Origin of the sequence: Vibrio clamense (assembly GCF_050337905.1) — a bacterium.
Classification (GTDB): domain Bacteria; phylum Pseudomonadota; class Gammaproteobacteria; order Enterobacterales; family Vibrionaceae; genus Vibrio; species Vibrio cortegadensis.
The window spans coordinates 57,672-115,342 of the sequence record NZ_JAKJTJ010000018.1; the positions used below are offsets into that span (position 1 = coordinate 57,672).

At 40.6% G+C, this 57,671-nt stretch carries 50 protein-coding genes; 20 read left to right on the forward strand and 30 right to left on the reverse strand.

The features are described from left to right. The first annotated feature begins 12 nt into the window (after positions 1-12). Both L4C39_RS00970 and L4C39_RS00975 read left to right on the forward strand, forming a co-directional pair. Complete coding sequence (locus L4C39_RS00970; RefSeq protein WP_429743903.1) at positions 13-759, forward strand: helix-turn-helix domain-containing protein; 747 nt, start codon at positions 13-15, stop codon at positions 757-759. Between the two features lie 149 nt (positions 760-908). Beyond that, entirely contained in the window at positions 909-1,136 is a 228-nt protein-coding gene (locus L4C39_RS00975; RefSeq protein WP_429743905.1) for a hypothetical protein, read from the forward strand. 92 nt (positions 1,137-1,228) lie between these two features. Here the strand turns inward: L4C39_RS00975 and L4C39_RS00980 are convergent, their stop codons facing one another. From L4C39_RS00980 to L4C39_RS00990, 3 genes are all read right to left on the reverse strand, one after another. Further along, a complete protein-coding gene (locus L4C39_RS00980) occupies positions 1,229-4,273 on the reverse strand; it encodes an efflux RND transporter permease subunit (protein ID WP_429743907.1) in 3,045 nt (1,014 codons plus the stop codon). Next, entirely contained in the window at positions 4,270-5,340 is a 1,071-nt protein-coding gene (locus tag L4C39_RS00985) for an efflux RND transporter periplasmic adaptor subunit (RefSeq protein ID WP_017051214.1), read from the reverse strand. The genes L4C39_RS00980 and L4C39_RS00985 overlap by 4 nt, the downstream gene beginning before the upstream one ends. Before the next feature lie 164 nt (positions 5,341-5,504). Next, complete coding sequence (locus L4C39_RS00990) at positions 5,505-5,810, reverse strand: hypothetical protein (protein ID WP_429743910.1); 306 nt, start codon at positions 5,808-5,810, stop codon at positions 5,505-5,507. Between the two features lie 526 nt (positions 5,811-6,336). Between L4C39_RS00990 and L4C39_RS00995 the strand changes: the two genes are divergently transcribed. Then, entirely contained in the window at positions 6,337-7,107 is a 771-nt protein-coding gene (locus L4C39_RS00995; RefSeq protein WP_429743912.1) for a siderophore-interacting protein, read from the forward strand. 99 nt (positions 7,108-7,206) lie between these two features. Here the strand turns inward: L4C39_RS00995 and L4C39_RS01000 are convergent, their stop codons facing one another. Together L4C39_RS01000 and L4C39_RS01005 are read right to left on the reverse strand one after the other, a co-directional pair. Next, a complete protein-coding gene (locus L4C39_RS01000; protein ID WP_429743914.1) occupies positions 7,207-9,513 on the reverse strand; it encodes a putative bifunctional diguanylate cyclase/phosphodiesterase in 2,307 nt (768 codons plus the stop codon). A gap of 765 nt (positions 9,514-10,278) precedes the next feature. Beyond that, the gene (locus tag L4C39_RS01005) at positions 10,279-12,006 is read right to left on the reverse strand and encodes a bifunctional metallophosphatase/5'-nucleotidase (RefSeq protein ID WP_429744301.1); all 1,728 of its coding nucleotides are present in this window, start codon (positions 12,004-12,006) and stop codon (positions 10,279-10,281) included. Between the two features lie 372 nt (positions 12,007-12,378). Between L4C39_RS01005 and L4C39_RS01010 the strand changes: the two genes are divergently transcribed. Continuing rightward, positions 12,379-14,010 carry an ATP-dependent endonuclease gene (locus tag L4C39_RS01010; protein ID WP_171756348.1) on the forward strand — a complete coding sequence of 544 codons (1,632 nt, stop codon included), beginning with the start codon at positions 12,379-12,381 and terminating at the stop codon, positions 14,008-14,010. A 184-nt stretch (positions 14,011-14,194) separates the two neighbouring features. Here the strand turns inward: L4C39_RS01010 and L4C39_RS01015 are convergent, their stop codons facing one another. Together L4C39_RS01015 and L4C39_RS01020 are read right to left on the reverse strand one after the other, a co-directional pair. Further along, entirely contained in the window at positions 14,195-14,686 is a 492-nt protein-coding gene (locus L4C39_RS01015) for a DUF1097 domain-containing protein (protein ID WP_113798003.1), read from the reverse strand. A 206-nt stretch (positions 14,687-14,892) separates the two neighbouring features. Continuing rightward, entirely contained in the window at positions 14,893-15,798 is a 906-nt protein-coding gene (locus L4C39_RS01020) for a LysR substrate-binding domain-containing protein (RefSeq protein ID WP_017051207.1), read from the reverse strand. A gap of 289 nt (positions 15,799-16,087) precedes the next feature. Between L4C39_RS01020 and focA the strand changes: the two genes are divergently transcribed. Continuing rightward, on the forward strand, positions 16,088-17,536 hold the full coding sequence (focA, locus tag L4C39_RS01025) for a formate transporter FocA (protein ID WP_017051206.1): 1,449 nt from the start codon (positions 16,088-16,090) through the stop codon (positions 17,534-17,536). Between the two features lie 272 nt (positions 17,537-17,808). Here the strand turns inward: focA and L4C39_RS01030 are convergent, their stop codons facing one another. The 3 genes from L4C39_RS01030 to L4C39_RS01040 form a co-directional block, all read right to left on the reverse strand. Continuing rightward, complete coding sequence (locus L4C39_RS01030; RefSeq protein ID WP_429743917.1) at positions 17,809-18,378, reverse strand: YceI family protein; 570 nt, start codon at positions 18,376-18,378, stop codon at positions 17,809-17,811. Then, positions 18,375-18,914, reverse strand: a complete 540-nt coding sequence (locus L4C39_RS01035) for a cytochrome b (protein ID WP_017051204.1) — start codon at positions 18,912-18,914, stop codon at positions 18,375-18,377. Before L4C39_RS01035 ends, L4C39_RS01030 begins: the two co-directional genes overlap by 4 nt. 188 nt (positions 18,915-19,102) lie before the next feature. Next, complete coding sequence (locus L4C39_RS01040; RefSeq protein ID WP_017051203.1) at positions 19,103-19,351, reverse strand: DUF2164 domain-containing protein; 249 nt, start codon at positions 19,349-19,351, stop codon at positions 19,103-19,105. Positions 19,352-19,520: 169 nt separating this feature from the next. Here L4C39_RS01040 and L4C39_RS01045 point away from each other — a divergent pair, with 169 nt between their 5' ends. Then, positions 19,521-20,153 (forward strand): hypothetical protein, encoded by a 633-nt coding sequence (locus L4C39_RS01045; protein WP_113797996.1) that lies wholly within the window; start codon positions 19,521-19,523, stop codon positions 20,151-20,153. Positions 20,154-20,278: 125 nt separating this feature from the next. Here the strand turns inward: L4C39_RS01045 and L4C39_RS01050 are convergent, their stop codons facing one another. Continuing rightward, a complete protein-coding gene (locus tag L4C39_RS01050; protein ID WP_429743920.1) occupies positions 20,279-21,241 on the reverse strand; it encodes a GGDEF domain-containing response regulator in 963 nt (320 codons plus the stop codon). Between the two features lie 138 nt (positions 21,242-21,379). Between L4C39_RS01050 and L4C39_RS01055 the strand changes: the two genes are divergently transcribed. Then, positions 21,380-21,817, forward strand: coding sequence for a DUF3069 domain-containing protein (locus L4C39_RS01055; RefSeq protein WP_017051200.1), 438 nt, complete (start codon positions 21,380-21,382; stop codon positions 21,815-21,817). A 157-nt stretch (positions 21,818-21,974) separates the two neighbouring features. On the opposite strand, the gene modC is transcribed toward L4C39_RS01055, so the two are convergent. The 4 genes from modC to L4C39_RS01075 are packed head-to-tail and all read right to left on the reverse strand — an operon-like array spanning position 21,975 to position 26,025. Continuing rightward, entirely contained in the window at positions 21,975-23,084 is a 1,110-nt protein-coding gene (gene modC / locus L4C39_RS01060; RefSeq protein ID WP_429743923.1) for a molybdenum ABC transporter ATP-binding protein ModC, read from the reverse strand. Further along, on the reverse strand, positions 23,081-23,773 hold the full coding sequence (gene modB / locus L4C39_RS01065; protein ID WP_017051198.1) for a molybdate ABC transporter permease subunit: 693 nt from the start codon (positions 23,771-23,773) through the stop codon (positions 23,081-23,083). Before modB ends, modC begins: the two co-directional genes overlap by 4 nt. A gap of 10 nt (positions 23,774-23,783) precedes the next feature. Next, on the reverse strand, positions 23,784-24,542 hold the full coding sequence (modA, locus tag L4C39_RS01070) for a molybdate ABC transporter substrate-binding protein (RefSeq protein ID WP_429743925.1): 759 nt from the start codon (positions 24,540-24,542) through the stop codon (positions 23,784-23,786). Continuing rightward, on the reverse strand, positions 24,535-26,025 hold the full coding sequence (locus tag L4C39_RS01075) for a cobyric acid synthase (protein WP_429743927.1): 1,491 nt from the start codon (positions 26,023-26,025) through the stop codon (positions 24,535-24,537). Before L4C39_RS01075 ends, modA begins: the two co-directional genes overlap by 8 nt. 173 nt (positions 26,026-26,198) lie before the next feature. Between L4C39_RS01075 and L4C39_RS01080 the strand changes: the two genes are divergently transcribed. From L4C39_RS01080 to L4C39_RS01095, 4 genes are all read left to right on the forward strand, one after another. Beyond that, positions 26,199-26,573 carry a YgiW/YdeI family stress tolerance OB fold protein gene (locus L4C39_RS01080; protein ID WP_113797983.1) on the forward strand — a complete coding sequence of 125 codons (375 nt, stop codon included), beginning with the start codon at positions 26,199-26,201 and terminating at the stop codon, positions 26,571-26,573. A gap of 91 nt (positions 26,574-26,664) precedes the next feature. Continuing rightward, a complete protein-coding gene (locus L4C39_RS01085; RefSeq protein ID WP_113797981.1) occupies positions 26,665-27,189 on the forward strand; it encodes a hypothetical protein in 525 nt (174 codons plus the stop codon). A gap of 294 nt (positions 27,190-27,483) precedes the next feature. Continuing rightward, a complete protein-coding gene (locus L4C39_RS01090) occupies positions 27,484-28,209 on the forward strand; it encodes a substrate-binding periplasmic protein (RefSeq protein ID WP_429743930.1) in 726 nt (241 codons plus the stop codon). Positions 28,210-28,212: 3 nt separating this feature from the next. After that, positions 28,213-30,384: an HD domain-containing phosphohydrolase gene (locus L4C39_RS01095; protein WP_429743932.1), complete on the forward strand. Its 2,172-nt coding sequence runs from the start codon at positions 28,213-28,215 to the stop codon at positions 30,382-30,384. 143 nt (positions 30,385-30,527) lie between these two features. Here L4C39_RS01095 and L4C39_RS01100 read toward each other — a convergent pair whose 3' ends face one another. The 7 genes from L4C39_RS01100 to L4C39_RS01130 form a co-directional block, all read right to left on the reverse strand. Next, entirely contained in the window at positions 30,528-31,229 is a 702-nt protein-coding gene (locus L4C39_RS01100) for an ATP-dependent zinc protease family protein (protein ID WP_429743934.1), read from the reverse strand. Between the two features lie 75 nt (positions 31,230-31,304). Next, on the reverse strand, positions 31,305-32,486 hold the full coding sequence (locus L4C39_RS01105) for an amino acid aminotransferase (RefSeq protein ID WP_017052789.1): 1,182 nt from the start codon (positions 32,484-32,486) through the stop codon (positions 31,305-31,307). A gap of 104 nt (positions 32,487-32,590) precedes the next feature. Continuing rightward, positions 32,591-33,067 carry an anaerobic ribonucleoside-triphosphate reductase-activating protein gene (nrdG, locus tag L4C39_RS01110; protein ID WP_113797975.1) on the reverse strand — a complete coding sequence of 159 codons (477 nt, stop codon included), beginning with the start codon at positions 33,065-33,067 and terminating at the stop codon, positions 32,591-32,593. Positions 33,068-33,246: 179 nt separating this feature from the next. Continuing rightward, positions 33,247-35,367 carry an anaerobic ribonucleoside-triphosphate reductase gene (gene nrdD / locus L4C39_RS01115; RefSeq protein WP_261889655.1) on the reverse strand — a complete coding sequence of 707 codons (2,121 nt, stop codon included), beginning with the start codon at positions 35,365-35,367 and terminating at the stop codon, positions 33,247-33,249. 586 nt (positions 35,368-35,953) lie between these two features. Further along, the gene (locus L4C39_RS01120; protein WP_136995325.1) at positions 35,954-36,412 is read right to left on the reverse strand and encodes a YeeE/YedE family protein; all 459 of its coding nucleotides are present in this window, start codon (positions 36,410-36,412) and stop codon (positions 35,954-35,956) included. Between the two features lie 15 nt (positions 36,413-36,427). Then, positions 36,428-36,847, reverse strand: coding sequence for a YeeE/YedE family protein (locus L4C39_RS01125; RefSeq protein ID WP_429744303.1), 420 nt, complete (start codon positions 36,845-36,847; stop codon positions 36,428-36,430). A gap of 48 nt (positions 36,848-36,895) precedes the next feature. Next, on the reverse strand, positions 36,896-37,204 hold the full coding sequence (locus L4C39_RS01130) for an ArsR/SmtB family transcription factor (protein WP_017052795.1): 309 nt from the start codon (positions 37,202-37,204) through the stop codon (positions 36,896-36,898). 175 nt (positions 37,205-37,379) lie between these two features. Here L4C39_RS01130 and L4C39_RS01135 point away from each other — a divergent pair, with 175 nt between their 5' ends. The 3 genes from L4C39_RS01135 (at position 37,380) to ylqF (ending at position 42,154) form a co-directional block, all read left to right on the forward strand. Continuing rightward, positions 37,380-39,083: an FAD-dependent oxidoreductase gene (locus L4C39_RS01135; protein WP_371712159.1), complete on the forward strand. Its 1,704-nt coding sequence runs from the start codon at positions 37,380-37,382 to the stop codon at positions 39,081-39,083. 571 nt (positions 39,084-39,654) lie between these two features. Further along, positions 39,655-40,584 (forward strand): carbamate kinase, encoded by a 930-nt coding sequence (locus L4C39_RS01140; RefSeq protein ID WP_017052797.1) that lies wholly within the window; start codon positions 39,655-39,657, stop codon positions 40,582-40,584. Between the two features lie 625 nt (positions 40,585-41,209). Next, the gene (ylqF, locus tag L4C39_RS01145) at positions 41,210-42,154 is read left to right on the forward strand and encodes a ribosome biogenesis GTPase YlqF (RefSeq protein WP_429743938.1); all 945 of its coding nucleotides are present in this window, start codon (positions 41,210-41,212) and stop codon (positions 42,152-42,154) included. A 67-nt stretch (positions 42,155-42,221) separates the two neighbouring features. Here ylqF and L4C39_RS01150 read toward each other — a convergent pair whose 3' ends face one another. After that, entirely contained in the window at positions 42,222-43,205 is a 984-nt protein-coding gene (locus L4C39_RS01150; RefSeq protein WP_017052799.1) for a CobW family GTP-binding protein, read from the reverse strand. Positions 43,206-43,797: 592 nt separating this feature from the next. Between L4C39_RS01150 and clcA the strand changes: the two genes are divergently transcribed. Continuing rightward, the gene (clcA, locus tag L4C39_RS01155) at positions 43,798-45,204 is read left to right on the forward strand and encodes a H(+)/Cl(-) exchange transporter ClcA (protein ID WP_429743941.1); all 1,407 of its coding nucleotides are present in this window, start codon (positions 43,798-43,800) and stop codon (positions 45,202-45,204) included. 187 nt (positions 45,205-45,391) lie between these two features. Next, on the forward strand, positions 45,392-46,369 hold the full coding sequence (locus tag L4C39_RS01160; RefSeq protein WP_017052801.1) for a TDT family transporter: 978 nt from the start codon (positions 45,392-45,394) through the stop codon (positions 46,367-46,369). A gap of 28 nt (positions 46,370-46,397) precedes the next feature. On the opposite strand, the gene L4C39_RS01165 is transcribed toward L4C39_RS01160, so the two are convergent. Together L4C39_RS01165 and L4C39_RS01170 are read right to left on the reverse strand one after the other, a co-directional pair. Continuing rightward, the gene (locus tag L4C39_RS01165; protein ID WP_429743943.1) at positions 46,398-47,087 is read right to left on the reverse strand and encodes a DNA-3-methyladenine glycosylase I; all 690 of its coding nucleotides are present in this window, start codon (positions 47,085-47,087) and stop codon (positions 46,398-46,400) included. Positions 47,088-47,240: 153 nt separating this feature from the next. Further along, positions 47,241-48,326 carry a ketoacyl-ACP synthase III gene (locus L4C39_RS01170; RefSeq protein WP_017052803.1) on the reverse strand — a complete coding sequence of 362 codons (1,086 nt, stop codon included), beginning with the start codon at positions 48,324-48,326 and terminating at the stop codon, positions 47,241-47,243. A gap of 425 nt (positions 48,327-48,751) precedes the next feature. On the opposite strand from L4C39_RS01170, the gene ushA reads away from it, so the two are divergent. Together ushA and L4C39_RS01180 are read left to right on the forward strand one after the other, a co-directional pair. After that, positions 48,752-50,458, forward strand: a complete 1,707-nt coding sequence (gene ushA / locus L4C39_RS01175; protein WP_113797959.1) for a bifunctional UDP-sugar hydrolase/5'-nucleotidase UshA — start codon at positions 48,752-48,754, stop codon at positions 50,456-50,458. 237 nt (positions 50,459-50,695) lie between these two features. Further along, the gene (locus L4C39_RS01180) at positions 50,696-51,853 is read left to right on the forward strand and encodes an MFS transporter (RefSeq protein ID WP_429743945.1); all 1,158 of its coding nucleotides are present in this window, start codon (positions 50,696-50,698) and stop codon (positions 51,851-51,853) included. Between the two features lie 168 nt (positions 51,854-52,021). Here the strand turns inward: L4C39_RS01180 and L4C39_RS01185 are convergent, their stop codons facing one another. Next, positions 52,022-52,924: an AraC family transcriptional regulator gene (locus tag L4C39_RS01185; RefSeq protein WP_136995319.1), complete on the reverse strand. Its 903-nt coding sequence runs from the start codon at positions 52,922-52,924 to the stop codon at positions 52,022-52,024. Between the two features lie 52 nt (positions 52,925-52,976). Between L4C39_RS01185 and L4C39_RS01190 the strand changes: the two genes are divergently transcribed. After that, the gene (locus L4C39_RS01190; RefSeq protein ID WP_429743947.1) at positions 52,977-54,362 is read left to right on the forward strand and encodes an MATE family efflux transporter; all 1,386 of its coding nucleotides are present in this window, start codon (positions 52,977-52,979) and stop codon (positions 54,360-54,362) included. 93 nt (positions 54,363-54,455) lie between these two features. On the opposite strand, the gene L4C39_RS01195 is transcribed toward L4C39_RS01190, so the two are convergent. Then, positions 54,456-54,836 carry a nitrous oxide-stimulated promoter family protein gene (locus L4C39_RS01195; RefSeq protein ID WP_429743949.1) on the reverse strand — a complete coding sequence of 127 codons (381 nt, stop codon included), beginning with the start codon at positions 54,834-54,836 and terminating at the stop codon, positions 54,456-54,458. Positions 54,837-54,973: 137 nt separating this feature from the next. Here L4C39_RS01195 and L4C39_RS01200 point away from each other — a divergent pair, with 137 nt between their 5' ends. Beyond that, positions 54,974-55,183, forward strand: coding sequence for a DUF2986 domain-containing protein (locus L4C39_RS01200; protein ID WP_429743951.1), 210 nt, complete (start codon positions 54,974-54,976; stop codon positions 55,181-55,183). On the opposite strand, the gene L4C39_RS01205 is transcribed toward L4C39_RS01200, so the two are convergent. The 3 genes from L4C39_RS01205 to L4C39_RS01215 all read right to left on the reverse strand — a co-directional run bounded on the left by L4C39_RS01205 (position 55,175) and on the right by L4C39_RS01215 (position 57,581). Next, a complete protein-coding gene (locus L4C39_RS01205; protein WP_017052810.1) occupies positions 55,175-55,648 on the reverse strand; it encodes a LabA-like NYN domain-containing protein in 474 nt (157 codons plus the stop codon). The two genes, L4C39_RS01200 and L4C39_RS01205, sit on opposite strands and share 9 nt — an antisense overlap. 79 nt (positions 55,649-55,727) lie before the next feature. Beyond that, positions 55,728-56,498 (reverse strand): uroporphyrinogen-III C-methyltransferase, encoded by a 771-nt coding sequence (cobA, locus tag L4C39_RS01210; protein WP_017052811.1) that lies wholly within the window; start codon positions 56,496-56,498, stop codon positions 55,728-55,730. A 267-nt stretch (positions 56,499-56,765) separates the two neighbouring features. Next, a complete protein-coding gene (locus tag L4C39_RS01215; RefSeq protein ID WP_113797948.1) occupies positions 56,766-57,581 on the reverse strand; it encodes a formate/nitrite transporter family protein in 816 nt (271 codons plus the stop codon). Between the last annotated feature and the right edge of the window lie 90 nt (positions 57,582-57,671).

Genomic DNA, 57,671 nt, shown 5'->3' on the forward strand with positions numbered 1-57,671 from the left:
CTGAGAACTTGTATGTCAGGAACAAAAATTGTCATCAAAGAATTAAAGAAGCAACTAAAACTGCACGAAATTCAATATCGAGATATCGCAACCCAACTTGAATTGAGTGAAGGCTCAGTCAAACGTCTACTCGCTGATGGAAGCAATATAAGTTTGACTCGACTGGAAAAAATCTGCCAACTCATCCGAATTGATCTAACGGAGCTTTTCCGTTTAGCCTCCCGAACCGACCAAGGTCTTCAAACATTATCATTTGAGCAAGAGCAGATGATCGTGTCGGATAAAGTTTTACTCTTAGTGTCAGTTAGCGTACTAAACGGATTTAAATATGAGGAAATCATTAGTCGCTATAACATCAATAAAAATGTACTGATTCAAAAACTCGCCGAATTAGATCGAATGCGTATCATTGAGTTAATGCCCGACAACCGTATACGCCTATTGCTTTCTCCTAAGTTTGACTGGATTAGTGGAGGGCCCATTCAGTCCTTCTTTCTGAAGGAAGTCTTACCTGAATTTTTTAATAGCTACTTTAGTCGCCAGGATGAAAAACTAGTAATGGCGACAGGACTAATGTCTCCACATACGAACCAAAAATTTCAGGGACAGGTTCAAAAACTCGTCGATGACTTTCACGAAGCGTGTGATGAAGACTCGAATCTAGATATTAATGATCGAAACGGTACCTCTATCGTCATAGCATTAAGACGTTGGCATTTCGATATGTTTGATACTGTCAGTTCTAACACCAACAAGTAACGTCATATGTTACTTCAAGTGGATGCATTATAAACTTCAATTGTTAAGCTTTATCTATCATCGTAATAAATGCCAAGATATTAACAAGCAAGATGAGCATTAAGAATTAAGTCTCATATACGTAATTGCATGTTAAAAAGGGACAAACAATGAAATTAACCATATATCTATCTCTAACACTTATTTTGATTACGTCAACGATGGGCTGCACGAGTACCCGTTACAGTTCAAGGTTATTAGTTGCACCCCCTACGAAACATATCAATCTCGCACCTACACTGTACAACGTTGCGAAAGTAACAAAGGCATTGACTCCGATTGCTTTACGCTTAATGCAACCCATTGTCGTTGCACCCAAGATCATCATTACAAAATAATGCTACCGCACCCACCATACAAAATAAGCCTTCTGAAAACAGAAGGCTTATAGCGTCAGAGTTTAAATAAACATTAATATGCTAGCTTTTAATTACACTTCTGTTGCTTTGACTCTAAACATAATGGCATAAAGTACAGGAACAATAATGAGAGTCAGGATCGTGGCAAAGGTCAAACCAAAACCTAAGACAACAGACATCGACTTAAAGAATGCATCAAAATAAAGTGGAACAAGACCAAGCACGGTTGTTAGTGCCCCCATCGTTACAGGTCGTACACGACTTGTTGCCGCGTCTACAATCGCGGTGAATCGAGGTTTTCCATCATTGATTTCAAGATCTATTTGATCAACCAGTACAATAGCATTCTTAATCAACAAACCTGAAAGTGAAAGCAACCCAAGAATACCCATAAATTCGAGAGGCATCCCTGCAGAAAGTAAACCAATAACGACTCCAATGATAGCAAGTGGAACCACCATCCATATCACAAGTGGTTGACGAACCGAACCAAATAATACGAAAACGATAATCACCATCGCCGCAAACCCATAAGGTAAGGTTGAGCCTATGTTTTCATTTGATTCTTTTGAGTCTCTATACTCCCCACCCCATTCAAGAGTGTAACCAGTCGGCAATTCAATCGCCTCGATTTTATCCGATAATCGATTGAGTAGAACTGATGCCAATACACCTGGTTTTGGATCCGCTTCCGCTTTAATTCGCCATATACGATTATCACGTTTCATCCGTCCATCACGCCAAATTGTTTTGAACCCATCAACAACTTGTCTCAGAGGTACAATATTCCCTGTCGTTGAACTGATAACCTGGATATTATAAATATCATCTGGGTTCTCAAATTCGGAATCTGGTGACGTTGATATAATAGGAATAATATCTTCACCATCGCGGTAGGAACCAATTTGTCGCCCTGAATATGCTGTTTTTATAGCAAGAGCTACATCTTGAATCGTGACACCAGCACGTTTTGCTTTAACTTTAGACAAAATAGGCTCAAGTACACTCACTTGATCACGCCAATCATCCTTTATCGAAATCGCATCACTATCGCGGTGCATGATAGCTTTTGCTTCATTTGCAAGACGACGAAGAACCTTGGGATCAGGACCAAAAAACTCAGCTTGGATTTTTGAACCACCACCTGGACCTAGCTGGAATTGCCATACTTTAGCTTGAGCATCTGGAAATTCAGTATCAATATGTCGCTGAACTTTCGTGATTTTATCTCGAATAGTTTGGTAATCATCCACTTTAACCAACAATTGTGCATAAGACGAATTTGGTGATTGTGGAGAATAAACCAGCATATAACGCAATCCACCCGCACCTACGGAGGTCTGAATAGTATTAACGCCTGGTAGTGATTCTACATATTTAGCAACTTTCTTGATTTCTTTATCAGTTTGGTTGATTGATGTACTTTCTGGCAGCCAAAAATCAACAACAAATTGTGGTGTCGTTGAAGCAGCAAAGAAGCCATCTTTCACGAAGCCAAAACCGTATAAAGCCGACATAAACATCGCGACAACAACAGCCGAGACCTTCCAGCGATGATTAAGCATCGTGCGCATGAGCTTTTTATAACTAAGCGTCAGTCGCCCTTCTTTTTGAATAGCGAAACTGTCATCAGTCTTGAAGATCGAGTAACAAAGCAGCGGTGTTATTGTGATTGCAAACAACCAGCTGAACAGGAGTGAAATTAAAATCACCCAGAATAAGTGACCAGTAAATTCAGCAATGTCACCTGGCGCAAAGCCTATAGGTGCAAAAGCAACGCAGCCAACTAAAGTACCAGCAAGTAGCGGCCATTGAGTTTGCGCGACAATAGATTTTGCAACCTCTAAACGGTTTAAGCCTTTTTTGATTCCTATCAGCATTCCTTCAGCAACAACGATCGCGTTATCAACCATCATACCGAGAGCAATAATTAGAGCCCCAAGAGAAATCCTATGCATTGGAATGCCAGCAAGGTTCATTACCGCTAGCGTTGCCGCAATCGTCAGCAATAAGATCGAACCGATAATAAGCGCTGATCTTATTCCCATAAAAATGAACAAAGTTACAATAACAATTGCCAATGCCATCACAACATTGAGTGCAAAATTATTTATTGACGCTTCTACCGATTCACCTTGGTGGTAATAATTACTGACATCAATACCAAGAGGCCTAACGTTAAGTGTATCTGATATTTTTTTGTTAACTGCTTTACCAACTTCAACAATATTTTCACCACTCGTTGCTGATAGGCCTAAAGCCAAAGCACGATGTCCGTTGAAGTAATAGAGCCTTTCTTCCGGCTTTACAAGCTCTCGTGTGACTTCAGCGACATCACCGAGATAGACCAAGTTACCTAAATCCGAAGTCTTAACTAAAATATCTGATATCGAGTCTACAGAGTTAATCGAACCAGATGGTGAGATTGCGATTCTTCGCTGTGCAACATCAATTTCCCCAGCATTCACTACTAAGTTCTGCGTTTCTAAGCTCTGATATATTGATTGAATGGACACACCAAGGTTAAGCATCCGCTCCCTTGAAAACTTAACATATATGGCTTCATTCGCTTCCCCGCTAATGTCAACCCTTGCAACACCGTTGATTGACATCAAATCATTACGCAGTGTTTTAGCGTAAGTCCTTAATTCAGGTAAAGTGTATTCATCACCATATATGAAAAAATACATCCCGAAGAGATCACCAAAATCATCCGCTACAATTGGGGCAGATGATCCCGTAGGCAGCGTTCCAGAAACATCGGAAACCTTATTTCGCAATTTCCCCCAAACCGCTTGAAGCTCCGACTTATTTTTGGAAAATTTATATTTAATTTCAACTAATATTTCTGACTTTCCAGCTGACGATACAGATTTAACTGATTTAACTTCCGTCATCTGCTGAATGGCACTTTCAATCGGCTCACTTAATTCTTGAGCCACTTCTAAAGGCGTTGCCCCAGGATAATATGTGATGACTTGTGCTTTTCGAATGGTAAACTCAGGATCTTCAAGCCTTGCCATACTCTCGTAAGAACTATAGCCACTTATCAAAGCTAAAATAATAACAATGGCGCAGAGTACTTTATTTCGAATGGAAAACTCAGCTATATTCATTTGGCCTCCCATTCTGATACTTCCATGCCTTCAGACACATATGATGCACCACTGATGATAACTCGGTCACCTAGCTGTAAGCCGCTTGAAACGCCAAGGAACTCGCCAATTCCATCTTTGACATTTACGACAACTTTGTTGGCTCTATTCGATTCATTGTTTACTGTCCAAACGTATCTTTCATCGCCAGAAGATAAGATAGCGCTTGCCGGTATTTGAAAAATGTTTGAATCAGCATCCCCCATTGATTCCATTAATACTGTTGCAGGCATACCAGGTAACACTACAAATTCTTGGGGTGGCACAAATGACATCGTGGTTTCGTAAGACTGGGAGTTTTGATTCGTTTCTAGAGAAATCTCTTCAAACTTGGCATCAATTTTTTTGTCGGTTTGACTCTGAAGAACAACGAAAGCCTTCGTATCTGGCTTTTTATCTAGCGTTCTCAGCGTATCGGCTGGTAGATCAAAGCTTACTTTTAATCGAGTCGTATCTATTAAAGTAATTACTTTCGATGAACCACTCACGCTGTCAAATTGTTCGAAAAACACATCAGAGATAACACCTGAAAAAGGAGCGAATATATTGGTATCGTCTAACGCTTTTTGATCACTATTCAATTTTGCTTTTGCTGAAATCATCACCGATTCCAGTTCATCAAACTGACTCTTAGAGATTACTTTCTTATTGATAAGTGTTTTGGCTCTTTCGAAAGCTTTAAGGGCCTGATTATAAGTAGCCTCAGATGAAGCGAGTTGTATTTTAAAATCTCGGTCATCAATTTTGGCTAATAGATTACCTTCAGCAACAATTTGTCCTTTTTTTGCATTTAAGACTGTCAGTGTACCGCCATTTTTGAATGATAGGTTTGTCGATTTATTTGCTTTAATAGTAGAAGGGAATTCCCACTTTTTGGACTCTGTAGTGCGTTGAATAGTGAACGTTTTGACTGGCCTCACGGTGGACTCTTCAACCTTAACCACTTCTTCAACATCACCACAACCACCTAAGGATATCGCTATCATGAGTAATGGCGTACTAAAAATCAATCCGTTATTCTTTTTCATATAAGCCTCAAATCAGTATTGGTGGCTATGCAATTTACACTTACACAAGTCTATAAAAGGTGAAATTGGCAATAGTTGTTGCTTGTAAGCGATAAAAACCAAAAGCCGAGATACAAAACATCAAAAGGGAGATATAAAATCTCCCTTAAATAAAACGTTAAATATTAAAGATACTTATCTTCAATGATGCCACACATAATGCCTAGCTCTAGTTTGTTGGTGTCATCAAGACGCTTAAACTCCTTCATCTGAGCTTTCTTCATCTGTTTTTTCCACCACTCACCACGAGTTGCTAATTTATATTTACCAATAACAGCAAAATCAGCTTCAGCTTTCTCTGATTTGTTAATTTTACCAGCCAAGTGGCACGCCGTGATTTGCGCAAACGTTTTACCAGCTTTCTCAGGTTTACCTGCATTGGCATTCATCGACACGGCAAGAAGCGCAAGTGCTACAACTATTTTCTTCATTTTATACTCATCATTTATCTAGATCAGAAGATTAAAAAAAGACTTTAAAAGGCAACATCCTTTATTTAAGGGTAAATAATAAACACCTGCCGACATCATAGTCAAATATAATTACAACTTTTAACCGACAATATGAAGTTACCTGCAATTCAAGTCTTTCTTTGCGACTAACAACAATAAATGACGCATTTTAATAACAATTAACCCACGCAAATATTACATAAAGGTTGACAAAACTAAAGTAAATACTCAAGTTCAATCTAAAATAACAGCACCAAACCTTTAATGATAATTCTGCTGGTTTTCGTGTCCTTAATTGAGTGTAAACGGAAAAGAGAAACATTAGGTGACACTGATCGATGTTCAAAATGCAGTCGACCCACTACAAGTAAATATTGCAAACCCTCGCACGTACGACGAGAGTTCCTACAGTATTGAAAGTGTAAATTAATATAAAGACGATACTATTTAGCAAGATGCAATGATAATCTAGATCTAAATGATAATTAATATCCAAAAGGATCCTATGAAAAAACCAACACCAAGTTTGCTCACTGTACTTAAATCAGTCCCAATATCACCGAACATGCAAAGAATTACGCTACAAGGTGAAGCACTTGCGCATTTCCCGAATAACTGCGAGGGAAGTTATATCAAACTCCTATTTACTCAAACTGGAAGCACCGATTTAACAAAGGTTGATGAAAATGAACGACCTGTGATGCGTACTTACACCATTAAGCACTTTTCTCCGCTGCAACGTACTATTGATGTCGATTTTGTACGCCATACCACTGATGATTGTCGCTGTGGTTTCGCTGCTCGATGGGCAATGCATGCAAAAACTGGTGATACCATCAATATTGCAGGCCCGGGAAGTATTAGCAGTTTAAACATAAATGCAGACTGGTTCTTCACGGTTGCCGACATGACAGCATTGCCTGCATTATCAACGAAACTTCGTACTCTTCCTGATGACGCTAAAGGGTATGCCGTCATAAAAGTCATTGAAACCGCAGATATACAAACACTTGATACGCCAACCGGCATAGAGGTTATCTGGCTAGTTGATAATGAAACTCTCACGCCCAAGATCAAATCACTACCATGGTTAACTGGAACAGCCTCTGTTTGGGTTGCTTGTGAGTTTGATACTATGCGAGAGCTACGTGATTACTTCCGCAATGAAAAGAAAGTAGCAAAAGAGAACATTTACATCAGTAGTTATTGGAAGAAAGGTGTCACCGAAGATGGACACAAAGTAATTAAACAGCAAGATGCTAATGAAGCGGGTTAATGACGGTAATTTATAGCATCACCTACCTAAAAGCGGCTAGCTTGAGCCAAAATAACCATGATGCTGATTATTACGAAATATGTACCATGTGAGAACGTGTTATATCATTTCTTCTAGCACACCTTCAGGCTGCCTAAAATACACATTAAACTGTGATTTTGGCAGCGGCTTACTGAACAAATACCCTTGGTAAAAAGCACAACCCGCTTGCTCTAAGTATCGCTTCTGTTCTGATGTCTCTACACCTTCAGCTATAATATTAAATCCAAGTTCTTTGGACATCGATATGATTGTCTTTACAATGCACTGATCATTAGCATCTGACACTAGCTCATTGATAAATGATTTATCGATTTTTAGCTGACTGAGTGGCAATTTTTTAAGGTATTTAAGCGATGAATACCCCGTCCCGAAATCATCCAAAGAGAACTTCACACCACTCTCTCGTAACTCATTCATATGCACAATGGTACTTTCAATATCATCCGCTAGCATGCTTTCCGTTAACTCAAGCTTTAAGCGCCCACTTTGAATATGGTAATCGCTGATTAATTGTTGGATGTGAGCAACAAAATCAAGCTCTTTGAACTGCTTGTAACTCACATTAACAGACAATGTTAAATGATCTTTTGAAGCCTCTTTTTGCCAACGGCTTAGCTCCTCGCAGGCCATTTTTAAAACCATTTTCCCAATAGGAATAATAAGCCCGGTCTTTTCAGCAAGCGGGATAAATTCATTTGGCCCTACCATTCCATTTTCTGGATGAATCCAACGTAACAACCCTTCTGCTCCGATGATGTTGTCATCGTGGTCAACTTGGGGCTGGTAGAATAATTCAAGCTGGTTGTCGCGTACCGCCTTTCTTAATTGAGCTTCCAGCAAAAATTCAGACGCCACATCAATTTGCATTTGAGGATCGAAAACAGAGTAAGTATTTTTTCCTGAGTTTTTAGCCCTATACATCGCAATATCAGCATGTTTGATGAGTTCAGACTCTGAACTCGAGTCATCATCAAATAGGACAATGCCAACACTGACACTACTGTTGTAGATGTACTCTTTAAGCGCATATGGTTTCGACAATATTTCAAGCAGGTGATCAACGGTATTTTCAACCGTAAGATTAGATTTCTCTGTATCAACCCCTAACCCAGACAGTAAAATGACAAATTCATCCCCACCAAAACGAGTCAGCACATCACAAGGCCTAATACTCTGATTAATTCTAGATGCCGTTTCAATGAGCAGGAGATCACCATATTCGTGCCCATGAGCATCATTAATGCTCTTGAAATCATCAATATCCAAAAACAGCAGTGCATGATGGTTATATTCGTATTCTAGGCTATTTAAAGTTTGACGAATTTGACCAAACAACTCCATTCGATTTGGCAACCCCGTCAAGGCATCATGATTAGCCAGACGCAACAGCTCTTTCTCTTTTCGCTTTTCGGAACTGGCGATAGTTCGAATAAGAAAAAAGATAAAGAAATTATAAAGGAGGAAAACACCTGCATTGAGCGCTAAGTGGTCAAAGTAGCTTTGCAACAAATATTTTTTATCGACTTTAGATACAAACCATACTTCAAGAAAAGGATCATAGTGAGCAACGATTTGTAACTTACTACCAGTCCCCTCAGCCTCGTATTCATAAACGGAAAAGTAGTCATCACTGTTAACATTCTCGTTCAGACTTTGGAAATAAGAGTCACTTACCGGCTCACTATAATCGACAACTTCACTTTGGGAACTAAATTGTAGAAATCGATCACTTCGAACAATTTCAATCTTATGATAAGGCGCTAAATCATCATGACCATTAAATATTGGTGTATTATCGAGTCGAATACCCGCAGTCATCACTGCAATAGCATGGGATGCATCTTTCGGGATATAAATCGCTTTACGAATCGGCATCGCTAACGTTATTGAGTCCAGACCATTTATCTCATAATTTTGCCCCGTCGTTATTTTTTTACTATCACGGGCTTGAACGAATGTTTTTCTACTTCCTTCATTGAGCATTAGGTTTGGGACTTTATCAAGATCAAAATTTGAGCTTGCGACAAGTGGTGTTCCATCATAGGCAATAAGCCCTAACCCAATAAAAGCTGGGTTGGTATTCATCGTATGATCAAGTGCAGCATCATGTAATGGCTGTTCTGGAATTTTATGTCGTGCAATAAGCTGAACACCTAAGACATCGAGCAACGACTCTTGGGATTCAAGAAACGCTCGAACAGAGTTGCCGAACAAATCAACATGATTCTTTTGTTTATTAAGTACTGTCTGCTGACTGGATTCCCAACTGGTGTATGACGTATAAAAAAGCAGCATTAAGGATGATATAAAGATGATTGAAAAAATCATCCAGATATTTTTTCTAAGCTGCGCAAATTTTCCCATACCAATACACCAAAGACCTTCAGATTAGCACCTAACATTTTGCTTATCGTACCAGTCGTGAGTACAAAACAAACACACCTTGACACATAACGTGCGGTAACTCACTTTATTATTTCAATGCTTATTATTAAGCTAACTTATGAGTCGATAATCACCCTGCAATATAAAATCCAGAAACATAAAACCAAGCCAATATTCTCAATAGTTTTATCATTGTAGAGAGCTATTCTTACTTGTCACCATACACAAGGTTTCGAGGTTAGCTTTCACTTTCTTGGGGCGGCAATATTTGTGAGTTGGTAAACGCTTCAATCCGTTTATTTACGACAAGTCATTCAGAGTCACTACTTGATTGAGTTTATATTAGGTAAATGTTGAGAACTTGGGAAATGGGCATAAAAAATCCGATAAACAGAGTCTATCGGATTTTTACACATTGATGGGAGCGTTAAATTTCTCTACCGATTAATATCTAAACTGCTCGGCACTAGAGCTCAATGCCCCCTTATTATGCGATTAATCTAACTTAGACTCCGGCTAACGGAATGAAGTAAACTAATGCTGACCAAATCGATACCCATCCGATAATGACGGCAGTATCTAACCAATCTTTATACCACATATTGTCCCCTTGCCTCTTCTGCGATCCACACATACAAAACGCAAATAAAACTGATATAGATAAAGCAAGGTTTGTGCCATAAGAAATGTCGTAAATATCGCCTATTGAGGAGATTCACCCCTGCCGATTGCAATTGATTTGAACTACTTCTGGCAAGAGATCCCTTTTTCATTGAGTTTATCTGGGTAATCCGTCAGCATTTGTTGAAAACAGTCTGCCATTGATAGGTTGGTAATCATACCTTCTTCTTTCATGTCCAGAACCGCCTCATAACCTTCTTTCCCTTTCATGGTATAAGCGGAAGACGTTCCTCGATATAACTTGTTGGAATCAACGGGTTGCCAGCCATATTTAGCGCTGTATATTTTCAGGCTTTCAATACGCTGACCTACCCTCTTATCCGCACAGTAATTAAATGCAAGGTTGTGAGTATAAGGGTAACTGCCTGACCCGGTTCCTTCTACTCCGTTGTTCGTGGCATTATTAATCGCCCCTTCTAACATCAGTTCAATGGTCTTCCCGGATACATCATAAACACCAATTGGTACGGCAAAAGGCAGCAATTTTCCGGCAATGTCGGCAATCGATACATCACCTGCATTGAGGGAGTTTCTGACCCCCCCTGCATTATGTATCGCAAATTCAGCATTCATTCCCCTCTTATTCATGGCATGAACAAAAGATTCAGCAACTAACGGGGCCAGCTCACTTGCCCCCTGCTCATCGGGAATTCGTACATGTCGCAATTTCCTTGGGGTGTAGCTGATGATCTGCTGCTGAAGTTGTCGTACTTTTGGGATGTACTTATCACGCAGAATACTCTGTAACTGCTCGTCTTTTTTACATACCACAACATTAGGGTGATTCCCTAAATAGTCACAAGCAGCAACATGAGCTTCATCAGTTCCCATTTCATTGAGACTTGGATCTAGAAATAGCCGCCTTCCTAATAAAATATCATTCTGGCCGACAAAACGAGTCACATGACCATTCGCATCAAAATCAATCTCACAATGCCCTAAACTTAGCGCATGAAAGCCTGCCTGAACGATGTAAGTATTATCAACTTTAACGCCATATTCATCATCTTTTGCGAGACCGATCCCAGAGAAGTCTCCTTGCAATCTATGGCTATGTCCACCAACAATAATGCTAATGCCTTGAACCTGAGAAGCAAGTTCAAGATCGGCCTCATAGCCTAAATGGCTCAGTAAAATAATTTTATTGATACCTTGAGAGTGGATCTGCTCTACGGTATTTCGCGCGGTTAGAATCGCATTAGCAAAGGGGGTATCAGAATCCGGATTCGCAATGTCGGCCATTTTATCTAAAGACAATCCAAAAATAGCGACGTCTTCATCATCAAAGGTTTTAGTGATGTATTGGGCAGATTGCGTAGCAGGAATATACGAACAAACTCGTTGATTTTGGGCTAATGTAAAGGCTTTATCTTGGTTTTCATTGGATAGATCCCAGTTCCCTGCAAGCAAGGGAAAATCAATACGCTGGGCGAATTGAGCAACAGGTTCATTGCCCATATCCAATTCATGATTGCCTAACGTCATGGCATCAATCTGAAGTCCATTCAATAAATCAGCGTTTGCTTCCCCTTTAAATAGGGAGAAATACAACGTTCCTTGAAAACAGTCACCTGCATGCAAAAAGAGGAAACCTTTTTTCTGCCTATGAGCTTCACTTTTGAGTTGCTGAGCTCTTGTGGAGATTCGAGCAAAACCACCAGCACTCACATACGGCTCTAATACACTACCAGCAATAGGAAGGGTTAACTGTAATGACGTAGGTTCAAAATAAGAATGGGTGTCATTGATATGCGCCAGCGTTATTTTTACTGGTTTGTTCTCTTTTATCATCATCTGTTCTTTCTCAATTATTCCACCCAATACTAAGGGCTGAATCATGACAGAATCGTGAATTTTATGAAACTGGTATGCAAAGAAATTTATCTTCCATATTTGTGGTCTATTTAGAAAAGCGTTCTCATTCGGTTCAAAAGTAGAGAAGCAAAGGCTTAGTTTGATGTAATCAAATACGAAATGTGACACAAAAGCCTACATGCTCTGAATTTATCGATTATGCTAATCATGTGCGATTTATATTCTAAACCTGTTTACATTCATATAATTACCGGGAATAGATTATGGCTTTTCCCGGTATTGATTAGGTTTAATATCAATAAAGATTGAAACCGTCTGCAGGTTCTCGCGTTTTTAAGGAGTGATTCTATGCAATTAGACAGAATCGAAATTTCTGGATTCCGTGGTATTAAGCGCTTGTCGTTAAAATTCGATGAACTCACGACCCTCATTGGGGAAAATACGTGGGGTAAATCTTCTCTCCTCGATGCTCTTTCCGTTGCACTACCAGCAAATGGCGTACTTTATCAATTTGAAATGCAAGACTTTCATGTTGACTATTCGATCTCTCATCCACAAACCCAACATTTACAGATCGTGTTAAGTTTAAAGGCGAATGATAAAAGCGAACTTAAAGCAGGTCGCTATAGAAAACTAAAACCAATTTGGATTGAAGATGAAGATGGTGACTACCGCATCTTCTATCGTATTAGTGCGACTCTCGATCAATACGCCATTGAGACGCACTATATGTTTTTGGATATCGAAGGTAAGCCGCTTAAGCTTCATCACTCCGAGAAGTTAGCTCAAGAGTTAATGACTCTGCACCCTGTGATTCGCCTGCGTGATTCACGTCATTTTGAGCGTCCATTCAATCACACCAATGGCAAGAACGGACGCGTCGAAAAACGTATCGACAACACGTGTCGTCGTTTAATGGCGATCCCAGGGCATGTCAATAAAGGAGAAATGCGCAGCAGCTTAAACTCAATGGAAACCCTGGTTGATCACTACTTTTCTTTTAAAAATCAATCGCGGAAAAATCCAAGAAAACCTCGTGACGGCCTGTTTTTCACAAGCAATACCAATGAGCAGAATGTCACTCAATTCGTTGAAGAGACCAAAAACAAGCAGACTCGCTTGTTGTTTATGGGCTTACTAAATGCCTATTTACAAGCTAAAGGGCCTAACGAACTTCGCCGATGCGCCCGCCCGCTATTAATTATCGAAGATCCAGAAGGTCGATTGCACCCCACCCATCTCTCTAGAGCTTGGGGGTTATTGCAACTACTCCCAATGCAAAAAATTCTTACGACTAACAGTGGCGACTTGCTCGGTTCTGTCCCTCTGCAATCAATTCGCCGTTTAGTCCGGCAGTCCGATAAAACCATCGCGACCAGTTTAATGACCAATAAACTTAGCAAGGATGAGCTGCGTAGAATTGGCTTTCACATTCGCTTTCATCGTACTGGCGCTCTGTTTGCTCGTTGTTGGTTATTGGTTGAAGGTGAAACAGAAGTTTGGTTATTTAACGAACTGGCGAATCAATGTGGCTATAACCTTGCGGCTGAAGGGGTACAAATCATTGAGTTCGCACAGTCTGGTTTAAAATCGTTGATCAAAGTGGCAAAAGCGTTTGGTATCGATTGGCATGTGGTGACGGACGGTGATGCTGCAGGTAAAAAATATGCGGCAACGGTACATTCACAACTAGGGAACGATCAAGAGAGGCATAGGCTTACCGAATTGCCGGAAAAAGACATTGAACACTATCTTTACAATAATGGCTTCGAGCTGTTTTTCAAAGATATGATAAAAATTCCACACGATCACCCGATACCTGCCAAAAAGGTAGTGGCCAGAGTGCTTAAAAAACATGCCAAGCCGGATCTCGCTCTGGCAATCGTTTCTCATTGTGAAGACAAAGGAGTTGAATGTATCCCACTATTACTACGTTGGACACTTAAACGTGTTATCACCATGGCAAACGGTAATACGTAAACTGCTTTGCTATCTCTAATTAATATTGTGAAATCGAAAATAAAACCAGTATTAATTACTGCTATCCAACTATAAAAAATGGCACACCACTACGGTGTGCCATGTATCAAATCATTTGATATACAGATACAAATTAATCGGGGGATTATCAAACTCTATCTACTTAGTTAACCACCCATTGAAATCATGACTGAGTTTCAACAGTTTGTTTGGTAAGAGAAGTCGATTGACTTGATTTTTGATGAAGCCAAAGGCCAGATGCTTTCATTAGGTAACCAAATACGCCACCTAAGATTAAAGATGGGATCACCAGTTGCCAATCTCCACCTGCTGCAAATGTTGCACATGAGCCAATGAATGTCCCTGGAATATATGCCAGCCAAGCTTGTTTCGCTTGAATGCACATAAAGAAAGCAACAATTGCTGTAACGACATAACCTAAGATTTCTAGACCAGCAAACGTTGAACCATGGATAATCACCATCGCCCAAAACACACCACTCATATTCGTTAATAAGCTTTCTATTAAACCTTTTACACCACCCGTTGGGGAAGCGAAATAGCTCGTACAGCCAAGGAAACCCGCCCAAGATAGAAGCCCTAGTGAAATCGCAACCCAACCCCAAAGGCCAGATAGAATTCCGGTAGTTAACGATATAGCAAATAGTGTACTCATATAGCCCTCATTCAAATCATGCGTTACAAAGTATGTAACCGTCTGGATTTGGCATCAGTAAAATCAGAGTAAATAATATCTGATGCCAACCCCAAGACGAGTGATCAAAGTCACAAATGACATGTTGAGACATGCATGTTTTTCATTAAAAGTTTGACGCAACCGATAAAACAACAGAATTACGACATAATGAAATCAAACCGCATTCATAGAATGTATGGTTTTCCTTTCATCATTCTCAATCCCTCACGTTTAATGCATTCCACTAATGGGTTCTCTGCCATGTCTACACGCCAAATAAATGAGAGTGTTCTGTCCATTTTCAATTCAGGTACATTTAATGCGACAAGCTCACCATTATCAATGAAGCGTTCGACATCAAGATAAGGTAAACAAGTTAAGTATTGACCATTGGCAACTAAGCTACGCAGAACTGGCACATGTTCATACTCTCGCCATACATCAAGATCACCAATTAGATGATGAATAGAGCTATCAAAAATATTGCGAGTACCCGATCCATGTTCTCTCAATACCCATTTTGCTTGTTCTAACTGAGCTAAGCTTACTGTGTCACGTTTGGCAAATGGATGATGTGCCGCGGCGACTACGATTAAGTGATCTCGGCACCAGATCTCTTGATGGATTCGATTGTCATCACAACGCCCTTCAATGATTCCCAAGTCATATTTATAATCCAGAACATCTTCGATAACACCCTTGGTACTTTGGACCCCTAGCGTGATCCGCATCTCAGGAAAGTCGTTATCAATAATACTGATAAGGTCTGGCACCAAGTGCTCTGCTGGTGTTTGGCTTGCGCCTAGATTAATTTCGCCACTCAATAAGTGCTGTTCGAAAAAACCCATTTCGATTTGTTGTGCATCCTGAAGAAGACGCTTCGCTTTGGGCCTTAACCATATTCCCCAATGTGTAAGCGCCATTTGCTTCCCTTGCCTTTCAAACAAAGGTCTCCCAAGCATTTTCTCCAATTGAGCGAGTGACATACTGGTTGCAGACTGAGTTAATGCAAGCTTATCGGCGGCCTGGCTAACACTGCCAGAGTCAGATACTGCGTCAAATACCGCGAGTTGCTTTAATGAATAGCGCAAAGTTAGGTCCTTTTACATCTAAACGAGTGGAAATATGCGTTTTTATTACTTCAAACACCCTATCGATAAAACCGATGTCTGAGCAACTAATTGCATTTTACGCATACTTTTATCTATATCAATAAATTTGATACGAATTGTCAGAATTATCAATTTTACCTGTTGACCACTTCCTCATAATCTAAGTGGGAAGCGCAGCAATGGCTACGCTGATTTTAGATTCATCTCTTCAAATATGCAGAAACACTTATTAAGGAGCATTCAATGTTCAACTGTTCAAGGAGCCAATATGTCTACTGCTAGTTCTGAAAACCATCAGCTATTTTCGCCTTATGAAATGATGGCAGAAGCAGAAAAATTTGCGCTTAGTAAAGCCAAGAAAACCAGTGGTATGACTTTGAGCCTGGCTGTCATGGCAGGTGCATTTATCGGACTTGCTTTTCTTTTCTATATCACGGTTACAACGGGCAGTGCAGACGCAGGATGGGGCTTAAGCCGATTCGCTGGCGGGCTTGCTTTTAGTATGGGCTTAATTTTGATTGTTATCTGTGGTGGTGAGCTTTTTACCAGTTCAGTACTTTCCAGTATTTCTTGGGCAAATAAACAGATCAGTTTTGGCAAGATGCTATCGATATGGGGAAAGGTTTATGTCGGTAACTTCATCGGCGCAATGTTTCTTCTTTTATTAGTCACCGCCGCAGGTCTGTACCAAATGGATCATGGGCAATGGGGATTAAACGCTTTAAACATTGCACAACACAAACTTCACCATAGCGTAGTGCAAGCTTTTGCTCTGGGTATTTTATGTAACTTATTAGTTTGTTTAGCTATCTGGTTAACGTTTAGCTCTGCAAACGCAATGACAAAAGCCGCCATGACGATTCTACCCGTTGCGATGTTTGTCAGCAGTGGCTTTGAGCACTGTGTCGCGAATATGTTCATGGTGCCGCTTGGTATTGTTATTCAAAACTTCGCGCCTGAATCATTTTGGTCACAAGTTGGTGTCAGTGCGAGTCAATATGCTGATTTAAACATTACTCAATTTGTCACTGCGAATCTTATTCCTGTAACCCTTGGCAATATTGTCGGTGGAGCCGTTCTTGTCGGCCTCGCAAACTGGAGTATCTACCGTCGCCCACAACTAAAAGCTGCAAACCTAGCAACAATAACTCAACCAACAACAATTACGTCAGTTAAGGATATTACTATGAACAACAACCTACTTGTAAAAGACATCATGGCAAGCAACTCAATTTCTCTAAGTGCTGAAATGCCAACATCTGTCGCAATTGATACTCTGCTTGATCACAACTTAAATGGCGCACCAGTTTGCGACGTTGAAGGTCGTCTAGTCGGATTCTTCTCTGTTCATGATGTAATGGTTGACCTTTGGTGCCAAGATTACATTCCAGCTAAAGATCAAAAAGTTGTCGATTTAATGAACCGTGATGTAGTGGCGATGGACTCATCTGATCGCTTGGTTGATGTTGCTGAATTCCTTTGCATTGATAAAGACCAGCTTTTCCCAACATCAGGCATGGGCATTGCGACTCAACTAACATCACTCTCTTTAGAAGAACGCGCAAAGAGCATGCAAGTTAGCAAACCTCATGCACTTCCTGTTCTAGAGAATGGCCAGATGGTTGGTGTGATTTCAAGAATGGATGTATTGAAAGCATTACGCCCAGTATACGGTGAAAGACTGAACATTGTTGAGCGTGAACTAGAAACCGCTTAATAGGTACAACTTCGTATCCATTAACAATAAACATGGTTTTTGAATCGCAGACATATTGAGTTCATAAGAACATACAAGGAAATAAGTCGCTTTGAGTTCATGTAATATTCACTATTAGCATTCCAAACCATCAAGCCCTCGGCAGTTCATCACTATCGAGGGCTTTTTCTATTTAGAGTGCATTTCTATTTAAAATGCTTTTTTTTAGCGCACTTTAACGTTGAAAGGCATCACGTCAATCTATCACTCAAATGGACTCGAATGTGAAGACGCTATTTTTTAACACCTTCTACATGTAACTCCATATCAACGTAACTTGAGCTTCCCATAACCGCAATGCCAAAATCAGCTAATTCAAGACGAGTGGTACCATTAAACCCAGCACGCTCTCCACCCCATGGGTCGCTGCCTGCACCAATAAATTCTGCATTAATCGTTATAGGCTGAGTTTTCCCGTGCAATGTAAGATTCCCCATAATATCAAGCTTACCATTACCTTTATCGACAACTTTTGAGCTACTAAAGGTCGCTTCACCAAATTTACTTGCATCAATAAAGTCAGCACTTCGGATATGCTTATCGCGCTCTGCATGGTTTGAGTCTAAACTTGCGGTGTTAACCGTCACGTTCACTTTCGATGCTTCGATGTTATTACCATCATAAGAAAACTCACCACCAAAATCATTAAAGCGACCTTTGATGAAGCTATACCCTAGGTGGCTAATTTTAAAATTTATCGATGCGTGTGCACCCTTAGTATCAATCATGTAATCGGCTGCGCTTGCACTAAAAGGTGCCGCCATAACAAGTGATAATCCAGTAGCAAGTAGTGTTTTTTTCATTTTGAAGCTCCTATCATTTTGCGTAGCGTATTGTCTTTATCAATTATGTGATGTTTTAAAGCAGCAAGTGCATGAACAGATGCAAGTCCAACTAAAATACAAGCGGTGTAATAATGTATGTTGCCAGCAATATCTGATTGATTAGCAAAGAGTTCACCGAGGCTTGGTACGGTAAACCAAGTGAAAACATCAATACCTCTTCCGTCGGAAGTTGAAATCAGATAACCAGATACAAAAAGAACGAATAATAAAACGTACATAAGTAGATGCACTATTTTTGCAGTAATCACTTCGTATGCTTTACCTTCTACTTTTGGTGACGCCGTAACACGCTTCCAAAGCATCCTGCCTAACGTAACAATGGCAAGAATAATACCGACTGAACGGTGCCAGTCTGGAGCCGTTTTATACCACTCACTATAGTAAGTGAGATCAACCATCCACAGGCCTATGCCAAACATGCCAAAAATCGTAATCGCCGAAACCCAATGAAGGAGTCGAGATACCACATTGTAATTTTTCACTGTATTATTCATATTACTGCCCAAGAATTGTACTCACTGCATGTTGCTAAAATTCGATACCAAACCAAAAAGTAACATCAAGGTAACATTCCGCATTTGGATGACACACATTATTTACCAATCTTTACACAATCAAGAGAGCTTGAAATTAAACAACTTGTTCGAAAAATTCGAATGAACTTTTCTGATTTAAGCTCTCGCTAGACTTCTACTATTTTTTCGATTTCATATAGCTCATCACTAATGTCCATTATCTTTCTTTCCATCACCTTTTGAGCATCAGCGATACCTTGGTTATAATAAACGGGTCCTAATTTTTTGCTCAGAAAGTCTAATAGAAATTCTCCATCAAATTGCCCAAGCTCACTATCTAGCTCTTCTTCAAAGTAGCGTTGTAAGGCGGCTACCATGCTCTGTTTTGTTTTAGGTTCAAGTACAATTTCAGTCATTATTTCTCCTTAAAGTGATATTACTTATCTCTAAAATAGCTTATGCCATCAGGCTATTACTATTATTTATAGGATGGCTCACGAACTCAGAGCATAATTATAGTTCTCATAGAAAACAATGTGATAGTCTTTATCAGTTTCCAGATCTTGCCCCGCATAGGACTTCCATTTGTTATTAGACTTAGTAATACGAAGTATCAACGAATTTCAAGTTGACTGTTTAAAACTGTGCGAGCGACACTACCCTACGGTTCATAACCAAGGAATGAGTGAGCATCACTTAAGCCTTGCTTACACACGCAGAATGCAGAACACGTTGAATAATTTCGGGCATGAGTCTGTCGTACAAGCTTTAGAGACGATTGGAAGCCCAGATCCTGCCCACCACTACCGAATATCTTCACCTGAAGGAACGGTTTGGGTATTAACGCATCATATGATCAGTGCCGGAAAAACTTGCAGAGAAAATCTCCTAGCAGATATAACAGAGTGGCAAGCTGAATATGGTTACGCCATTCAACCTAATGATCTGCTGCTTCTGATTAGTGATCACTGGATAAGTCGAAGTAAAAAGAGTCGTGAATTGTTGCATTGGTGGATGGGAGAGCTGCCAGATCAAATAGATGAATACAGCGAGCAAGGGATAACGTTGTATGAAAGTGATTCACAGCTCACTCAATGCCTTGATCACCGCTTTAATATAAGCCCGTGTTATATTAAGTTTGGTCACCCACTGCAAAGAAGCCAGAATAAACAATTAGTTCGAAAGTACATTCAACTATACGCCGTATTACAGTGGTAATAACTGCACTTAAAGCTATATCAATGCTATTTGCCACATAATTTTGATGATTTCGATTCATCTCGATTACATGGCTTTTATATCAAAAGCCGATAAATTCAATAGCCGATAAAACATCCTAAGTGCTAAGTCGTTTCAATCCACATTTTAAAACTATTTCTACCATTCTGCTTTGCTTCATAAAGCGCTTGATCCGCTTTCTGATAAATATCACTCGGCTTTTCTTTTCCTGTTGGAATTAGCGTAACAATCCCTTGCGAGACAGTTACATAATCAGCAGTTGGTGAATAAGCATGTGGATAGGCAAGCTCAACAATTTTCGACTTGATTCGAAGCGCTTCTTTTTCTGCTTTCTTATCACCGACACCACTTAATAATACCGCAAATTCTTCTCCACCATAACGGCCAACAAATTCACCTGAGCGTGTAAAGAGTTCATTAAGTGTGTTAGATATAGACTGAAGGCATTTGTCACCTTCTATATGACCGTAATTATCATTGAATGGTTTAAAATGGTCAACATCAAGCAGAATCAAACAAAATGGGATTTTATGGCGACCATGCCAACCAATAGCATCTTCTAGTTGCGTATCCATATATCGGCGGTTATATAACTTAGTGAGCCCATCTTCATTCGCTTGTTGTTGCAACATAGCATTGAGCTCTTCAAGTTTTACAGACGCCGTTTTAAGCTCTCGTCGCATCATAGCTATTCGCTGCATCGCGATTAACTTCGAGTTTAATACAAGGCGATCAACGGGTTTAATCAGGTAATCATCCCCCCCAGCCTCAATCGCTCGTGCAATCATTTCTGGCTCTTCATGGCTACTCAAAAAGATAATGGGAACCCAATCAGGAAACTGACTACGAATTTTTTGAGAGACTTCAAAACCATCCATGTCGGGCATTGATATATCGAGTAAAACTAAATCCGGGTCAAAGCTTGAATAGACAGCCAAGGCCTCTTTTCCGCTTCCTGCCGCTTCCACTTGATGTCCTAACTGCTTGAGCCTAATAGCAAGCTGCATACGGTCTAACTTCACGTCATCGACGAGTAGAATTCGCATTGAAGAACCCGCAACACTCATAAATAGCCTTATTAATTATTAGCTAACATACAAGTAGATATACCATATGAAACAGGCTCATTCACGATTTTTTGCTATATTTCGTTGACTTTTGGCTGAAACTTTTTAGCATTGCTTTCTTTTATACGAGAATTTGTCATGTCAGACGCAACTAACACAGAGCAACCTAAAGTTGATCTAGAAACTATTTCACCAGAACTACGCAAAGTCATGGAGTTTGATCAAGTCCCTGAAGCGATGTATTTCATGGTTACGTCGATTCATGAAGTATCTGAAGATGCAGTACGTGATGCTTGGGATACACTTCCAGCAAGTGCACAAAATGTGCTAGACAGTTTTGAACAATTCCACGCATTAATTTCTGTAAGTCAAGGTTTTGCTGGTATTAACGTAATGGAAGAGTTCCCTACGTTGAAATTACCAGAAGATATGACTGACGAAGCGAAAGAAGAGTATCGTGCAGAGCTTCTTGACCAAGTCCTTCACAACTGTGTAAAAGATATGGTTAAGCAAATAAAGAAAGCACGTCGCGACCCAATTTTGAAGCGTGATTTCAAAGAAGTGTTCGTAAAATAATATAACTCTTTATCGGTTACATTATTAAAACGCACAAAAAAAGCATGGCATCGGCGAGTATTAATTCGTGGGTGGCATGCTTTTTTGTTCCAGCCGGTTTTATCTAGTCACTGAGTAAAATGACTCATTAAATCCAATACGGATTAGCGCATGAAGACTATTCATGTGTAAATGCGATATCGCGTTGAGTGACACTCACACCTTTGATTTGAACATAGACATCCATCCCTATATTAAGATCCAACTCATCTAATGCCCAAGGGGTTATTGTCGCCCAAAGTTGCCTATTTGTTCCCAAATCAAGTTGAACACCAACACTCTGCTTATCATTCGCAATGTTCTTCGACTCTATGAGGCTTACACGGGCTTTTAAGATGTTCCTGATGGATGTTCGCTCCGGTTTATCTAAAGCAATTGAAACATCGTTAGCTCGTACCTGAAGCCTAATGGATGAACCTAGCTTCCCATCAATCCCTTGAACCCATAGAAAGACATTCTCTGCTAATTGAACTTTGGTCAGTGCATATTGGCGATGATGTTCAGCGATGGTGGCTTCAAACAAACTACTTTGCTCAGAGAAAGACTGCCACGGGCGCATGGAGTTTGAACCCCAAACTTCTTCAATTGAACCTGAAATTTCTACCTTGCCATCATTCACAATCACCAGGTGACTTGCTAATCGCAAAATTTCATTCAAGCTATGTGTCACATACAGGATTGGCGTTTTTACTTCGTCAGCTAACTTCTCTAGAAACGGCATAACTTCACGCTTACGGGGCAAATCCAACGATGCTAAAGGTTCATCCATGAGCAATATGTCTGGTTTACTCAATAATGCTCGGCCAATCGCCACACGCTGCTTCTCCCCTCCAGAAAGATCCGCAGGATAGCGATCGAGCATATTAGTCAGAGACAACAGTGTAACGACCTTAGAAAAATAAGTGTCATCCGCTTTCTTTACACCATAGGTTAAGTTGCCTTTGACACTATAATGAGGAAAAAGGCGAGCGTCTTGGAATACGTAGCCAACGTTTCTTTTCTCTACGGCGACATCGATTGAATGGTTATCATCGAACAAAATACGGTCATTAACTTTTATCAATCCAGAATCAGGCTTGATTAGCCCACTGATAACATTAATTAATGATGTTTTTCCTGCACCAGAACGCCCAAAAATAGCGGTAATCCCTGTCGCCGGAATATTAAGATCAACATCAAATTGCGTTTCACCAAGCTGCTTTTGAAATTGCAGTGAAATTAAACTCATGACTGACTTCCCAAGCGTTTATTGGCTTTTTTGGACAACCAATCAGAAAAAAGTAAAGATGCCAGTGCGATCGCAATTGAAATCCCACACAGTCTCGCCGCTTCGAATTCCATCCCTGGGGTTTCGATAAAATTGAACATCGCCAATGGAATGGTCTGGGTCTCTCCTGGAATGTTAGAAACAAAACTGATGGTTGCACCAAACTCCCCTAAACTTCGAGCAAAAGAGAGCATAGTACCGGTAATAATCCCCGGAATGATCATAGGCAGTGTAATCGTGATAAATACTTTAAAAGGAGAAGCTCCCAATGTTTTTGCCGCTTGTTCTAACTTAGGGTCAACACTCTCTAAACTCAGCCGAATTGCACGTACCATTAGAGGTAAAGCCACAACGACGCACGCTAATACGGCCCCTTTCCAACTGAAACTGAAAACAACATTGAAATTATCCGCTAACCATCGGCCGATAATACCTTGCTTTCCCATGACTACGAGCAATAGATACCCAATGACAACAGGAGGAAGAACAAGGGGAAGATGTAAAATACTATCTACTATCCCTTTTCCAATAAACTGTTTTCTTGCTAACAGCCATGCGAACCCAACCCCAATAGGAATTAGCCATAAAATGCTGATCGATGCGACTTTCAAACTTAAATAAAGTGCATCGCGTTCAAAGTCTGACAACATGTCGATTCTCTTATTGAGCTAAAGAGTTGAACCCAAATTGATTCAAGATCTCTTGAGCCTTTTCAGATTGTAAAAATGCCGCTAACTCTAACGATTCCGGCGAAGTATTAACGATAGCAAGAGGGTAACGAATAGGATCATGACTTGTACTAGCAAACTCAGTGATCAATTGGACATTCTTACTTTGTAATGCATCCGTTTTATAGACAATACCGAGTGGAGCTTCACCCCTTTCAACCAACGCTAAGGTCATACGTACATTACTCGTTGGCGCAGTTAATGACTTCACAGCATTCCAAACATTTAACGATTGAAGAGTTTGTCTTGCATAAATACCAGCAGGCACGGCTTGTGGATTTCCGATTGCCAGTCGCCCTTTACCAATATTGGTTTGCCAGTCGCGAATATCCTCAATGGCAAACGGTGCAAGTGTCGATGTTTTAGGGGCTATAAGAACCAATTGGTTTTGAGTAAACGGGAACACATTCTCTTGCAAAACAGAACCACGTTTCACTAAATGCTGCATCCAACTTTCGTTAGCAGAGATAAACAGACCCGCAGGTGCCCCACGTTCAATCTGCCTTGCTAGCGAAGAAGATCCCCCATAGATTGGCAATGCATCAACATTATGTGTGGTTTTAAACTCAGCCAAAAGAGCATTCATTACATTGGTTAATGATGACGCTGAGTATACCTTCACGGTGGCTTGTGCATTCAATGAAATACAAAGCATGCTTATAACACTGGTTATCATGACTCTTTTAAGCATTATCGTTGTCTCTGCTCCAATGACCTTTCAGTTCTGGCCACAATTTATCTAAATGCATATGCTCTTCAATCGCATCAGCTATCGTATTGATAGCATTATCTTTAACAGATTCAAAATCAACACTTTCAACCGTGGATTGGTTTGCCCATTCGCAAATCAAGCTCGTCACTTGTGATGATTCAAACAAACCATGGAGATACGTTCCCATGATTTGATTACAGTTGCTCACTGCCCCGTCTGCTTGCCCGTTACTCAACAAAACAGGCTGAGATTCATTTACCTGACTCACACCGGCATGAATTTCATACCCTGAGACTGGAACAGATTTGTTATTCAAAGTGAGCGTTCCAGTTACGTTGGTAAGATTCTTTTCAGATTTAAGTTCGGTTTGAATATCGAATAACTCTAAACCCGCGCTACTTCCGGCTGGCCCTTCAATACCTTGAGGGTCTTCAATCAATTGCCCAAGCATTTGATAACCACCACAAATACCAATCACCTTTCCGCCTAAACGAATATGACGTTTGATATCCGCATCCCACCCCTGAGATCGAGCGTAATCAAGATCCGCTCTTACCGATTTCGTACCGGGGAGAATGATCAAATCAGCTCTATCTAATTTTTCACCTTTACCCACATAACGGAAATCTATATCAGGGTTCAGCCGTAAACTATCAAAATCGGTGTGATTACTGATTCTTGTAAACACAGGAACCACAATTTTTATTTTCGCATCATCATTTGAGACCTGTTCCGATATGATGGCATCTTCTGCTTCTAAATTTAGCCCGTGGATAAAAGGTAGAACACCAAGCACGGGCTTGTTTGTTTTCTCTTCTAACCAGTCTAAACCGGATTGCAATAACGCGATATCGCCTCGGAATCGGTTGATAACAAAACCAATAACACGATCTTGCTCTGATTGAGAGAGTAGCTCTAGCGTGCCATAGAGATGAGCGAACACCCCACCACGATCAATATCGGCAACGATAATAACCGGAACGTCTGCTTTCTCCGCAAACCCCATATTCGCAATATCATTCGCTCTTAAATTAATTTCAGCAGGGCTGCCCGCGCCTTCGATCATGACGCTTTCAAACTCTGCATGAAGCTTTTCAAACGAGTCCATGACGGTTGCCATCGCCACTTTCTTATAATCATGGTAACTCGTCGCTTCCATATTACTGATCGCACGCCCCTGAAGAATGACTTGCGCGCCAGTATCCGAGTTCGGCTTTAATAACACAGGGTTCATATGCACTGTTGGTTCAACATTGCAGGCTTGAGCTTGCACCGCTTGTGCTCGTCCTATTTCACCACCATCTTTCGTAACGGCACTATTGAGTGCCATATTTTGTGGTTTAAATGGGGCAACTTTAACGCCCTTCCTCGCTAATACACGGCATAAACCTGCCACAAGAACACTTTTCCCGGCATCGGATGTCGTGCCTTGGACCATTAACGATTTTATCGGTGCATGCATAGTGATACGTCTTCTTAAGTCATTAGATTCGTTATTGATAAAACTATTTTACCCTCATTCCCAAGATAGTGCTCCGATAAATGAACCGAAAATGAATGTAACACTCAGTATTAATTCAAAAAAGGAGTGCTTTAATAGTGACAACTTAAACGAACAACGAAAGAGACATTCTTATGAAAAAAACAATTATCGCTTTAGTATCCACTTTAATCCTTGCACCTTCACTAGCGCTAGCGGGCAACGGCCACGACAACAATCGCCAAGCTTCTATCCAGTATAATGGCCCTGTCGATACAACCTCCGTTTCAGAGTTACTTCAAGATACCAGTATGTTTACAGAAAAAGAGGTCGTTATCGATGGCACTATCATTCGTCAATTAAGAAATGACAAGTTTGTTTTTTCAGATGGCAACGCTGAAATTCAAATAGAATTGGATGATGTCCATTTAACAACACCACTAGATGCAAATACTAAAGTCCGTATTTTTGGTGAGTATGAAGGAGGCAACACGCCAGAGATTGAAGTAGACCACATCCAAATCATGTAATAAATCAAAGTTCTAGCACTAATGGCCTGCATATTGCAGGCTTTTTTTGTATTATATCGAAATTCAGTCTACCTATGACTTCGGAGCATTCATGCTAGGACAAGCACGACGTATCGCAGCTTTGGGATTATTAAGCCTTATTCCAATTTCAGCACAGGCTAATAATTTCAATTACAACATGATGGAATTCAGGATGGGTACTAGCCCTGCCACATTTGGAACTGAGCTGACTACCTATTTCACTGAAAACTCACACTTTATTGGTCGTTTCGATAGTGAATTTAGTAATGATTGGGATCTCGCTGGTGGCATAGGCTTCAATGGGCCAATAAATCAGTTTGGCGATGTATATGGACAAATGCTACTTCATAGTGTGAAAGACAGCTCAGATACAACGTTCAAAACCGAAGTGAATCTCGGCACCCGATTTTGGGTATTAGAAGGTGTCGAAGCCCATGTCAAATTCGGTAAAATCATCGATAACGACGATACAAAATCGACCTTTGCTTTTGGTGCCCGCTTTTACTCTACAGAACAGCTCGCACTTGGGGCGGAAGTAAAAAATAGCGGTGTTTATGGCCACCAGATGGTGATGTCTGTCCGTTTCCATTATTAGAAAGGCAAGCGTGTTATAAAATTAGCACGCCTGTATAAAAAAACATACCGACAACATTAATTCACAATGATATAACCCGCCCATTAACCATCCAAAAACCAAACATTAATCATCTGTATTCATTACTTTTTTTGGGTGTATTATTTAGTTGAACTTCATCACAATATAAAAACTAAGATTTTTTTTCACACTCAATATGTTATTATTTTGTATGTATTTATTCTAAAAGATGCACATTTTTAATAAGCAAGTTAGTGCACGAACATAATAACAGTAAACAATGAAGAGATGGCTATGAAAAAAAAGTTACTAATTGGCCTAATTGCAACGTTATCTTGGGGTGTATCTAGTGCCGAAACTGTTTTAAACGTTGGCTTAATCGATCAGGATCGATCGCCTTACTTCTATCGTTCAGGGGATAATGGTCAAATCCGAGGAGCCTACATCGATATCCTCAATATTATTGGTGAGAAACTCGATGTATCATTCACATATAAGCAGCTACCCCAAGCAAGAATTCGTTTGTATATGAAAAATGGCCAACTGGATCTGGAGCCTGGTATTGCGCAAGACTGGAGACTTGAGCCTGGAGAAATTAAAGCTACTGTTTATACCGATACATTCTACCGATCCAAAGAGGTTATTGTTTATAACCCTAAACAATTTAAACAAACTAAAGTCGATATCAGCGATTTTGACCAGCTTATCCCTTGCTCAATTCTCGGCTTTAATGATTTTAAATTAATTAACGTCAACACTAAGAATGAAATCGCAACAGAAAAACAATCCATTCATCTATTGAAGTTGAATCGTTGCGATTATGCCCTTTTCCCAATTGATGTCATTAAGCCTGAGATTGAACAAGGTTACTTGGAACGAACTAAACCTGTTGCCATTTATAACCTTAGATTTAGGCTGGCAAAAAAGTATCAGTATTTACTTCCTGAATTTAATCGCCAAATCAAGTTAATGACAGAAAGCGGTGAAATAACACGCATCATGAATGAGCATACGGAATAATTTATGCATTTTAAGGCTAAAATACTCTCCATATTACTGCTCGCTGCCAGCTTATTTATTCTTGTGCATCAAGCGATCAAGGTTGAAATGACGCCTTCAGCCAATACAAGTACTGCCATTTCTGTGGCAACAAGTGAAATTGCAGACCTAAGCGCGCCTTTTGTTTATAATATAAACAAAGATCAATTGCGCCATTCCCTCAGTTCACAGCTCAATAATAATAAAATCATCCGTGGTGTTAAAATTACTGACGCCTTTTCTGATGAGGTCTTCTTTAGTTATTATACTTTGCATGAAAAAACGTACTTCAATGTGCCTCTTCCCAAAAAAATTACGAACCTTACAAAACAAGAAGCCAATATTGCATTTAGCAATCAATATATAGGTCTATTAGAAGTCTATTACGATCTTGAAATGCAACCGATACGTAATAGCGAAGAAGGCTCAAGGTTTGAAAATAAAACGATTACCTTAGCAGGGTTTTTCATTGCTCTTATATCTAGCCTATTTTTAGTTTTTTCTATTCTCTCTCAGCGAAGCCTTGCAGACGATAACTCTTACTCATTTGGTACAACCAAGTTTTCAATCATACTCGTGGTTTTAATGAGTATATTTATTACACTGAGTATGGCTGGTGGTTGGTACATCTTAGATGCGAATAAACAGTCAATCGAAGACCAATATAAAAATACAGTCCGTCAAACCTTGCATGAGGTTTCAGTTAACATCAACAAGCTTAGTGAAATTAGAGCCAATATTCACCACTATATAACCCAAAAGCTGACTTTCCAAAAAACACTTGCAAAACTGATTCGTGCCAGTGAAAACGATAACCTTAAAGAGGTCGCTTTCTATGAAGCAGAACTTATTGCCTTTTTTAATAAATATGATGCGTTCATTAGTGGTGAATCGAAGACCATCATCTCAAGTGAAGGTAAGGTTATATTAAATTACGGTTCACCTCTTAACCTGTCTCAAATTGACATGTCCTCTAATAGTGCTTTTATTCGAGCGGTCAGTGGCAAAATGACGCTATCACCGTCGATAACCTCTGTCAGTTTTGATGGAAAAATTAAAACATCACTCTACTTAGTCATTCCTATTTTCAACTTAGATCAACAAGTCGTAGCGGTATCATTTAATGAAATCGGCCAAAACAATGGCTTAAGCTCTGACTTTGATAACTATAATGTTGGAGAGAGCGGTGAGTTCTTATACACAGATCGTAGCGGTAACATTATTTCACCGTTACGCTTTAATATTGATAGCAAAGCTAACGTAAAGTTTTCTAAATCCATCGCCCAGATCACCGCTCTGAGTGTCGATGAGAATGAACAAGCACAACTTGCATCGATTGTTGATTACCGTGGAAAGGAAGTATTTGTAAGCGCTCAGTGGAATGAACACTTAAATATGGCCTACTTCATTAAGAAAGATAAATCTGAAGTATTAAGTAGCTTTTATTCATTGCGCGACGGGGCATATATAATCTTCGGTCTCATTACTTTATTTAGTGTCCCATTTACGCTATTTACCCTTTACACAGGTAAACGTGCAAACGATAAAGTGAAAGCCTCTCGGTATGAAATATTAACTAGGCTTGGTAGCGCTGCTGAATTTAAAGATAATGACACAGCCCACCACATTACGAGAATGAGTTACTACTCCGTTATCCTAGCGAAAAAAATGTCGATGAATAAAGAGTGGCGCGAGTTACTTCTTCATGCTTCTCCAATGCACGATATAGGGAAGATTGGGGTACCAGACCATATATTAAACAAACCGGGTAAACTTGATCCTGAAGAGTGGGAGATAATGAAGCGTCACCCTGAATATGGGGCTGCCATTATTGCTGACTCAAACTCAGCCCTATTAAACATGGCTAAAGATATTGCGTTATATCACCATGAAAAGTGGAATGGTAAGGGATATCCGTACGGTTTGATTGGTGAAGCCATTCCCCTATCAGCGCGTATTGTTGCTGTTGCCGACGTTTTTGATGCTCTAACCAGTGAGCGAGTGTACAAGAAGGCTTGGTCTATTGACGATTCGGTAGAACTGATAAAAAGTGAGTCAGGACAGCACTTCGATCCTGAGGTCGTTGATGCCTTTACACAATCTATTGATGATTTCGTTGAAGTTAAACGCAAGTTTTCTGATTCAATTGACGACTGAAAAACTAAACCCGCGAGTAATTAATGCTTAAATACTCGCTCTATCTCAATCAAGAGATATAAATAAAAAGCCTAAATCGGAATACGGTTTAGGCTTTTCTATTTTAATTCGATCAATGTTATGAAAACGGTGAACAGTAGAATTTATTTCTTTCTTTTTGGCTGTACGAATTTTTTACTCACATCGACAACTGCCATATCTCTAAATAAACTACGCCCAATGAGTACCGGATAAGAAAGGTGACTACGATCGGCTAACGTGAACTCGGTTCTATCTTTCAAGTTTCCTATCTCAATCCAAGCAACAACAATCGCCCTTTTATCACCCTCTTCACTGCTAGACTGGCGAATCTTAACCCAACGTTCAACAGGAAGATTAATCTCTGCACTTTTAAGATCTCCATGTGAGATTTTAAATTTTACCCAATCTCTACCGTCCCGCTCAAACTGCACAATATCTGTCGCACTGATAGAGGAAGTTGTTGCTCCAGTATCAATACGAGCTTTAAAACTCTCTTTCAGACCGGGAAAGTATACCCACTCTTCCTCACCTAAGATCAGCTTCCCATCAGCCGTCTTTTTCTCATTGACTACGGGAAGCTTAGGTTCTTCAACAGAACTTACTGCTTTTTTTTCCTGTTTAATTTCAGCTTCAGCCTCTAGTGCAGGGTCAGTTTCTATCTTTGACTCAATTGCTATCTTTGGCTCAGTAGCTATCTTTGGTTCAACTTCTGCATTTGGCTGAGATGCCATCTCGCTTTGTTCTGATGACAATGGTCTTGTAGAATTGCACGCCATCAAACTACTGCAAAGCATGAGGGGAATTATGTTTTTCCACTTATTCATTCGTTCACCTAATCCAACTTATAATGCTTACAGCTTGGAAGAGTTAACCAACCAAGCGATACAAAACATTGCTCATTACGCCACTTGTACAATCGATCGGGCGACAAAAGGAATGTGCTGCTCTGATAACCCAGCGATATTTATTCTGCCATCTCCAACCGCATAAATGCCAAATTGTTCGCGTAATTGCAGCATCTGTTCCGAATTAAATCCTAGCACAGTAAACATCCCCTTGTGACTTTCGATAAAGTCAAATTGATCTGTGTTGTGTACTGTTCGAAATTCATTACACAATGAGTGACGAAGGCTCACTAATCGCTGCTGCATTTCATAAAGTTCTGTTTTCCAAATACCGGTTAATTGTTGATCTTGAAGAATGGTTTTGACCAACGCAGCGCCATGATCAGGTGGCATCGTATAAGTAGAACGAGCAAGCGTGAGTAGTTTCCCTTTCGCATTCGCCACATCATGATTACTTTTACCAACTACAATTGCAGCCCCTGTTCTCTCACGATATAGACCAAAGTTTTTTGAGCATGATGTGGTGATTAACATCTCTTCCACATTATCGGCCATGTAACGCAAGCCTTTGGCGTCCTCTTCTAAGCCATCCCCAAACCCTTGGTATGCAATATCTACAAATGGGGTAAATCCATTTTTTTGAGACAGCTCAGTGATGGCTTGCCATGCTGAAAAATCAATATCAGCTCCTGTTGGGTTATGACAACAACCGTGCAAAAGTACAACATCGTTTACTCCCGCATTCGAGAGATCATCAAGCATACGACTGGTATCAACTTGCTTAGTTTGTGGGCTAAAATAGTGGTAAAAGCGAACGTTCAGTCCCGCAGCTTCCATGACTGGCTTATGGTTCACATAGCTTGGATTTGATATCCAAACCGTCGTATCAGGCTGGGCGATTTTCATTAAATCACCAAGCATACGCAAGGCTCCACTGGCTCCTGGTGTTTGAATTGCTGCAACTCTCCCGATAGCGGAAGTATCAGTCAGTAACAGATCAATCATACTTTGATTGAATTCTTCACAGCCTGCCAAGCCGACATAAGCCTTCGTTTTTTGAGTTTCAACGACGATATCTTGAGCCATTTTTACGGCTTGCATGATAGGCGTTTCACCTTGGCTATTACGATAAACACCTATGCCTAAATCTACTTTATCAGCACGAGCATCGTTACGGTATGCAACCGAAAGAGAGAGTATTGGATCGAGCGTTGGTTCTGGTAAGTGTGTAAACATGAAAGTCACAACCCTTTGAAATTCAAGTAATGACTTCACGTTAACACTAGTAAGATTAAAAATCGAAAGGAATTTTATAACTTTGTTATTGAACTGTAGCTTAGTTAATCATCAAAGGAAGTAAAACAGTGGATGATTTGATTTGAACTTCCTCGCCACTCCAGTGCGGGATCGGCCAATTCTTGCTCAAACTTTCCATCAATCAGAGTATCAACAAATTTGACGATTTCTTGTTGCTCAGATGTTAATTCATCTAATCTGTACCCTGTCCACATCCAAATGTCTTTTCCTTCGCATTCAGTTCGAACACGTTTCACTAACGTTAAGATCGCAGATAGATTGGCTGGATGTAACGGGTCTCCACCAGATAAAGATAGCCCTCTTCGCTTTATTCTTGTGTCATTCAGCTCATTAATGATGTGATCTTCTAACTCTTGCGTGAACAGATGACCAGAATCGAGTTTTTGGGTGATTTGATTGTAGCAACCTTTACATTGGTGGATACAACCAGACACAAACAGCGTACAGCGGGTTCCGGGACCATTGATAACATCAACAGATTGATATTGATTGTAATTCATCAATCATTACCCCTTGTGGTAGTGGAGAATTAAGAAGGACTTAGTGAGGGCGAAGTGGGACATTAAATTGAGACAATTATCAGGCATAAACATGAATGCTTTGCCTGATAATTGAATTTCAGAATATCAGCAACGAGTCTCTTGTTTTAGGTTGAACCTAAACGTTGCTAATATGATGACTACAAGTGTTTAACGCGTCGCTGAACTTCTTCTTGTTTACCGAAGTTAAATGGACGCGCGTCTGGGCTTCCTAAGTAGCCACATACACGGCGAGTAACCGACACTTTTGTTGAGTCATGGTTACCGCATTTCGGACAAGTAAAGCCCTTACTGGTACATTCAAACTCACCGTTATAGCCACACTCGTAACACTCATCAATCGGTGTATTCGTACCATAGTATGGTACGCGGCTGTAACTGTAATCCCATACATTTTCTAACGCTTCAACGTTCTGCTGCATGTTAGGGAACTCACCGTAACAGATAAAACCACCATTTGAGATATCAGGATATGGCATTTCAAAATCGATCTTATCGTATGGGTTCACTTTCTTTTGTACATCAAGGTGGAAACTGTTGGTGTAGTAACCTTTGTCTGTTACACCTTCGATTAAGCCAAATTCTTTGGTGTCAATACGACAGAAGCGACTGCATAGGTTTTCACTCGGAGTACCATACAAGCTAAATGCATAACCCGTCTCTTTCGTCCAAGTTTCCACTGTTTTCTTTAAGTAACGAACAATATCAAGCGCTTTTTCACGTAATTCAGCTTCATCATAGATGTGGCCTTCACCACTTGATAACGCCGTCATTGTTTCATGGATACCAATGTAGCCTAGTGAAATTGATGCTCGACCATTCTTAAAGATCTCTGCAATAGAATCTTCAGCATTCAAACGTACGCCACACGCGCCTTCCATGTATAGGATAGGAGCAACGCGAGCTTTTACATTCTCTAAACGGCTAATACGAGTTTCTAGTGCTCGACGTGCCAGTTTAAGTTTGTCATCTAACAGAGTGTAGAATTGGTCGATATTACCACCCGCAGAAAGTGCAATACGAGGTAAGTTCAGGCTAACCACACCGAGGTTATTACGCCCTTCGTGTACTAATTCGCCATTCTCTTCGTATGTATTTAGGAAGCTGCGGCAGCCCATTGGGGTTTTGAATGAACCCGTCACTTCGACAACTTTGTCGTAGTTAAGAATATCTGGATACATACGCTTTGTTGCACATTCCAATGCTAACTGCTTGATATCGTAGTTCGGATCTGTTGCCTGATGGTTTAAACCGTCTTTAATTGCAAACACAAGTTTTGGGAATACCGCTGTTTTACGGTTTTTACCCAAACCAGCAATACGATTTTTCAAAATTGACTCTTGGATCAGTTTTGAAGCCCAGCTAGTCCCTAGACCAAAACCAAAGGTAACAAAAGGAGTTTGTCCGTTTGCCGTGTGGAGTGTGTTTACTTCATACTCAAGCGATTGGAACGCGTCATAACACTCTTTCTCTGTACGAGACATTGCAAATTTTTCTGGATTATGGATATCCCACTCTTTTGCAACGGCTAAGTGCTTTTCGTAGCTTGTTAGTACATAGGGTTCTAACACTTCATCAATACGGTTGATGGTTGTGCCACCATAAATATGACTCGCCACTTGCGCAATGATTTGAGCTGTCACTGCGGTTGCTGTTGAAATCGATTTTGGTGTATCGATTTCTGCGTTGCCCATTTTAAACCCACGAGTCAGCATGCCTTTAAGATCAATCAGCATACAGTTAAACATTGGGAAAAATGGTGCGTAATCTAGGTCATGATAATGGATATCACCATCTTCGTGAGCTTGTACTATATCACGCGGCAAAATATGAGTTTTTGCATAATGTTTTGCTACGATGCCCGCTAATAAATCACGCTGGGTAGGGATCACTTTGCCATCTTTATTGGCGTTTTCATTTAGTAGATCTGCGTTACTTTCTTCGATTAAGCCTTCGATTTCTTTTGTTAACGCACTCGATTTTTCACGAGAAATATCGCGGTCATGGCGATATTCAATATATGAGCGAGCAAGTCCTTTATACGGACCTTGCATCAGTTCATTTTCCACTAAAGTCTGGATTTCTGAAATGTGTACTTCATCGTAATCTTTTAGCTTCACTTCAACGGCTAAAGCTACGTTGAGTGCGTATATCGCCATTTCATTATCAATGTGTTCAGCTGCACTTTCTACTGCTGATTGAATACGATCTCTATTGAATGGCGCTCTTGAGCCGTCGCGCTTAATTACGATTGGTTTCACTATTTCCCCTTACCCTTAGAATACTCACAGACTTATCCACAAACACACTATATAGGGCTATTTATTATTTAACTGACACCATATGTTGTGGCGTATTAGACGAAAAGCACCTATTTATAGCATTGATCTAGATCAAGGAATTGCGTCTACTGTGCAAGATCAACTCGATCTAACGCACGCGATCCCACTTCTAAAAGAAACAATGAAATTATTGAAAAATGTGCTTTGGGGACTTGAAATTTACTCAGCCCTTTTGGCTAAAGGCTCTAAAGATTAGTGTTCGACGTCGACTGTCATCGGCTCACAAAACGTGGCGTTTTTCTATCATTTTTATTGTTTTTTATGCACCTTTAAATTTGATGTTTTCATGAAACAAAAATGTACATTTCAGACACCAAATATCTAAAATGTACTAAAACTAATCCACAATTTTCGATCAACATCAGCATCACTTCAATCTCTAACGCATAGACTCAATAACAATGCGTTAATCAGAGGTAGTTAAACAAGGTCAGTTAAACAAGGTCAGTGAAACAAAAGCAGCAACCTTAAACTCATTTCAAGTTACTGCTACTGTCGATGGTCATTAGTTCATAGCTTTTTTCATGACTTTATTATCACGATACTGCAATGCCCTATTCGTACCACCGAGTCCAAGCATCATCATTGAAAAGAAGACTAAGACGTCGACATTCCCTAAAGCCAAACTAGATACGGCAGGCCCAGGGCAAATTCCTGCTAATCCCCAACCTAAACCAAACACAGATGCTCCAACCACTAACTGCATATCAATGCTAGTCTTTGATGCTATACAAAACTCATCCGCCGCCACAGGAGCTTGGCGCGGTTTAATTACAAAATGGTAGAACGGCATGAATACTGCCAATGCTCCGCCCATCACAAATATCAAGCTAGGATTCCACTCACCGAATACATCAAGAAACCCAATAACAACGGCTGGGTCAGTCATGCCCGAGAGCACCATACCCACGCCAAATAAAATGCCCGAAACTAAGGCTGAAAGACTAAATATAAGATGCTTCATGTTTATTCCACTCTCTTAAATTAAATGTAAACGAACAAAAACAGTGAATGCGGCAACACTCATAAAAATAGAGGTTGCTACAATTGAGCGACGAGAAACCCTGCCTAAACCACAGATCCCGTGTCCACTTGTGCACCCATTACCTAATCGAGTTCCAACACCAACCAGTAAACCCGCTACGGCCAAAACCAAAAATGACGAATCAAACTGCGCGGGTACACTTCCACCGAATAAGTTTACACAGAAAAAACCACCGCTAATCATGCCAATCACAAATAGTAACCGCCATATGAAGTCGCCTTTCCTAATTTTCATTAACCCGCTTAATACACCACTTATCCCGGCAATTTTTCCACTAAGCAACAAAAGCAAAGATGCTGATATGCCTAGCAGAACGCCTCCAAATAATGCATCCCATGGAATCACGTTACTCATCATTACCTCACTTTTCATGTACATTTTCATATGAATTTTGCTTTGGCTTTATTTACAAAAGACGCCATGCAAGCTCTGAATAAGACTCTCAACTCTAGGGTCTGAAAGGGAGTAGAAAACTTGTTGTGCTTCTTTTCTCGTCTTTACCATGCCAAATTTTCTTAGCACCGTTAAATGTTGAGAGAAGGCTGACTGACTCAACGCTGAATTTTGCTGTAGCTCTCCGACGCCGACCTCTCCTTGCGTCAACTGACACAAAACAATAAGTCGCTCAGGATGCGCCATATGCTTGAGCAACTCAGAAACTTCAATCGCCCTATCTTTCATTTCATGGATATCCATTTGCACTGCATCCATCTCACTCTCCCCTTTCTAAATCTTTAATTAGAGCATACTAATAAAAGTAAATTAGTCAAATCTAATTTAGGAAAGTTGCAATTAGCAACATTAACATTAGACAAGGCTAATTTAAGGTGTCATAGTAAATTCAACAGCGATATAGTGCTAAAATTCTAATGATTCGGAGTAAGTGATGACTAAAATAGTAATTATAGGTGGCGTGGCAGGTGGCGCATCGGCTGCGGCAAGAGCAAGACGTTTAAGTGAAGATGCCGAAATTATCATGTTTGAGCGGGGTCCATTCGTCTCCTTTGCAAATTGCGGCTTGCCTTACCACATCGGTGGCGATATTGAAGATCGCAGTAAATTGCTATTACAAACGCCTGAAAGCTTTCTCGCGCGATTTAACGTCGATGTACGAGTAATGAACGAAGTGATGAGTATCAATCGTTCAGAAAAAACTGTCACTATCCGTAATTTACTCGATCAGTCAGAATACACCGAGAGCTATGATTTTCTTCTCTTAAGCCCAGGGGCAGGACCAATTGTTCCTCCAATTCCAGGGCTGAAAAACCCTCTCACACACACGCTGCGCAATATTCCAGATATGGATAAGATTCTTCAAAGCATCGCGATAAATAAACCCGAGCATGCAACCGTCGTCGGTGGTGGGTTTATCGGTTTGGAAATGATGGAAGCTTTCCACCAACTTGGAATAAAAACCACACTCGTTGAAATGGCCGATCAAGTCATGACACCAGTTGACAAAGAGATGGCGGGCTTTGCGCATGCTGAGATCAAGGAAAAAGGGGTAGACTTACGTTTAGGCGTTGCTTTGGAATCAGTGGAATTTGTCCCAAATACAAGTATAGCAAGCACAGAAGCAGGCCAATCAACTGAGCACCAACATTTAACTGGTGAGCTGAATTTATCTCTAAATAATGGCGATATATTAACGACTGATATTTTAATTATGGCAATTGGTGTGAAACCCGAAAGCAAGCTCGCGGTAGACGCTGGATTGGAGATTGGAGCACTTGGCGGGATTCATACCAACGAATTTATGCAAACCAGCGATCCTGTAATTTACGCTGTAGGTGATGCTGTAGAGGAAGCCGATTTTGTTACAGGCAATCAGGTACTCGTGCCACTTGCTGGCCCTGCAAACCGCCAAGGTCGCATGGCTGCCGATAATATGCTTGGCCGCGAAGAGACCTATCAAGGAACTCAAGGAACGGCAATTTGTAAGATCTTCGATATTGCCATTGCTTCAACAGGTAAAAATGAGAAAGCGTTAAAACGTGATGGAATTCATTACGAGAAAGTTTACGTTCATACTGCAAGTCATGCGAGTTACTACCCTGGGGCGGAAATTGTCTCCTTGAAGCTCCTTTTCGATCCTGAAAATGGCACCATACTTGGAGCTCAAGCAGCAGGTAAAGAAGGAGTAGATAAACGAATAGATATCATTGCAGTCGCACAACGTGCAGGAATGACCGTTGAGCAACTGCAACACATTGAACTGACTTATGCTCCCCCATTTGGCAGCGCAAAAGACGTGATAAACCAAGCGGCATTTGTCGCAAGTAATATAATGAATGGTGATGCTAACCCTATTCATTTTGATGAAATCGATAATTTACAAGCAGACCAACTCTTACTTGATGTTCGTAACCCAAGTGAGCGTGAAGATGGTAACTACATAAAAGGCGATATTAACATCCCTGTAGATCAACTTCGTCAGCGAATAGATGAACTTCCTGAGAATAAAGAAATTGTAATTTATTGTCAGGTAGGCTTACGTGGCAATGTTGCTTACCGTCAGCTGGTCAACAATGGTTTAAAAGCGAGAAACTTAATCGGGGGATTCCGCACCTACAAGTTCGCTAAAGCATAACAATAAGACGAAAAGAGCCTTTATTTATCGTAAAGGCTCTTGTAATCGTCTCATTATAAGCAACTCATGTTGTCAAAATTCAATGGCGCTTTGCTTCTCGGGTATAAAGTAAGAGCGCCATTTTTGTAAGAACATGCACATAATCCTTTGTTTTATTCATAATTCTTTCATCGCAAACAATGTTTCACGACATTTATTGTGACTGACTCGTCATTTTTTGAACAAATACTTATTATTTTAGATTTTTCACACTGAGATAATATTCACTAAAGGCGAATCGTTGGTGATAAAAACTGCTTAATCCCTGCCTTTGCACTGTTCTTGTGAATATTTAATCGAATTATTTTCACTACAAGTGAATAGTGTGAATATCTAGTGAAATGATATTTTGATTGCTATCACATTTAGACCTATTACTTTGCCATACTATAGCTTCATATTAATTACTCCCCTACAGAATAATTAAATCAAATAACTAAGCTCCTTGTTTATTAATAAAAATCAAAGAAGCAATTAGTTAATCCCTACGAAAAATATATAAATCATTATTAAATGATAGGAGATCATTATCATGCGCATCGTATTAGCTTTAGGTGGCAACGCTCTTTTAGCCCGTGGACAAGCATTAACGGCTGAAAATCAACGTGAAAACATTATCAAGTCGGCTGCAAGCATTGCAGCAATTGCACGTGAGCATGAAATTGTCATCGTCCATGGCAATGGCCCACAAGTGGGATTACTGATGGAACAGAATGCGGCATACCATGAATGTTCCCCGGAGACGACGCCTTATCCTATGGATGTTTTAGGTTCTCAAACTTGTGGCATGGTTGGCTATATGCTTCAACAAGAGCTAAGAAATATCGACTCTGAATTAGAAGTGGCAACGTTAGTTACACAAACAGAAGTAAGTAAAGAAGACCCTGCTTTTGCTAATCCAACAAAATTTGTTGGCCCTGTCTACACAGAGCAACGAGCAAAAGAGATCATGTCTCAAACAACAATGAAATTTAAAGCAGATGGCGAATATTACCGCCGCGTTGTACCTTCGCCAATGCCAAAAGATATTGTTGAAATTCAACAAATAGAAACGCTTCTAGATACAGAAAACCTTGTTATTGCTTGCGGCGGTGGCGGTGTACCAGTATGTATTGAAGAAGGTAAAAGCACAGGTGTTGAGTGCGTGATTGATAAAGATCTAACCGCTGAATTATTAGCAGAGAAAATCAATGCTGATTTATTTATTATTTTAACAGATGGCTCTATCTACCGTAATTACGGCAAAGAAGATCAAGCAGAAATGAAACAAGCAACACCTTCAGGTTTGGCTGAATTTAATTTCCCAGCGGGTTCTATGGGTCCTAAAATTGATGCTGTTTGTAAGTTTGTTGAAGCAGGATTAGGTAATGCAGCCATTGGTTCTCTGTTTGATTTAGATAAAATCATTACTAATGAAGCAGGTACACTTATTACTAAAGGCGACGGTGTCGTTTACTATTAATGGTTTGCTAGTGCTTATTCATTCTTAATAAGAATTTTTAAATACGCTTCTATTATAAGCCTCAATATCATTGAGGCTTATTTTTATTACTATATACTAAAAATAGCCGACAACTCACTTCATAATCATGCTTTAAATAGATCACCACTCATTATTCACTTAATTAAAAAACAATAATTACATTACTCCGATATTTTTGCTTATTAAAATACAGTCAGACTATCAAAACCTCTTCATTTTCTTTCTTCAAATTAACATTGTGCCCGTTAAAACCTACCACTTGATGCTGAATCTAGAATTACCCTTAAAAAGGGTAATGAGTAAAGATCGCAGTTTGGAGCGTCATTAATCTGCATTCGCTCTTTGTTGTGGTTAGATCGGTAAGTTTTTGGAGAATACCTCTACCTAACGGTCAGCACTTCTGTTCATCAACAGCTACACCGAGAGACCATATTTCATAGTAAGATTCCCGCCTACTGAATAAAGTGTTAAGATCATCACATCAAAATGGCTATGAACAGATTAATCCTGTTTTTGGGTTAGTTCTCCCTCTTTAATGGTTTGAGAACGTTATGTACCCCAAAAGCCCATAGCAGCACACAAATTATCAATATAAGGCTTTCAAATGGTTAACAACAGTATTCAATGGTTTCCGGGCCATATGCATAAGGCTCGTAAAGAGATTGAAGAAGTTATCCCGCAAGTTGATGTAATTATTGAAGTACTTGATGCGCGAATTCCGTTTAGCAGCGAAAACCCTATGATCTCGGAACTACGTGGCGATAAACCATGTGTCAAAGTACTAAACAAGCGTGATTTGTCAGACCCAGACTTAACACAATTGTGGATCGATCACTTTGAGAAAGAGCAAGGCGTAAAGGCAATGGCAATTACGACGTCTAATCTCAATGAAGTTCAAAAAATCATGGAGTTGGTTCGTAAGCTTGCTCCTCACCGTGAAGAAATTGGTAAAAACATTCGTACCATGATCATGGGGATCCCCAACGTAGGTAAATCAACAATTATCAACTGTCTTGCTGGTCGTATGATTGCGGTAACAGGTAATCAGCCTGCTGTGACTCGTCGTCAACAACGTATTAATCTTCAAAATGGCATCGTACTTTCTGACACTCCAGGGATTTTATGGCCAAAAGTAGAAAACCCTCACAGTGGTTTCCGTTTAGCGGCAACAGGTGCGGTTAAAGATACGGCGATGGAATACGATGAAGTAGCGTTTTACACTGTTGAGTACTTAGCAAAGCACTATCCTGATCTTCTCAAAAATCGTTATCAAATCGAAGAATTGCCAGAAACTGACATTGAATTAATGGAAGAAATTGGCCGTCGTCGTGGGGCATTACGATCGGGTGGTCGTGTGGATTTACACAAAGCATCCGAAATACTCCTCCATGAACTTCGTAGCGGAACATTGGGACAGATCACTCTAGAACGACCAGAGATGATCACTCAAGAACTCATCGATGTTGAAGTCGAGATAGAGCGTAAGAAAGAAGCACAAATTAAGAAAAAAGAAGAACGAAGAAAACGTTACTTGCGTAATAAGCGATAGTTCCAATCTCCAGTTCGAAAAATAGAGAGGCGTTGATTAAATTCAACGCCTCTCTTTACATCAAATATTACTTAATACCACCAATTTTCAAAAGCAGCCCTTCAAGCTGATCCCAAGGCATGAGTTGCGAATCAATGACTTCAATGCGAGATTCAAAGCCTTCTAAACTGATTTCATTCACCGAAACGACTTGATTCGCCACATTGAACGCATAACAGCCTTTATCGGTATTGATCACGGCTTTTACTCTTTCCGCCGTTAAGTCACTCAGCAGCGAAAATAGCTCATCAAAATCAAATTTATACTCTGCGCCAATCAACCAACCGCAACTAAAATACCCTTGCCCGCGATTCTCTTTTCGCACATAAGATTGGCCGGGAGGCAATTCAAATTGAGGTTCCAAATCCGCATGATCATGGTGATGCGACTCTAATTGAGTAGAAGCACTGCCATCACGACGTTCAATATCTAGAACTTCTATCGGCAATTCGCCTTTCTGAACTAATTTGCTAAATATTTTAGATGGTGTCTGATCCGTCACCCAATCGTTGAAGGCATCAATATCGTCAGCAAAGCACTGATCGATTTTATTACCAATCACCACATCAGCACTATCAAGTTGATCGTTGAAGTTCTGATTTTCGATATATTTTGAGTTGCTTAAATTTCGTGGGTCCACCAGCGCGATGGTGGCCTTCAAATCGACATATGGCAAATATTGCGCAGACGTTAATGTTGCAACCACCTGTTTCGGGTGACCAAGTCCAGTAGGTTCAATCAGCAAGCGATCTGGCTTCTGGCGCAACAATGCATTAATTCCGACACTCATAGGAACGCCAGCTGTACAGCACATGCATCCTCCAGGTACCTCTTTAATCATCGCACCTTGATCAGTCATCAAAGCGCCATCAATGCCGATTTCACCGAATTCATTAACCAATACGGCCCATTTCTCACCCTCTGGCTTTGTTTTAAGCAGGTTTAGTATTGCCGTCGTTTTACCTACGCCAAGAAAACCAGTGATAATATTTGTAGGGACTTTGTTTGACATGTAATTACTCCTCTCTTAATTGGAGTATACAAGAGATATTTCAGATAAACATAAGGTTATGGTGATCGGAATGGGATTAAAGAATACTACGGACAAAAACATCTATCCCGTAGAGATATTGACTAGTCAAACAAATATAACTTCAGGGAATATAGCTTCAGGAAATATTCGCCGCCAAACGTCAAAAGGCGCACTAACGAATTGTCTAGTACGCCTTAAACCTCGTTACTCAATCGTGAGTTCGCGAATCAGGGAGTCTATTGACGCGACCTGAACATATTACGAGGACTTAAAAATGGTTTTCGAATCCATCCAAATTGTAAGTAAAACCAAACATTCCTCCTTGGTGTAGGTTGATGTCGCTTTACAATTTAACTATGGCTCATATTTTCAATAATTCAAGATTCTGTATGAAGAATGTATATTTATGTGACCATGGTTCCACTCTACCATCTCAATAATCCGTAGCCTTGTTTCATTTATGGAATTCAACATTGCAATCTTATTGCTACTGGATAAACAGTGAGAGCGTATAATTCCGGCTCCCCTGACGACCAATCCTATTAAACCTACCTAGTGGAGCCCTATTTTTATGTCCAGAAGAGAGAGAATCAAGCAATCTTTACTCGCTAAAGTGCCTAGAGATGCGATCAATCAATTTCTCTCAAGAGACAAAACACCGGTCTCGGTTCTGGTTTTATCATGCATTGTTGGTTTATTCGCAGGGTTAGTTGGAAGTTACTTCGAAGTCGCGGTTCATTTCGTTTCTGAAACGCGAACAGACTGGTTGAAGCTTGAAATAGCGCACTTCGTTCCTCTATGGCTAGCCGCATTTATTATCAGTGCTGGGCTCGCATTTATTGGTTATTTCCTCGTGCATCGTTTCGCACCAGAAGCCGCTGGTTCAGGCATACCTGAGATTGAAGGAGCAATGGACAATATTCGTCCTGTTCGTTGGTGGCGAGTATTACCTGTGAAGTTTTTTGGTGGACTAGGCGCACTAGGTTCGGGCATGGTTTTAGGGCGCGAAGGGCCAACCGTGCAAATGGGGGGCAATATTGGACGAATGGTCACGGATATTTTCCGAGTCAAGGATGATGACAGCCGCCACTCATTATTAGCATCAGGAGCTGCTGGAGGACTAGCGGCGGCATTTAATGCTCCATTAGCTGGGATCATGTTTGTTGTTGAAGAGATGCGCCCTCAATTTCGTTATTCTCTAATTTCTATTAAAGCGGTCATCATTTCTGCTATTTCAGCCAACATCGTTTTTCGTTACATCAATGGTCAAGCGGCGGTCATCACCATGCCGCAATATCAGCCACCAGAATTGAACACATTGTGGTTATTTCTTTTGCTCGGCGTTCTATTCGGGTTGTTTGGTGTGGTTTTCAATAAACTCGTGACCCTAGCTCAAGATATGTTCGTTGCGATTCATAAAAATGACCGTAAGCGCTACTTACTTGTCGGCACTTTACTGGGTGGCTGTTTTGGCTTGCTGCTTCTCTATTTGCCTGAATTAACAGGCGGTGGCATTGGCATTATTCCAGATATAACAAATGGCAATTTCTCGACCAATGTTCTACTGATGATTTTTGTTGGGCGAGTACTTACAACTCTGCTCTGTTTCGGCTCTGGTGCACCTGGTGGTATTTTTGCACCGATGCTCGCTTTAGGTACCCTGTTTGGCTATACATTTGGTGTCACTGCTGACGCATTTCTACCTCAATTAGATATAGAACCTGGTATGTTCGCGATTGCCGGCATGGGAGCACTTTTTGCCGCAACGGTTCGAGCGCCAATTACTGGGATTCTGCTCGTGATTGAGATGACAAATAACTACTACTTGATCTTACCTTTGATCATTACCTGCTTAGGTGCAGTAATTATTGCTCAAATGTTAGGTGGACAGCCCATCTATAGTCAACTTCTTCGTCGTACACTGAAAAACGACAAACTTAGACAAAGAGACTTACCAACACAAGAAGAGCCAAGTTAATAGCGGCTCAATCTATTTAAAGGATTACCTCTCGGTTTATCACTTAAATAGCGCACGCAAACGTTAAACTTGATATTATCCGCTCAATTACCTAGCACTCTATTTTTGTTGCATATAGGTACATTGAGCGTTGCTTTATCTCGCAAGTAGCGAAATAAATAATATTGAGTTTAATTGGAGCAAATCGTTGAATTGGAAAAGACTCACCCATGTAAAAAATGTGCCTCCTTCACAGGCATCATTAGCGCTAGGTGTCATTGGTTTGGGTCACGCTTGGGCACTCTATGTCCCTAGCATTGGAGAAACAATACGTCCATATTTGGCTTTACTTGGTGCAGTGTTATTACTTCCAGTGTTATTGCGCTACATTACTAGCTTTAAGACCTTCTTCAATGATATTCGTCATCCATTAAGTGGCAGCCTGATGGCCCCAATGAGTATGGCATTACTCATTTTATCTGATTACTTGGCGGTTGTTTTACCTGTGGTCGCTTATCCGCTTTGGTTCTGCGCGCTCATATTACATTTCACCATGATGGTGCTTTTTTTTAGTTTCCAGATCATGAACTTCAAGATGTCCCACATTGTTCCTAGCTGGTTTCTCTACCCTGTCGGACTTATCAGTAGTTCGCTCGCAGGTTCGCAATTAGGTCATGCCGTCTTTTCTGAAACCTTAGCCACCATTTGCATTGCAATCTACTTTTTCATGCTGCCGTTGGTTCTATATCGGCTCGTATTTGAAGGGATGCTACCGCGAAAGGCAAGACCGACTTTGGCCATTATGGCTGCCCCGGTTAATTTAACTCTAGCGGCTTATATTGTTAATTTTGAGCACCCGGATCCTATTTTAACGGGCGCTTTAGCAGGCATAGCCATCACGATGACATTGCTCATTTATCTCTGTTATATCCGCTTAATGCGTTTAAAGTTTCAGCCTTCCATTGCAGCCGTCACCTTTCCCTCTGTTATTAGCGCCATTGCAATGCATCGTTTAACTTCATTTTTTGCCGAATCACACCCAAACTGGTACTGGTTACATAACTTTGGCTTCTTTGAATTGAGCATCGCAACAGGCTTAGTGATTTGGGTTTCTGGCGGTTACATAAAAATGTATTGGCCTGAGTTATTTATTAAAAATCAGCCTCGAACCGATACTCAATCTTAATCAAAGAGTGCTAGCATCTTCCATTCGATTAGAGGACTCGATTATCCCCACAGCTGTACGCGATGATCTGACTAATTTCACTCAAGCTTCTACTCGACTCTTGCTGCCATTGGTTAAAAGCTTTGTTTGCGGCAAGTTGAGCTCGTTTGGTGGTACGTCCGCTGTCGATAATTCCCGTTTGGCGCAAATAGGATTCAACATCTGATGATAAGATAAACGTATCCTTCCCCATTTGACGCAGTGCGTAAGCACCCGTGTTTCCACCCAATCGCTTACCATGTTTTTTTAAGTAGTCCCACAACTCTGTGATGCTTTCTGATGGCCACTCTGCAACCATCTCTGAAAAAGAATCATGCTGCTGGCGGGCAGATCGAATCATCATCGCATTCGCAGAAATTGTCATCACCTTAGTTAGGTGGCGAATAATTCGTGGATCTTGTGCTTTCTTTTCCCACATTTCATCTGACAACATCATTAATGAGTCGATCTTAAAACCGAAGAAAACTTCTTCAAAATTGGGCCACTTCTTTCTGACTACATTCCATGAAATTCCGCATTGAAACACCTTTTCGGTAAACCCAGCAAGCCAGCGATCATCAGTAATGCAACGTAAATCATCGTTATTTAAAGGTTGATAAATCAAGTTCTCCAATTGAGTTTCACCACCTTTTCTCTCTTCTGCCCGCTGGTATATATGTTCAAATTTCTCTTGTGTCACGCTTATTACCTATATTTTTATTTTATCTGTAGAGTCTACAAAAACTAGATGCTGATATATCGGCTATCCACCCAAGTTAACTATTGCCCCATAAAAATAATGCCGCAAGCTGCGGCAATATTTATTGATTTCGAAGACGATATTTTATTTTCGCTATTCAGGTTTATTTTGACAGTGCTGAATGGCATTCTCTAATAGCTCTAATGCTGTCTCTTTACACTCAGGTAAACATGCATCAGGCTTAGCAATAGGCGTCACACGATCGCCCCATTTAATATGACCTGCTCCCCAAGTTAAACCTGCACCAAATGCTGCCACTAATATCTCAGCGCCTGGTTTTACACGGCCTTGTTCTAGAGCTTCACACATCGCAATTGGAACCGTTGCTGCCGATGTGTTGCCGTACTGCTGAATGTTTACAAATGCTTTATCTTGGCTAATACCAGACATATCACATAGTGTTTGAATGATTCGGATATTAGCTTGATGAGGAATAACCACATCAATATCATCAGTAGAAATACCCGTACGAGAAAGAACGGTATGAGCCGCCGCCCCCATTCCTTTCACCGCACGTTTGAAGATCTCTTTACCGACAAAATTGAAGTCAAAGTAGCCATTATCAGCAGCAAAACGATCCATCGCAGTACCAAATTTAGGTACGGCTAAAATATCTCGACCAGCAGAATCACAACCGATTTGAGCTTGCTGTAAACCTACCTTTTGTTCTGTGCGGCTAAGAGTCACTGCACCAGCGCCATCACCAAATAGAACGGCGGTATCACGCTTGGTCCAATCGATATAGAAAGACAAACGTTCTGCACCCACTACGATTGCATTGCGATAATTACCCGCTTGCATCAGTCGCGTAGCCGTTTCTAATCCGTAGACAAAACCCGTACATGCAGCATTTAAATCAAACGCAGCCGCACCTTTAATACCAAGGTTCTGTTGCACTTTTGACGCAATATTTGGTAACAGCGAATCCGCAGAGCATGACGCGACAATGATAAGGTCAATATCTTCAGCCGTTAATCCAGAACATGCCATCGCATTTTTTGCTGCTGCGGTTGCAAGCTCAGAAGTATTCACATGACTGATTCGACGGTTTTCGATACCAGTTCGAGAACGAATCCACTCATCTGATGTTTCTAAGAATGTACTAAGATCTTGATTCGATAAAATAGCTGGTGGTAGGCACTTTCCCCAACCTGTGATTTCAGCGTAAAAATTTGTCATTCGGTACCTATTTATTGTATTCCAATTGCGTATTTAAGCCTCAACCAATAAAACTCGCTTACATTCCTATATTGTTCATTAGAGGACTAAGTTGAATTGTAATAATTTGGCTTTACTGTATTTCACAGATTATACGCTGAATTGTTAAAACTGTAAGCAGTGGTTACATAATCATAATTCTCAAGTAGACGATCTGTTTGATATTATTTATATCAATATCAACCTTGTACATCACATTTTTTGTAATTTTTTGCGTTACACATTGTTAATCCACGAAAAATGTTTATTTCAAAACTCAGCCTCCAAGATCATCACAAATATATTTAGCCCAACTTCAACCTAGATCTTCATCACGAAAAATAATAATAGTTTCAGTATATTGCAACGAAAACTAAAATCATGTCATAAAAACAAGGATCCCCCTCATGAAGTTTTCCAAATCTCTACTCGTACTTTCTGTAAGTATTGCAATGGCTGGTTGTGGCTCAGACAGCGACAGCACAGACGTTACTTGCGAAACTGCAGATTCATGCACTAAATTTACAGTTCTCCATACTAATGACAACCATGGTCGCTTCTGGGAAAACAAATATGGTGAGTATGGCATGGCTGCTCGCAAAACTCTGATCGAACAAATTCGAGCTGAAGTGACTGCAAATGGTGGTGAATCTATTTTGCTATCTGGTGGCGATATCAATACAGGCGTTCCTGAATCTGACATGCTGAATGCCGTGCCTGATTTTGTCGGCATGAATTTACTAGGCTACGACGCTATGGCTCTCGGTAACCACGAATTTGATAACGAGCGTAGTGTTCTGGATATGCAAAAACAGCTAGCGGATTTCCCGATGCTAGCTGCAAACATATACTTAAAAGATTCAGATGGAAACGTAACAGACGAACGTTTATTTGACCCATACAAAGTTTTTACTATTAATGGATTAAAAGTTGCTGTCATTGGTTTAACAACAAAAGACACTGAGAAACTTGTCAACCCTACCAATGTTGCTGATTTAGAATTTGCAGATCCTCAAATTGAGATTAAAAAAGCAATTGCGGAAATTGAAGCAAATGAAAATGTTGATTTAATATTTGCAACTACACATATGGGTCATTATGCAAATGGACAGCACGGTAGTGAAGCTCCTGGTGATGTTAAATTAGCTCGGTCTTTAGAAGAGGGAGAATTAGACGCGATTATCGGTGGTCACTCTCAAAACCCAGTATGTATGGAAGGCGAAGAATACGCAGACTTTAAACCTGGAGATGCTTGTAAACCAGATCAACAAAATGGCACTTACATCATGCAAGCTCATGAATGGGGCAAGTATGTTGGCCGTGCAGATTTTGAGTTCTACGAGGGTAAACTTCATTTAGCTGATTACAGCTTAGTTCCGGTAAACCTGAAAGCAAAAGATGAGAATGGTGTTCGTCAATTCATTCAAGATGAAATTAAGCCAGATGCAACAGTAAAATCGATCCTTCTTCCATACCAACAAGAAGGTCAAGAACTGCTGGATGTTGTTATTTCAAATACAGATGATGTACTTGTTGGTGAACGAAGTGTCGTCCGTTCAGAACAAACAAACTTAGGCCACCTTCTAGGACACGCTTACCGTACCTATAACCTTGTAAATGCCGATTTTGGAGTTATGAATTCTGGTGGTGTTCGAGCTTCAATTCAACCTGGAAACATAGCTTATCGTGATGTACTAACGGTGCAGCCATTTGGTAACTTTGTCACTAAAGCGACAATGACAGGTCAAGAAGTTAAAGATTACCTTGATGTTGTAGCGACAAAAACAGCTGGCTCTGGTGCGTATGCTCAACTGGATAACATTAACCTAACGGTAGATTGTGATTTAAGTGATGTAACGATCCACGACATCAATGGCAAAGGTTTTAACCTAACGGATACATACTCTTTCTCTGTAATTAGCTTTAGTGCTGCAGGTGGTGATAACTACCCTGTTATTGATGTGGAGTCTACTCAAATAACTGACGCTGCTGTACTTAGAGAATTCTTTGTCAATAACCCACAAGTTAATGCTGCTGATTATGCTCCTGTTGATGGTAATCTCACTTACATGAGTGGCGGCCAAGAAGTTAAAGGGTGCCCTTCTGCTCAATAAATAACAACACTCTATTAATGAATAGGCTATCAGTGCTATTCAAAAAGGCCTTAATGATTTAAGGCCTTTGTCTTTTCTGGCGACTAAATAAAAGAATATATACAACACATCTTAATCAATTTATCTGATAACAATTTTCTATCGTCTAGATAAAATTCTTTCGTTTTACAGTCAGTTCATTTCCCTCCATATTCGCGAAATAAATCACTATCAACCTGCGAATTGGAGACCCCGACATTGGAAAACACCCTAACCTTAGCGCCTAAAAAAAGCATTGCTGTACCTGTGATCGCGCTAACTCTCTATGCTGTGTCATCAGGCTACTTAATGAGCCTGATCCCACTGATGCTGTCGCATTACGGTTTAGAGAATCAACTTGCCAGTTGGTTAGCGAGTGCCTTCTATGCAGGTCTTTTGATTGGTGCTGTCTTCATTGAGCCTCTTGTCAAACAAATTGGTCACCGCAATGCTTTCGTTTTATGTTTAGCCTGTTTCATGGTCACCATTCTTGCGATGCCAACATTTGCATATTCGTCTGTCTGGCTTGCAGCTCGTTTAGTTGCGGGGATTGCTGTTGCTGGTGTATTCGTGGTGGTTGAGTCATGGTTGATGAGTGGTGATGAAGCAAGCCGAGCAAAGCGATTAGGTATCTACATGGCTGCGCTGTACGGTGGCGCTTCAATTGGTCAATTAGGGATCGGTACCATTGGTGTTGAAGGGGCCGTACCATTTATTGCGATTCTAACGTTGCTGCTGATGGCAGTCTTAGTCTTAATGTTTGGCAATACGCAACAGCCAGAGAGTCACAACACCAGTGCTCTGTCGTTTAAACAGATCGCAAAACTGAACCATGCTGCAATCATTGGCTGTATTATTTCGGGGCTTACCCTGGGTGCGATTTACGGACTAATGCCAGTAGAGCTTACTCAGCGTGGTATTGAGACGTCTGATGTTGGAAGCTTAATGGCATTGGTTATCTTAGGGGGAATGGCGATTCAACCCGTCGTGCCTTGGTTATCCAAATTCCTAGGACGAACTCTGTTAATGGCAATGTTCTGCTTTCTGGGTGTTTTCTCGATAGGATTAACCGCTCAATCAGACAGCCAAATAATACTAGCTGTTTGTTTGTTCATGCTTGGAATGGCAACGTTCGCTTTATATCCAATTGCGATTAATTTAGGCTGTGAAGGGTTAGACGAGTCGTTCATTGTATCAGCAACCCAAGTCATGCTGTTTAGCTACAGTGTTGGCTCTGTGGCTGGCCCTTTAATTGCGAACAGTTACATGGGTTCGAAAAACGGCCTACTGAGCTACCTATTTATCTCATTAATGGCGACGTGTATTTACATGCTACTGGTAAGCGTAAAAGGCAAAAAGCAAGCGATGGTGGGTTAAGAGAAAAAGGTTTATGCTTATTTCCAAGTGCTTTTCCACAAGAGCTTTTTCACAAGAACCAATTTTCAAGAGCTTATTTACAAGTACTTATTTATAAAGCTTTTTCTCGAATATTGATTTAAAACGGACACCAAAGGAGAGCTCATCACTCTCCTTTTTTATTGGCATCTAAATAGACGCTAACTGCTGAATAATATTCTTACGATACCGACTAGGAGAACAGCCAAAATATTTACGAAATCGATGAGTAAAATTATACGGATCTTTATAGCCAAGCCGCTGAGCAATCATCGAAATCGTCCACTCTTGGTATTGAAGCAAATCTGCGGCTTTTTCCATCCTCAAATGAATCAATCGGCTTCTTGGTGACATCCCATAGAGATTTTTTGAGATACGGTTCAACTGCTCTTCACTAATGAAACACTTCGCAGCCATCTCTTTTACTGTCCATGGTAGATGCAACTGGCTTTCTACTTCATTAAACAAGGTATGAACCCGAGACACGGAACTGGTCGATTTTGATTCAACGCCAGTCAAAATTAAATTAAGTTCACTGACCAAAAGCCGACGAAACGCCGTTCTTCCCTCTATTTCACAATGAATTAAATTCAGTAATGACCACATCTGTTCACATTGGTGATACGGCAAAATGGTTAACCCTAACGCTTCAAATTGCTGCCATTTGGCTATTGCTTGTGGCAACAACCAGATCATCTTCCAGTAGTTATCGACACTATTGAGCTCAAAGCGAAATGGTTCGCCAGCAGGGATCACCAACAGCGAGTAAGGTTCGATCAATTCAACTCGATCCGATGTCGTTAAAATGCCACCGCCCTCTAGCGTGAAGATAAGAGTGTGTACCGCAACCCCACAGCGCTCGACATAATAACCGTCCGTTAACTCCGCCATTCCTGCCATGAAAATCCCTTCTTGACTAAGTTCTGGAATGTCTGACGTAGTTAAAAATCGCTCTTTACAAGCATCTGCCAGATAGACCTCTTCATGCCATTCGGTTTTAGGTGACATTTTACTCATGACGGATTTGCACAGGTTTTCTCTATTTTCACACATTCTACTTATAACCCTTTCACTCTATAGTTGCGTTCCAAAATGAGGAATGACAATGACTTTTAAAAACTACCCGAAAACACTCAACAAAGCCACACCTGACGGTATGTTATCTAAGGTGATAAAACTGGGATTCCCTGTTGCTATTCAAAGTGCGCTAGTGGCAATTCTTGCACTTGCAGACGTCTTAATGGTCAGCGACTTTGGTAAAGAAGCAACTGCATCTGTGGGAATCGCCTCAAAATGGCATTTTGTCGCAATCATGATCATGGCTGGTATGGCATCTGCAAATGGTGTTCTGGTGGCTCAATACTGGGGGCGAAATGACCGCATAACAGCGAAAACGATCACTATGCTGGCAATGCGTTGTGGAGCAAAAATCTTATTGCCTGTGACTTTAATCATTACTCTAGGTTCTAGCTATATCATGATGCTACAAACCAGCGATGCTAGAGTCATTGAATTAGGGGCGACTTACCTTTGGTACAGTTTTCCCGTTCTCATTTTAACTCACTTAATTGTGGTCGCTGAGTCCGCTATGCGATCATCAGGTGACACTGTCACCCCTCTATTTTTAGGTGCGGTGACTATTTTCGTCAACATTGGCTTAAATTTTTGGTTAATCAAAGGTGGGGTCGGCATTCCGGCAATGGGTGTGGCTGGGGCGGCATTGGCGACGACTATTTCAAGGCTGCTGCAAGTGGTATTGATGTTTGGTTTCTTAAACTGGCGTAAACATTGGCTAATCACGTCACAGACGCTGACTGAGTCAACTCGATTATGGGCTTCTTATAAGCGTCTTGCGATTCCAACAACGGCCAGCGCGGTGATGTGGGCGACGGGCACCTTGATGTATCAAATGATCTTCGGTCATATGGGCACAACGGAATTAGCCGTGTTCAGCATGATTGGTCCTTTTGAATCACTCTGCTATTCACTATTTTTTGGCATTTCAGTGGCGTGTTCCATTTTACTTGGCCAATCGTTGGGAAGAGATGAATTTGCAGATGCATTTAAAATGTCGAAGTTCTTCATCAAAACCGTATTAGGATTCGGCCTGACTGTTGGAGGCGTATTGCTGTTCGGAAAAGATATGATTCTATCGTGGCTAAATTTGACCAGTGCAGAGCTCTACCCTCTGGCCTCTCCTGCACTGAGTGTACTATGTTGTGCGATCTGGTTACGTATGCTCAACATGATCATCATCAACGGAATTTTAAGAGCAGGTGGTGATAATCAGTTTTGCTTGCGTATGGATTTCATCTCGATGTGGATGGTTGGAGTACCACTGACTGCATTGGCGGCTTTTGGTTTAGGATGGGATTTTAAATACGTTTACATGTTGATGTTGGTGGAAGAAGTGGTGAAATTTTCACTCTGCTTCCACCGTTATTTAAAACGTCACTGGATGAATAACCTAACGTTGCCAGCATCAGCATAAAATCAGTTAGAACAGCGTAATTAAGAGAATGGATTAGTCGGTGAACAGGTAAATAGGTGAGACAAGTTAAGCGCGCCCTTAACCTTGTTTCGCCTACTTTTTTAAGCGTATATGTCGATTAGAAGCATTTGGTTTAGGTTTATCTGGTACTGTCCGCTTTTCATGTATTAAGTGTCGAATCGCCAAAATAGGATGTGGAAGTAGCATGCGAGGCCCAGCATAGCGCATCACTACTCGCATCTGCTCTTTAGGCTCGGGTTTATAGCAATGGATAGGGCATTTATTACACGTTGGCTTCGCTTGTCCGTATGGGCAGCGATCAAGCCTTACTTCAGCGTAACGCAATAAATCAGCACACTCAGAGCAGAGTAATTCTCCACCATGATGCTTACGGCAGTATATTTCAACCATCGCTTTCACCGTTTTAAATTCGGTATGTAACCCACCTAATAAAATATCACTGACTTTATTCATAACTCTATCTACTACGGACTAATAAGGGTGGTTCATTCTCTTGTGATTTGGATCAAAATTCTTTATTCTCCCCCACAACGAAAATCGCGAAATTAACGCATAAATGCCAAACGCGATAAGGCCACAGGGTAAACACCATGAACCGTAAAAAAAAGATTAATGATATTCTAAAAAAGAAAATGAAGAAGCAAAACGCGAAGCTTCATTCAAGCAATAAACCTCGTTACATTTCGAAAGCTGAACGTGCAAAAATGGAAGCAGAAGAAGCCGCGAAAAATGAAAACACGGCTACAGAAACAGCTACCGATAACAATGCTGAGGCAGTAACGGCACCTGAATCAGAGTAACAGATCGTTATCTATCGGGTGAAAACGACTGGCAGAATCAATAAGATTTTGAGCTGTCAGTCCAGGCACACCATACACTTCAACTGGCTTGTTAAAACGCTGCTTAATACGCTCTACAAGTACTTCGAAATCACCGTCACCTGATACTAAAACGATCACATCCGCTTCTTCAGCCAGTTCGATAGCATCTAATGCGATACCAACGTCCCAGTCACCTTTAGCACTACCATCACGCCTTTGGATGAATGGCTTTAATTTAACTTCAAAGCCTACCCCACGTAAGATATGGTGAAATTGGCGTTGACGCGGATCTTGACTGGCGATCGCATACGCATTCGCTTTAATCACTTCACGTCCAGTGGTAGCAACATACCAAAACTGGTTATAATCGAAGTTAGAGCGGTATTTTTCTTTAGTGGTGTAGTAAACATTTTGAACGTCTACTAAAATTGCGACTTTTTCCATACGACATAAGCTCTGTTAAATTTTCATCACCCTAGACGATTCCACTGAAAAAAGCGAACACAATTGTCAGGTCTTAAACCTACTTACCAAACCAATCCAATTTTTCATGAAGCGAAGTGACACTGCCGACCACGATAAGTGCTGGGCTGATTGCTTGTTTTGCAAGTTCAGGAAGTTCAGCTAACCGACCGTGGAATACTCTTTGTTCTGGTCGCGTACCATTTTCGATAATGGCACAAGAAATATCCGGTGACAGGCCGTGATCAAGTAGATTTGCGGTTATGGTTGGGCTCTGTTTTAGTCCCATATAGAAAACTAAAGTATTGTTGGACTGAGCTAATGATGCCCACTCAATTTCCTGCCCATCTTTCTGTAAGTGCCCTGTAATGAATTGCACACTCTGCGCGTGATCTCTATGAGTTAACGGTATACCAGCATAAGATGTTGCTCCCGCTGCCGCAGTAATCCCTGGGATCACTTCAAATTTCACACCCTGTTCAGCCAATGTCTCTAACTCTTCACCGCCTCGGCCAAAAATAAACGAGTCACCGCCCTTCAAACGCGCGACATGTTTCCCCTCTTGCGCCTTATCGACAAGTACCTGATTGATTTTATCTTGTGGCACAAAATGAAAATCTAACTTTTTACCCACGTAAATCATCTCTGCATTTTCATTCGCCAGTGCCAAAATTTCTTTTGAAACCAATCGATCGTAAACTACGACGTCAGCCTGCTGAATAACACGTGCACCTTTTACCGTCAGTAAATCAGGATCGCCCGGCCCCGCACCTACTAATGATACAAATCCTTTTTTTTCTGTCTGAGTATTTAATTGTGAAGCTTCTGACATGTAGTACTCCGAATACGATTCGATCCCTTTCGAATCTGATGATATCTAGGATAAACGTAAATGTGCGCTCAATCCTTTAAATTTCTAGTTTCTAGACTATCAGTTGTGACAAGCAAACATCAGTCTTACTTCCAATTAAGAAAGAAGTATTTATAACTAAATGATCTATTGTTCTTCAGCCTATCTCAATGCCACTGAGAATAGAAAAAGCCTCAAGCTTATAAACTTGAGGCTTTACGGTCAGAACCACGACAAATTACTGGTTGATTATTTAGCATTAACCATTGGGGCTGTTTTTGCGTGCGTTAAGTATAGAGGAACACACGTAAACAGTAGGCCACCAACAATATTACCTAGAATGGTAGGAATTAGGTTGAAGTTCAACCATGTCGCAATACCAAAATCAGCACCTAAAATCATGCCTAATGGGAACAGGAACATGTTTACGACTGTGTGTTCGAATACTAGCGCGAAGAAGATGAAGATTGGGAACCACATCATTGCTACACGGCCAGACACAGTGCGTGCTGTCATGTTGCCGATGACACCTAAACAAACCATTAGGTTACAGAAGATACCGCGAACGAAACACGTGATCCATCCGTCCATACCCATGTTTTCAAAACCTAGGCTACGAGCCGTAGAAACAGCGATGAACTTTTGCGCAACAGCGTTTGGATCTAACGAGAAGTTACCCGTTAAAGAGATTGCAACTAATACCGCAACAATAAGAGAACCAATGAGGTTACCAAGGCCAACAATACCCCAACAACGTAAAACACTACCCCAAGTCACACCAGCACGATTATCAAATTTAGCAAGAGGAGCAAGACCAAATACACCAGTCACCAAATCGTAACCCATAACACTTAAAATAACGAAACCCACTGGGAACACAAGTGCGCCTACAATACCGATACCTGTTTGTACGATAGTTGTGATAGCAACAACAACCGCAAGAGAAAGAATGATACCAGCCATAGTGCTTCGGATCAGAAGATCACGAGTACTTGTTTTTGTTTTTGCTTCACCCACATCGATCATCGTTTGAACGAATTCAGCTGGTTTAAAATCAGTAGACATAAATTGTCCTTATTCAAAAGTTAAAAATAAAAGTTAAAATCAGATAGGAAAAGGCTCTAGTTGCCGAATTAAGGCAATGTCAGGAACTAG

What these genes read in the sequence shown, in the direction of transcription:
- L4C39_RS00970 (WP_429743903.1), top strand. Translation starts at nt 13, where the DNA reads ATGTCAGGAACAAAAATTGTCATCAAAGAATTAAAGAAGCAACTAAAA.
- L4C39_RS00975 (WP_429743905.1), top strand. Translation starts at nt 909, where the DNA reads ATGAAATTAACCATATATCTATCTCTAACACTTATTTTGATTACGTCA.
- L4C39_RS00980 (WP_429743907.1), bottom strand. Translation starts at nt 4,273, where the DNA reads ATGAATATAGCTGAGTTTTCCATTCGAAATAAAGTACTCTGCGCCATT.
- L4C39_RS00985 (WP_017051214.1), bottom strand. Translation starts at nt 5,340, where the DNA reads ATGAAAAAGAATAACGGATTGATTTTTAGTACGCCATTACTCATGATA.
- L4C39_RS00990 (WP_429743910.1), bottom strand. Translation starts at nt 5,810, where the DNA reads ATGAAGAAAATAGTTGTAGCACTTGCGCTTCTTGCCGTGTCGATGAAT.
- L4C39_RS00995 (WP_429743912.1), top strand. Translation starts at nt 6,337, where the DNA reads ATGAAAAAACCAACACCAAGTTTGCTCACTGTACTTAAATCAGTCCCA.
- L4C39_RS01000 (WP_429743914.1), bottom strand. Translation starts at nt 9,513, where the DNA reads ATGGGAAAATTTGCGCAGCTTAGAAAAAATATCTGGATGATTTTTTCA.
- L4C39_RS01005 (WP_429744301.1), bottom strand. Translation starts at nt 12,006, where the DNA reads ATGATAAAAGAGAACAAACCAGTAAAAATAACGCTGGCGCATATCAAT.
- L4C39_RS01010 (WP_171756348.1), top strand. Translation starts at nt 12,379, where the DNA reads ATGCAATTAGACAGAATCGAAATTTCTGGATTCCGTGGTATTAAGCGC.
- L4C39_RS01015 (WP_113798003.1), bottom strand. Translation starts at nt 14,686, where the DNA reads ATGAGTACACTATTTGCTATATCGTTAACTACCGGAATTCTATCTGGC.
- focA (WP_017051206.1), top strand. Translation starts at nt 16,088, where the DNA reads ATGTCTACTGCTAGTTCTGAAAACCATCAGCTATTTTCGCCTTATGAA.
- L4C39_RS01030 (WP_429743917.1), bottom strand. Translation starts at nt 18,378, where the DNA reads ATGAAAAAAACACTACTTGCTACTGGATTATCACTTGTTATGGCGGCA.
- L4C39_RS01035 (WP_017051204.1), bottom strand. Translation starts at nt 18,914, where the DNA reads ATGAATAATACAGTGAAAAATTACAATGTGGTATCTCGACTCCTTCAT.
- L4C39_RS01040 (WP_017051203.1), bottom strand. Translation starts at nt 19,351, where the DNA reads ATGACTGAAATTGTACTTGAACCTAAAACAAAACAGAGCATGGTAGCC.
- L4C39_RS01050 (WP_429743920.1), bottom strand. Translation starts at nt 21,241, where the DNA reads ATGAGTGTTGCGGGTTCTTCAATGCGAATTCTACTCGTCGATGACGTG.
- L4C39_RS01055 (WP_017051200.1), top strand. Translation starts at nt 21,380, where the DNA reads ATGTCAGACGCAACTAACACAGAGCAACCTAAAGTTGATCTAGAAACT.
- modC (WP_429743923.1), bottom strand. Translation starts at nt 23,084, where the DNA reads ATGAGTTTAATTTCACTGCAATTTCAAAAGCAGCTTGGTGAAACGCAA.
- modB (WP_017051198.1), bottom strand. Translation starts at nt 23,773, where the DNA reads ATGTTGTCAGACTTTGAACGCGATGCACTTTATTTAAGTTTGAAAGTC.
- modA (WP_429743925.1), bottom strand. Translation starts at nt 24,542, where the DNA reads ATGCTTAAAAGAGTCATGATAACCAGTGTTATAAGCATGCTTTGTATT.
- L4C39_RS01075 (WP_429743927.1), bottom strand. Translation starts at nt 26,025, where the DNA reads ATGCATGCACCGATAAAATCGTTAATGGTCCAAGGCACGACATCCGAT.
- L4C39_RS01080 (WP_113797983.1), top strand. Translation starts at nt 26,199, where the DNA reads ATGAAAAAAACAATTATCGCTTTAGTATCCACTTTAATCCTTGCACCT.
- L4C39_RS01085 (WP_113797981.1), top strand. Translation starts at nt 26,665, where the DNA reads ATGCTAGGACAAGCACGACGTATCGCAGCTTTGGGATTATTAAGCCTT.
- L4C39_RS01090 (WP_429743930.1), top strand. Translation starts at nt 27,484, where the DNA reads ATGAAAAAAAAGTTACTAATTGGCCTAATTGCAACGTTATCTTGGGGT.
- L4C39_RS01095 (WP_429743932.1), top strand. Translation starts at nt 28,213, where the DNA reads ATGCATTTTAAGGCTAAAATACTCTCCATATTACTGCTCGCTGCCAGC.
- L4C39_RS01100 (WP_429743934.1), bottom strand. Translation starts at nt 31,229, where the DNA reads ATGAATAAGTGGAAAAACATAATTCCCCTCATGCTTTGCAGTAGTTTG.
- L4C39_RS01105 (WP_017052789.1), bottom strand. Translation starts at nt 32,486, where the DNA reads ATGTTTACACACTTACCAGAACCAACGCTCGATCCAATACTCTCTCTT.
- nrdG (WP_113797975.1), bottom strand. Translation starts at nt 33,067, where the DNA reads ATGAATTACAATCAATATCAATCTGTTGATGTTATCAATGGTCCCGGA.
- L4C39_RS01120 (WP_136995325.1), bottom strand. Translation starts at nt 36,412, where the DNA reads ATGAAGCATCTTATATTTAGTCTTTCAGCCTTAGTTTCGGGCATTTTA.
- L4C39_RS01125 (WP_429744303.1), bottom strand. Translation starts at nt 36,847, where the DNA reads ATGAGTAACGTGATTCCATGGGATGCATTATTTGGAGGCGTTCTGCTA.
- L4C39_RS01130 (WP_017052795.1), bottom strand. Translation starts at nt 37,204, where the DNA reads ATGGATGCAGTGCAAATGGATATCCATGAAATGAAAGATAGGGCGATT.
- L4C39_RS01135 (WP_371712159.1), top strand. Translation starts at nt 37,380, where the DNA reads ATGACTAAAATAGTAATTATAGGTGGCGTGGCAGGTGGCGCATCGGCT.
- L4C39_RS01140 (WP_017052797.1), top strand. Translation starts at nt 39,655, where the DNA reads ATGCGCATCGTATTAGCTTTAGGTGGCAACGCTCTTTTAGCCCGTGGA.
- ylqF (WP_429743938.1), top strand. Translation starts at nt 41,210, where the DNA reads ATGGTTAACAACAGTATTCAATGGTTTCCGGGCCATATGCATAAGGCT.
- L4C39_RS01150 (WP_017052799.1), bottom strand. Translation starts at nt 43,205, where the DNA reads ATGTCAAACAAAGTCCCTACAAATATTATCACTGGTTTTCTTGGCGTA.
- clcA (WP_429743941.1), top strand. Translation starts at nt 43,798, where the DNA reads ATGTCCAGAAGAGAGAGAATCAAGCAATCTTTACTCGCTAAAGTGCCT.
- L4C39_RS01170 (WP_017052803.1), bottom strand. Translation starts at nt 48,326, where the DNA reads ATGACAAATTTTTACGCTGAAATCACAGGTTGGGGAAAGTGCCTACCA.
- ushA (WP_113797959.1), top strand. Translation starts at nt 48,752, where the DNA reads ATGAAGTTTTCCAAATCTCTACTCGTACTTTCTGTAAGTATTGCAATG.
- L4C39_RS01185 (WP_136995319.1), bottom strand. Translation starts at nt 52,924, where the DNA reads ATGTGTGAAAATAGAGAAAACCTGTGCAAATCCGTCATGAGTAAAATG.
- L4C39_RS01190 (WP_429743947.1), top strand. Translation starts at nt 52,977, where the DNA reads ATGACTTTTAAAAACTACCCGAAAACACTCAACAAAGCCACACCTGAC.
- L4C39_RS01195 (WP_429743949.1), bottom strand. Translation starts at nt 54,836, where the DNA reads ATGAATAAAGTCAGTGATATTTTATTAGGTGGGTTACATACCGAATTT.
- L4C39_RS01200 (WP_429743951.1), top strand. Translation starts at nt 54,974, where the DNA reads ATGAACCGTAAAAAAAAGATTAATGATATTCTAAAAAAGAAAATGAAG.
- L4C39_RS01205 (WP_017052810.1), bottom strand. Translation starts at nt 55,648, where the DNA reads ATGGAAAAAGTCGCAATTTTAGTAGACGTTCAAAATGTTTACTACACC.
- cobA (WP_017052811.1), bottom strand. Translation starts at nt 56,498, where the DNA reads ATGTCAGAAGCTTCACAATTAAATACTCAGACAGAAAAAAAAGGATTT.
- L4C39_RS01215 (WP_113797948.1), bottom strand. Translation starts at nt 57,581, where the DNA reads ATGTCTACTGATTTTAAACCAGCTGAATTCGTTCAAACGATGATCGAT.